This is a genomic window from Microbacterium saccharophilum (assembly GCF_007992455.1).
Classification (GTDB): domain Bacteria; phylum Actinomycetota; class Actinomycetes; order Actinomycetales; family Microbacteriaceae; genus Microbacterium; species Microbacterium saccharophilum.
The window spans coordinates 1-46,307 of record NZ_BKAH01000017.1 but is presented as its reverse complement, the minus strand read 5'-3'; the positions used below and the strand labels follow the sequence as shown (position 1 = coordinate 46,307).

General features: G+C 70.2%; 54 protein-coding genes and 2 tRNA genes. 17 read left to right on the top strand and 39 right to left on the bottom strand.

Going from position 1 to position 46,307, the window contains the following annotated elements:
* Positions 1 to 17: 17 nt before the first annotated feature.
* From MSA03_RS13190 to MSA03_RS13165, 6 genes are all read left to right on the top strand, one after another.
* A tRNA-Lys gene (locus MSA03_RS13190) sits at positions 18 to 90 on the top strand.
* Positions 91 to 110: 20 nt separating this feature from the next.
* Positions 111 to 506: a hypothetical protein gene (locus MSA03_RS13185; RefSeq protein ID WP_147051355.1), complete on the top strand. Its 396-nt coding sequence runs from the start codon at positions 111 to 113 to the stop codon at positions 504 to 506.
* A 23-nt stretch (positions 507 to 529) separates the two neighbouring features.
* Complete coding sequence (locus MSA03_RS13180; protein ID WP_028494969.1) at positions 530 to 817, top strand: hypothetical protein; 288 nt, start codon at positions 530 to 532, stop codon at positions 815 to 817.
* An 87-nt stretch (positions 818 to 904) separates the two neighbouring features.
* Positions 905 to 2,368 carry a protein adenylyltransferase SelO gene (locus MSA03_RS13175; RefSeq protein WP_147051354.1) on the top strand — a complete coding sequence of 488 codons (1,464 nt, stop codon included), beginning with the start codon at positions 905 to 907 and terminating at the stop codon, positions 2,366 to 2,368.
* 68 nt (positions 2,369 to 2,436) lie between these two features.
* Positions 2,437 to 2,904 (top strand): gluconate 2-dehydrogenase subunit 3 family protein, encoded by a 468-nt coding sequence (locus MSA03_RS13170; protein WP_147051353.1) that lies wholly within the window; start codon positions 2,437 to 2,439, stop codon positions 2,902 to 2,904.
* 95 nt (positions 2,905 to 2,999) lie between these two features.
* Complete coding sequence (locus MSA03_RS13165) at positions 3,000 to 3,206, top strand: dodecin family protein (RefSeq protein WP_036272127.1); 207 nt, start codon at positions 3,000 to 3,002, stop codon at positions 3,204 to 3,206.
* 74 nt (positions 3,207 to 3,280) lie between these two features.
* Here MSA03_RS13165 and MSA03_RS13160 read toward each other — a convergent pair whose 3' ends face one another.
* The 6 genes from MSA03_RS13160 to MSA03_RS13140 are packed head-to-tail and all read right to left on the bottom strand — an operon-like array spanning position 3,281 to position 8,109.
* Positions 3,281 to 3,652 (bottom strand): 2'-5' RNA ligase family protein, encoded by a 372-nt coding sequence (locus MSA03_RS13160; protein WP_244946430.1) that lies wholly within the window; start codon positions 3,650 to 3,652, stop codon positions 3,281 to 3,283.
* On the bottom strand, positions 3,649 to 3,786 hold the full coding sequence (locus tag MSA03_RS14585) for a hypothetical protein (RefSeq protein ID WP_244946429.1): 138 nt from the start codon (positions 3,784 to 3,786) through the stop codon (positions 3,649 to 3,651). Before MSA03_RS14585 ends, MSA03_RS13160 begins: the two co-directional genes overlap by 4 nt.
* A 19-nt stretch (positions 3,787 to 3,805) precedes the next feature.
* Positions 3,806 to 4,978, bottom strand: a complete 1,173-nt coding sequence (locus tag MSA03_RS13155) for a glycoside hydrolase family 1 protein (protein ID WP_147051352.1) — start codon at positions 4,976 to 4,978, stop codon at positions 3,806 to 3,808.
* Between the two features lie 20 nt (positions 4,979 to 4,998).
* Positions 4,999 to 5,889, bottom strand: a complete 891-nt coding sequence (locus tag MSA03_RS13150; protein ID WP_147051351.1) for a carbohydrate ABC transporter permease — start codon at positions 5,887 to 5,889, stop codon at positions 4,999 to 5,001.
* Position 5,890: 1 nt separating this feature from the next.
* Positions 5,891 to 6,817: a carbohydrate ABC transporter permease gene (locus MSA03_RS13145; RefSeq protein WP_147051350.1), complete on the bottom strand. Its 927-nt coding sequence runs from the start codon at positions 6,815 to 6,817 to the stop codon at positions 5,891 to 5,893.
* A 5-nt stretch (positions 6,818 to 6,822) separates the two neighbouring features.
* Positions 6,823 to 8,109: an extracellular solute-binding protein gene (locus tag MSA03_RS13140; RefSeq protein ID WP_147051349.1), complete on the bottom strand. Its 1,287-nt coding sequence runs from the start codon at positions 8,107 to 8,109 to the stop codon at positions 6,823 to 6,825.
* Positions 8,110 to 8,224: 115 nt separating this feature from the next.
* Here MSA03_RS13140 and MSA03_RS13135 point away from each other — a divergent pair, with 115 nt between their 5' ends.
* Positions 8,225 to 9,046: a TetR/AcrR family transcriptional regulator gene (locus MSA03_RS13135; protein ID WP_244946428.1), complete on the top strand. Its 822-nt coding sequence runs from the start codon at positions 8,225 to 8,227 to the stop codon at positions 9,044 to 9,046.
* An 8-nt stretch (positions 9,047 to 9,054) separates the two neighbouring features.
* On the opposite strand, the gene MSA03_RS13130 is transcribed toward MSA03_RS13135, so the two are convergent.
* The 6 genes from MSA03_RS13130 to MSA03_RS13105 all read right to left on the bottom strand — a co-directional run bounded on the left by MSA03_RS13130 (position 9,055) and on the right by MSA03_RS13105 (position 15,298).
* Positions 9,055 to 9,549, bottom strand: coding sequence for a CarD family transcriptional regulator (locus MSA03_RS13130; protein ID WP_147051348.1), 495 nt, complete (start codon positions 9,547 to 9,549; stop codon positions 9,055 to 9,057).
* Between the two features lie 235 nt (positions 9,550 to 9,784).
* Positions 9,785 to 10,822, bottom strand: a complete 1,038-nt coding sequence (locus MSA03_RS13125) for a TerC family protein (protein WP_147051347.1) — start codon at positions 10,820 to 10,822, stop codon at positions 9,785 to 9,787.
* A 227-nt stretch (positions 10,823 to 11,049) separates the two neighbouring features.
* A complete protein-coding gene (locus tag MSA03_RS13120) occupies positions 11,050 to 11,625 on the bottom strand; it encodes a cation efflux transmembrane domain-containing protein (protein WP_218028824.1) in 576 nt (191 codons plus the stop codon).
* Positions 11,626 to 11,724: 99 nt separating this feature from the next.
* Complete coding sequence (locus tag MSA03_RS13115; protein ID WP_147051345.1) at positions 11,725 to 12,480, bottom strand: DUF2510 domain-containing protein; 756 nt, start codon at positions 12,478 to 12,480, stop codon at positions 11,725 to 11,727.
* The gene (locus MSA03_RS13110; RefSeq protein WP_147051344.1) at positions 12,477 to 13,055 is read right to left on the bottom strand and encodes an isochorismatase family protein; all 579 of its coding nucleotides are present in this window, start codon (positions 13,053 to 13,055) and stop codon (positions 12,477 to 12,479) included. The genes MSA03_RS13115 and MSA03_RS13110 overlap by 4 nt, the downstream gene beginning before the upstream one ends.
* Positions 13,052 to 15,298 carry an MMPL family transporter gene (locus tag MSA03_RS13105; RefSeq protein ID WP_147051343.1) on the bottom strand — a complete coding sequence of 749 codons (2,247 nt, stop codon included), beginning with the start codon at positions 15,296 to 15,298 and terminating at the stop codon, positions 13,052 to 13,054. The genes MSA03_RS13110 and MSA03_RS13105 overlap by 4 nt, the downstream gene beginning before the upstream one ends.
* 58 nt (positions 15,299 to 15,356) lie before the next feature.
* On the opposite strand from MSA03_RS13105, the gene MSA03_RS13100 reads away from it, so the two are divergent.
* A complete protein-coding gene (locus tag MSA03_RS13100; RefSeq protein ID WP_147051342.1) occupies positions 15,357 to 16,262 on the top strand; it encodes an EamA family transporter in 906 nt (301 codons plus the stop codon).
* Between the two features lie 29 nt (positions 16,263 to 16,291).
* Here the strand turns inward: MSA03_RS13100 and MSA03_RS13095 are convergent, their stop codons facing one another.
* Positions 16,292 to 16,687, bottom strand: coding sequence for a hypothetical protein (locus tag MSA03_RS13095; protein ID WP_147051341.1), 396 nt, complete (start codon positions 16,685 to 16,687; stop codon positions 16,292 to 16,294).
* A gap of 4 nt (positions 16,688 to 16,691) precedes the next feature.
* A tRNA-Thr gene (locus MSA03_RS13090) sits at positions 16,692 to 16,764 on the bottom strand.
* Between the two features lie 224 nt (positions 16,765 to 16,988).
* On the opposite strand from MSA03_RS13090, the gene MSA03_RS13085 reads away from it, so the two are divergent.
* The 3 genes from MSA03_RS13085 to MSA03_RS13075 all read left to right on the top strand — a co-directional run bounded on the left by MSA03_RS13085 (position 16,989) and on the right by MSA03_RS13075 (position 19,671).
* Positions 16,989 to 17,891, top strand: coding sequence for a MetQ/NlpA family ABC transporter substrate-binding protein (locus MSA03_RS13085; RefSeq protein WP_028494953.1), 903 nt, complete (start codon positions 16,989 to 16,991; stop codon positions 17,889 to 17,891).
* Positions 17,892 to 17,978: 87 nt separating this feature from the next.
* Positions 17,979 to 19,019, top strand: a complete 1,041-nt coding sequence (locus tag MSA03_RS13080) for a methionine ABC transporter ATP-binding protein (protein ID WP_147051340.1) — start codon at positions 17,979 to 17,981, stop codon at positions 19,017 to 19,019.
* The gene (locus MSA03_RS13075) at positions 19,012 to 19,671 is read left to right on the top strand and encodes an ABC transporter permease subunit (RefSeq protein WP_147051339.1); all 660 of its coding nucleotides are present in this window, start codon (positions 19,012 to 19,014) and stop codon (positions 19,669 to 19,671) included. Before MSA03_RS13080 ends, MSA03_RS13075 begins: the two co-directional genes overlap by 8 nt.
* Positions 19,672 to 19,705: 34 nt before the next feature.
* Here the strand turns inward: MSA03_RS13075 and MSA03_RS13070 are convergent, their stop codons facing one another.
* The 7 genes from MSA03_RS13070 to MSA03_RS14695 all read right to left on the bottom strand — a co-directional run bounded on the left by MSA03_RS13070 (position 19,706) and on the right by MSA03_RS14695 (position 27,138).
* Positions 19,706 to 21,253: an alpha/beta hydrolase gene (locus MSA03_RS13070; RefSeq protein WP_147051338.1), complete on the bottom strand. Its 1,548-nt coding sequence runs from the start codon at positions 21,251 to 21,253 to the stop codon at positions 19,706 to 19,708.
* Positions 21,250 to 22,407 (bottom strand): DNA polymerase III subunit delta', encoded by a 1,158-nt coding sequence (locus MSA03_RS13065; RefSeq protein WP_147051337.1) that lies wholly within the window; start codon positions 22,405 to 22,407, stop codon positions 21,250 to 21,252. The genes MSA03_RS13070 and MSA03_RS13065 overlap by 4 nt, the downstream gene beginning before the upstream one ends.
* 451 nt (positions 22,408 to 22,858) lie before the next feature.
* The gene (gene tmk / locus MSA03_RS13060; RefSeq protein ID WP_147051336.1) at positions 22,859 to 23,479 is read right to left on the bottom strand and encodes a dTMP kinase; all 621 of its coding nucleotides are present in this window, start codon (positions 23,477 to 23,479) and stop codon (positions 22,859 to 22,861) included.
* On the bottom strand, positions 23,476 to 26,139 hold the full coding sequence (topA, locus tag MSA03_RS13055) for a type I DNA topoisomerase (protein ID WP_028494947.1): 2,664 nt from the start codon (positions 26,137 to 26,139) through the stop codon (positions 23,476 to 23,478). Before topA ends, tmk begins: the two co-directional genes overlap by 4 nt.
* Positions 26,140 to 26,260: 121 nt before the next feature.
* Entirely contained in the window at positions 26,261 to 26,578 is a 318-nt protein-coding gene (locus tag MSA03_RS13050) for a helicase (RefSeq protein WP_147051335.1), read from the bottom strand.
* 24 nt (positions 26,579 to 26,602) lie between these two features.
* Complete coding sequence (locus tag MSA03_RS13045) at positions 26,603 to 26,935, bottom strand: TadE family type IV pilus minor pilin (RefSeq protein ID WP_147051334.1); 333 nt, start codon at positions 26,933 to 26,935, stop codon at positions 26,603 to 26,605.
* The gene (locus MSA03_RS14695; protein WP_371863108.1) at positions 26,932 to 27,138 is read right to left on the bottom strand and encodes a DUF4244 domain-containing protein; all 207 of its coding nucleotides are present in this window, start codon (positions 27,136 to 27,138) and stop codon (positions 26,932 to 26,934) included. The genes MSA03_RS13045 and MSA03_RS14695 overlap by 4 nt, the downstream gene beginning before the upstream one ends.
* Positions 27,139 to 27,177: 39 nt before the next feature.
* Here MSA03_RS14695 and MSA03_RS14400 point away from each other — a divergent pair, with 39 nt between their 5' ends.
* Together MSA03_RS14400 and MSA03_RS13035 are read left to right on the top strand one after the other, a co-directional pair.
* Entirely contained in the window at positions 27,178 to 27,780 is a 603-nt protein-coding gene (locus tag MSA03_RS14400) for a hypothetical protein (RefSeq protein WP_170245507.1), read from the top strand.
* A gap of 49 nt (positions 27,781 to 27,829) precedes the next feature.
* Complete coding sequence (locus tag MSA03_RS13035; RefSeq protein WP_147051333.1) at positions 27,830 to 28,177, top strand: hypothetical protein; 348 nt, start codon at positions 27,830 to 27,832, stop codon at positions 28,175 to 28,177.
* Between the two features lie 14 nt (positions 28,178 to 28,191).
* Here the strand turns inward: MSA03_RS13035 and MSA03_RS13030 are convergent, their stop codons facing one another.
* From MSA03_RS13030 to MSA03_RS14390, 11 genes are all read right to left on the bottom strand, one after another.
* Positions 28,192 to 28,539: a hypothetical protein gene (locus MSA03_RS13030; RefSeq protein WP_147051332.1), complete on the bottom strand. Its 348-nt coding sequence runs from the start codon at positions 28,537 to 28,539 to the stop codon at positions 28,192 to 28,194.
* 246 nt (positions 28,540 to 28,785) lie between these two features.
* Positions 28,786 to 29,328 carry a hypothetical protein gene (locus MSA03_RS13025; protein WP_147051331.1) on the bottom strand — a complete coding sequence of 181 codons (543 nt, stop codon included), beginning with the start codon at positions 29,326 to 29,328 and terminating at the stop codon, positions 28,786 to 28,788.
* On the bottom strand, positions 29,325 to 29,447 hold the full coding sequence (locus tag MSA03_RS14640; protein WP_261798694.1) for a hypothetical protein: 123 nt from the start codon (positions 29,445 to 29,447) through the stop codon (positions 29,325 to 29,327). Before MSA03_RS14640 ends, MSA03_RS13025 begins: the two co-directional genes overlap by 4 nt.
* Positions 29,444 to 29,707, bottom strand: a complete 264-nt coding sequence (locus MSA03_RS13020) for a hypothetical protein (protein ID WP_147051330.1) — start codon at positions 29,705 to 29,707, stop codon at positions 29,444 to 29,446. The genes MSA03_RS14640 and MSA03_RS13020 overlap by 4 nt, the downstream gene beginning before the upstream one ends.
* Positions 29,704 to 29,946 carry a hypothetical protein gene (locus tag MSA03_RS13015; protein WP_147051329.1) on the bottom strand — a complete coding sequence of 81 codons (243 nt, stop codon included), beginning with the start codon at positions 29,944 to 29,946 and terminating at the stop codon, positions 29,704 to 29,706. The genes MSA03_RS13020 and MSA03_RS13015 overlap by 4 nt, the downstream gene beginning before the upstream one ends.
* Entirely contained in the window at positions 29,943 to 30,230 is a 288-nt protein-coding gene (locus MSA03_RS13010) for a hypothetical protein (RefSeq protein ID WP_147051328.1), read from the bottom strand. The genes MSA03_RS13015 and MSA03_RS13010 overlap by 4 nt, the downstream gene beginning before the upstream one ends.
* The gene (locus MSA03_RS14395) at positions 30,227 to 30,394 is read right to left on the bottom strand and encodes a hypothetical protein (RefSeq protein WP_170245511.1); all 168 of its coding nucleotides are present in this window, start codon (positions 30,392 to 30,394) and stop codon (positions 30,227 to 30,229) included. Before MSA03_RS14395 ends, MSA03_RS13010 begins: the two co-directional genes overlap by 4 nt.
* Positions 30,391 to 31,248, bottom strand: a complete 858-nt coding sequence (locus MSA03_RS13005) for a hypothetical protein (protein WP_147051327.1) — start codon at positions 31,246 to 31,248, stop codon at positions 30,391 to 30,393. Before MSA03_RS13005 ends, MSA03_RS14395 begins: the two co-directional genes overlap by 4 nt.
* Positions 31,249 to 31,267: 19 nt before the next feature.
* Positions 31,268 to 32,662: an AAA family ATPase gene (locus MSA03_RS13000; protein ID WP_147051326.1), complete on the bottom strand. Its 1,395-nt coding sequence runs from the start codon at positions 32,660 to 32,662 to the stop codon at positions 31,268 to 31,270.
* Entirely contained in the window at positions 32,659 to 33,126 is a 468-nt protein-coding gene (locus tag MSA03_RS12995; RefSeq protein WP_147051325.1) for a hypothetical protein, read from the bottom strand. Before MSA03_RS12995 ends, MSA03_RS13000 begins: the two co-directional genes overlap by 4 nt.
* Positions 33,123 to 33,263 (bottom strand): hypothetical protein, encoded by a 141-nt coding sequence (locus MSA03_RS14390; protein WP_170245509.1) that lies wholly within the window; start codon positions 33,261 to 33,263, stop codon positions 33,123 to 33,125. The genes MSA03_RS12995 and MSA03_RS14390 overlap by 4 nt, the downstream gene beginning before the upstream one ends.
* 633 nt (positions 33,264 to 33,896) lie before the next feature.
* On the opposite strand from MSA03_RS14390, the gene MSA03_RS14385 reads away from it, so the two are divergent.
* A complete protein-coding gene (locus MSA03_RS14385; RefSeq protein ID WP_170245508.1) occupies positions 33,897 to 34,064 on the top strand; it encodes a hypothetical protein in 168 nt (55 codons plus the stop codon).
* Here the strand turns inward: MSA03_RS14385 and MSA03_RS12990 are convergent.
* The 4 genes from MSA03_RS12990 to MSA03_RS12975 are packed head-to-tail and all read right to left on the bottom strand — an operon-like array spanning position 34,061 to position 37,766.
* The gene (locus tag MSA03_RS12990) at positions 34,061 to 35,533 is read right to left on the bottom strand and encodes a recombinase family protein (RefSeq protein WP_147051324.1); all 1,473 of its coding nucleotides are present in this window, start codon (positions 35,531 to 35,533) and stop codon (positions 34,061 to 34,063) included. The genes MSA03_RS14385 and MSA03_RS12990 overlap by 4 nt on opposite strands.
* A 3-nt stretch (positions 35,534 to 35,536) precedes the next feature.
* A complete protein-coding gene (locus MSA03_RS14580; RefSeq protein WP_147051323.1) occupies positions 35,537 to 35,758 on the bottom strand; it encodes a hypothetical protein in 222 nt (73 codons plus the stop codon).
* 56 nt (positions 35,759 to 35,814) lie between these two features.
* A complete protein-coding gene (locus tag MSA03_RS12980) occupies positions 35,815 to 36,717 on the bottom strand; it encodes a type II secretion system F family protein (protein WP_147051322.1) in 903 nt (300 codons plus the stop codon).
* Positions 36,714 to 37,766: a TadA family conjugal transfer-associated ATPase gene (locus MSA03_RS12975; RefSeq protein WP_147051321.1), complete on the bottom strand. Its 1,053-nt coding sequence runs from the start codon at positions 37,764 to 37,766 to the stop codon at positions 36,714 to 36,716. Before MSA03_RS12975 ends, MSA03_RS12980 begins: the two co-directional genes overlap by 4 nt.
* Positions 37,767 to 38,209: 443 nt before the next feature.
* Between MSA03_RS12975 and acs the strand changes: the two genes are divergently transcribed.
* Positions 38,210 to 40,180, top strand: a complete 1,971-nt coding sequence (gene acs, locus MSA03_RS12970) for an acetate--CoA ligase (RefSeq protein ID WP_147051320.1) — start codon at positions 38,210 to 38,212, stop codon at positions 40,178 to 40,180.
* A 15-nt stretch (positions 40,181 to 40,195) separates the two neighbouring features.
* Here acs and MSA03_RS12965 read toward each other — a convergent pair whose 3' ends face one another.
* Positions 40,196 to 40,813, bottom strand: a complete 618-nt coding sequence (locus MSA03_RS12965) for a TetR family transcriptional regulator (RefSeq protein ID WP_147051319.1) — start codon at positions 40,811 to 40,813, stop codon at positions 40,196 to 40,198.
* A gap of 113 nt (positions 40,814 to 40,926) precedes the next feature.
* Between MSA03_RS12965 and MSA03_RS14495 the strand changes: the two genes are divergently transcribed.
* Positions 40,927 to 42,852 (top strand): hypothetical protein, encoded by a 1,926-nt coding sequence (locus tag MSA03_RS14495; protein ID WP_218028823.1) that lies wholly within the window; start codon positions 40,927 to 40,929, stop codon positions 42,850 to 42,852.
* Between the two features lie 55 nt (positions 42,853 to 42,907).
* Here the strand turns inward: MSA03_RS14495 and MSA03_RS12955 are convergent, their stop codons facing one another.
* Together MSA03_RS12955 and sp36 are read right to left on the bottom strand one after the other, a co-directional pair.
* Positions 42,908 to 43,375: a RidA family protein gene (locus MSA03_RS12955; protein WP_147051318.1), complete on the bottom strand. Its 468-nt coding sequence runs from the start codon at positions 43,373 to 43,375 to the stop codon at positions 42,908 to 42,910.
* On the bottom strand, positions 43,375 to 43,593 hold the full coding sequence (gene sp36, locus MSA03_RS12950) for a Sp36 family protein (protein ID WP_028494940.1): 219 nt from the start codon (positions 43,591 to 43,593) through the stop codon (positions 43,375 to 43,377). Before sp36 ends, MSA03_RS12955 begins: the two co-directional genes overlap by 1 nt.
* A gap of 76 nt (positions 43,594 to 43,669) precedes the next feature.
* Between sp36 and MSA03_RS12945 the strand changes: the two genes are divergently transcribed.
* Positions 43,670 to 46,249, top strand: a complete 2,580-nt coding sequence (locus MSA03_RS12945; protein ID WP_147051317.1) for a transglycosylase domain-containing protein — start codon at positions 43,670 to 43,672, stop codon at positions 46,247 to 46,249.
* The last annotated feature ends 58 nt before the right edge of the window (positions 46,250 to 46,307 follow it).

Here is a 46,307-nt window from a genome sequence, read left to right as displayed (position 1 = left end):
GCTAGGCTGGGTTCCGAGGGCCTCTAGCTCAGTCGGTAGAGCATCGGACTTTTAATCCGCGGGTCGTGGGTTCGAGCCCCACGGGGCCCACCCTCGTTACGGTGAGAGCCATGCCTTTCGCGCTCGCGCTCACCGTGATCCTCGCCCTCCTCGCCCTGTTCCAGCTGGCACTGATCCTCGGCGCTCCCCTGGGCCGGTTCGCGTGGGGCGGCCGGCACCGCGTCCTGCCTGCGCGTCTCCGCGTCGGCAGCGCGGTCTCGATCCTCATCTACGGACTCATCGGCCTCATCGCGTGGGACCGGGCGGGGGCCGTCGATGTCTTTCCGAAGCTGTTCTCCGAGGTCGCGATGTGGGTGATCTTCGCCTACTTCGTGCTCGGCATCCTGATGAACGCCATCTCTCGAAGCAAGCCGGAGCGCTACACGATGACGCTGGTCTCCCTCGCGCTCGCGGTCGTGTCTTTCCTCATCGCGATGGGAATGGGCGAGCTGGCGGTAGCCATCTGAGTACGGGTGGCTATTGTTGCGCCATGCCAACGGTGACGGACTGGATCTCGAGTATCGGCTCATTGATAGGCGCACTGACAGGCGTCGGAGCGCTGATCGTCGCGGTGTTGAGCTACCGGAAGTCGACGAAGGCGTTGGCCGCCGACGCGCAGACCAGAGGAGCCGTCGGCTCGACGCTGGATGCCGTCGAGGCTCTCGCGCGCCCCGGAGAGAACTTCATCCTGGGCCGCGACCGACCCGATGACCAGGAGAAGAGGGACGTGTTCGAGGCGGCGCTGACCGAGGCGCGGCGCCGACTCGAGGTCCCGTGACGAGCGCCGGACAGGTCCCCGTGAGACCGGGGCGCGGGGTTGCACTCGGCGGCCCCTCCAGGTCCGGTGCGGAGTTATGTTGTGGGGATGAGCGGCGTAGCGGAGGCAAGCGTGACTCTGGAGAGCCGGTTCGCTCGGGAGCTTCCGGAGCTGGCGGTGGCGTGGCGCGCGGAGGATCCCGTCGCGGCGCGGCTGCTCGTCCTGAATGAGCCGCTGGCCGCCGAGCTGGGTTGGGATTCGGTCTTTCTGCGCAGCGCCGACGGTGTGCGGGTCCTGACCGGCACCCTGGTTCCGGAGGGGGCGGCACCGGTGGCGCAGGCGTATGCCGGGCATCAGTTCGGCGGCTACTCCCCGGTGCTCGGCGATGGGCGGGCGCTCCTCCTCGGCGAGGTCGTCGACGCGCACGGCCGACTCCGCGACATCCACCTCAAAGGCTCCGGGCGTACCCCCTTCGCCCGCGCGGGCGACGGTCGGGCGGTGCTCGGCCCGATGCTGCGCGAATATCTGGTCAGCGAGGCGATGCACGCGCTGGGTGTGCCGACGACGCGTTCTCTGGCCGTGACCGCAACGGGACGCGAGGTCGCGCGGGAGACGCTGCTGCCGGGAGCCGTGCTGACCCGGGTGGCATCCAGTCACCTCCGCGTGGGCAGCTTCCAGTACGCGGCCTCGACCGGCGATGTGGAGCTGCTGCGCCGGCTGACGGCGCACGCGATCGACCGTCACTACCCGCTCCTGTCCGACGCGGACAATCCGGCGCTGGCCCTTCTCGATGCGGTCATCGCCGCCCAGGCGTCCCTGATCGCGCAGTGGATGCTGATCGGCTTCGTCCACGGCGTCATGAACACCGACAACATGACGATCTCGGGCGAGACGATCGACTACGGGCCGTGTGCGTTCATGGACGCGTTCGATCCCGCCGCCGTCTACAGCTCCATCGACACCGGCGGACGCTACGCCTTCGGCAATCAGCCGCTCGCGGCCGAATGGAACCTGGCGCGATTCGCGGAAGCCCTGCTCCCCGCCGTGCACGAGGAACCCGAGGCGGCGATCGCGCTCGCGCAGGAGTCACTCGCCGCGTTCCGTCAGCACTACAACGCCGCCTGGCTGGCCGGGATGCGGGCGAAGCTCGGACTGCGCGACCGGGCAGCCGACCCGGAGACCACGCCGCTGATCGAAGAGCTGATCGCCCTGATGGGGACCAGCCGCGTCGACTACACGTCGTTCTTCCGAGCTCTCCGCACAGCCGCCACCGGCGATGACCGAGCCGTCCGGGGGATGTTCCTCGATCTGGCAGGTTTCGACGCGTGGGCAGAGCGCTGGCGCGCGCTGGGTCCGGACCCCGACGCCATGGACGCCGTGAACCCGGCCTACATCCCCCGCAACCACCTCGTGGAGGAGGCGCTCGACGCCGCCGCCGCGGGTGACATGGGGTCCTTCGAGCGACTCCTCGGAGCCGTCACCGCCCCGTACGTCGAACGTCCGGGGCTCGAGCGTTACGCGGCGCCGGCACCGGAGTCCTTCGGCGCCTACCGCACATTCTGCGGAACCTGATCGGGGATGGGCCGGTGGATCACGCGCCCGGGCCGGCGTACGCTGACCCACACCGGCCGGGAGGGGCAGTGAAGAAGCGCCAGGCGCAGCGTGAGATCAGCGACGACGAGCAGATCGCCCGGTACGCCTATGTTCTGGGGAACGTCCCGACCGGTGTCGCCGACCGGGCGTACGCCGCCGCGTTCACGCGGCTCTCCCCCGCGCAGCAGGACGAGATCGTCGGCCAGCTGCGCGCCCGGCTCCCCGTGCCGCCGCAGGAACCGGCATCCGACGACCCGAACGCCTTCGCGCGACTCATGCGCAACCTGCACGCACGCGCCGCGCTGGTGGGCATTCCCCTTGCCCCTCGCCTCGCGGCGGAATTCGTCGCGAGCCCTCCGGTCGTCGCGTATTTCACCACCGGTGCGGGGTCGGTGACGCTGGACCAGCAGCCACCGTGGATCCACGCGCTTGCCGGGCACGAGACTGCGCCCCTCGATGGTGGAAGGATGCATCACCGTCGCGGACCGGACTCCGGCGGCGTCTGGATGGGCTGAGACCTCGCATACCCAGCACCGCAGGTGCGCCCCTTCCATCCGTGCGTGACCGCGGTCAGTATGGGCGTGTCGGCATCGAGCAAGGAGGGGTCGAGATGAGCGTTTATCGAGTGATCGAGGTCATCGGCACGAGTGCCTCGTCGTGGGAGGAGGCGGCCCGCGAAGCCATCACGACGGCCGCCGGATCGCTGCACGACCTGCGCGTGGCCGAGGTCACGAAGCAGGACGTCGTGGTGGGCGAGGACGGGGCGCTGCTGTTCCGGGCGCGGATCCAGCTCTCGTTCAAGTACGTTCCGGACTGAACGGTCTCACCGGTGCAAGAACCCTGCCGGCTGGGTGTGCCGCTGGCACGATGACGGGGTCACCATCCACCGGTTCACCCGATCGGCGTGACCTCACGCGTCGCCGAGTCCCACCGGCGCAGGGCGATGCCGGTACCCGCATGCGGCGGACCGACGAGCCGGAGCGCCTGATCGAGCGCATCGAGCCGCAGGCGTCTGGCCAGGGTGACATGCGGCGTCCACTCGCCGGGCTTCGTGTGTGCGGCATCGTCTCCTGGCAAGGCGGCAGCGTGCACGGCGCGGTGGAAGCTCAGCAGTTCCTCCGTCGGCACGATCCGCCGAGCCAGCACGCCGCGGTCGCCGTGCCGGAAGACGATGGGCTCGGCGAGCATCAGCGCGATCGGCAAGGCGGCGAGCGCAGCCTCGAACCGCGTCGGCGGCAGCGCAGGGCGCACCAGCAGCGTCACGTGCGGCCTGTTGCTCGGGGAGGTATGCCGCCCCGCACGGAGAGGCCGGCAGCCGCCAGGCGCTCCCACTCCACGCGCACGAGCTCCTCGGATTCGGGGTCCAGCAGCAGCTCGATGCTGACGATGCCGCTCATCACCCAAGACCGCGGCCGCTCAGTCGACTTCGACCGCATTCGCCTTCGCGACGCCCCCGAGCCACGCCAGGCTCGGCTTGGGACGCCGCGCGAACGTCTCGCGGTCCCACGCGATGAGGCCGAACGTGGGAGCGTACGACCCCCACTCGTAGTTGTCGAGCAGTGACCAGTGCAGGTAGCCGATCATGGGGAGCCCGGCGGCGATCTCGGCATGCAGGGCCTGCAGGGCGCCACGGGTGTAGTCGATGCGCCGGGCGTCATCGGCGGTCGCGATGCCGTTCTCGGAGACGAACACCGGCAGGCCGGTGATGTCATGCGCGAGCCGCGCAGCCTCGGCGATGGCCGGCGGGTAGTACTCCCAGCCGGTGAGGGTCTGCTCCACGTCATCCGGCGCAGGAAGCGGCCCGTCGAGCGTGATGCGCGTGCGCGTGTACGCCTGCACGCCGATGAAGTCGTCGCCGCGTGACGCCTCGAGGAAGATCGTCTCGCGCGGATACGCGTACGCCCGCAAGACTTCTTCGGCGCCGGGATCGGCGAAGAACTGCTGCGGCGCGACGGGCCAGCCGACGGGGCGGCCCGTCGTGCGCACGAGTTCCACGGCCCGGTGGTGGGCGGCGATGATGTGCTCCGTGACGACGGCATCCGGTTCGGGAAGGGCGCCGGCCTGGATCTGCTGGTTGCCCTCCTTGCCTGCGAAGATCATCGCGAGGATGTTGGGCTCGTTGATCGTGAACACGTGTGAGGCACTGTGCAGCAGCGGCAGCACGATCTCGACGAAGCGCGCGAAGCGATCGACGGATGCAGGGTTGCGCCAGCCGCCGTCATCGGCGAACCAGCGCGGGGTCGTGAAGTGGTAGATCGTGACGGCCGCGTTCACGCCGAGTTCGTGGCAGCAGTCGATGACGCGGCGATAGTGGTCGAGCGCCGCACGGGAGACCATCCCCTCCTCCGGCTCGATGCGCGACCACTCCAGCGAGAAGCGGTAGGTGTCCAGGCCCGCCTCGGCGAGGAGGGTGATGTCTTCCCGGTAGCGGTGGTAGCTGTCGGCGGCATCGCCGGAGGGCTCCGGGATGTCGGTGCCCGGGGCGACCTCGCGCGGCCACCAGTCGCTGTTCACGTTGCCCCCCTCGATCTGGTGGCCCGCGGTCGCGGCGCCCCACAGGAATCCGTCCGGGAAGGTGAGCGTGGTCATGGATGGGTCCTTGTCTGAGCTCACTTGAGCCCGGTCATGGCGATTCCCTGCACGAAGTAGCGCTGGAGGAAGAGGAACAGGATGAGGATCGGCGTGACGACGAGCACCGACCCGGCCATCAGCAGGCCGTAGAAGGTGCCGTTCGATCCGACCGAGTACAGCGACAGCGCGACCGGCAGGGTGTACATCTTCTCGGTCTGGGCCACCACGAGGGGCCACAGGAAGTTATTCCACGAGCCCAGGAAGGTGAGGATCGCGAGCGTCGCGATCGCCGGGCCGCACTGCGGCATGACGATGCGGAGGAAGATGCGGAACTCCCCCGCCCCGTCGATCCGCGCCGCCTCGAGCAGTGCGTCCGGGACGCCCATGATGAACTGCCGCATGAGGAAGACGCCCAGTGGACCGGCCAGGAACGGCAGGATCAGGGCCGGATAGGTGTCGACGCGCCCCATGTTGGCCACGAGGACGAACATCGGCACGAGAGTCACGACGCCCGGCACCATGAGCGTCAGCAGCACGAGGAGGAACAGCGCCTTCTTGCCGGGAAACTGCATCTTCGCGAGGGCGTACGCGACCATCGAGCAGAACGCGATGTTGCCGAGCACGACCACGAGAGCGACGAACACCGAGTTGAAGAAGAACTGCCCGTAGTCCAGCTGCGTCAGCCAACGCGAGTAGTTGTCGAGCGTCGCCTGCTCGGGCCACCACGTGATGGGGCGCTGCAGGAGCTCGCCCTGCGTCTTGAAGCTGCCGAGCAGCATCCAGATGAAGGGCATCAGGGTCACGATGAGCCCGATGGTCAGCGCGATGTACGTCGCGGCGCGCGACCAGGCGGGGCGGCGGCTGCGACCCGGCGGGCGGGTCTCCGCCGCCGCGGGCAGCGTGACGGGTGCGTTCGTGATGGTGGCCATGTCAGTTGTCCTTCGAGCGCAGCAGGCGGAACTGCACGGCCGAGAGCGCCGCGATGAAGGCGAACAGCACGTAGGCGGCAGCGGATGCCAGCGAGTAGTCGCCGTAGCCGAACTGGTTGTAGACGTAGTAGCTGATGGAGAGGGTCGAGTTCAGCGGCCCGCCCTGGGTCATGACGAACGGCTCCTCGAACACCTGCAGGAACCCGACCGACAGCAGGACGGCCCCGAGGAGGAGCGTCGGGCGCATGAGCGGCAGGGTGATGCCGGTGAACCTCCGCCACGATCCCGCGCCATCGACCTCGGCGGCTTCGTAGAGCTCCCGCGGCACGGCCTGGAGGCCGGCCAGGAAGATGATCATGAGCGTGCCCATGTTCCGCCAGACACCCATCGCGATGATCGAGGGCATGGCCCAGAACGGATCGTTGAGCCAGTCCGGGCCGTCGATGCCCACCCAGGAGAGGACGGTGTTCGCGAGGCCGGAGTCCTGCAGGATGAAGCGCCACACGACGGCGACCGCGACGATCGAGGTCACGACCGGCGTGTAATAGCCGACCCGGTAGACGCTCCGGAACTTCTCGATGCCCGAGTTGAGGGCGACGGCGAGGAGCAGCCCCGCCGCCATCGTCAGCGGGATGCCGACGATGACGAAGTAGAACGTGTTGAAGATCGACTTGACGAACAGCTCGTCCTGGAAAAGGGCGACGAAGTTGTCGAACCCGACGGGGTTGACGGAGAACGGTGTCCGCAGATCCTTCACACCGAGATCGGTGAACGACATCGCGAACGAGCCGATCAGCGGCCCCAGCATGAACACCGCGAAGATCGCGACGAACGGGAGGGCGAACAGCCAGGCCGCCACCGCGGTGCGGCGCCGCTGGGCGGCGAATCCTCCTCGCCGCCCAGCCGCGCTCGTCGACGCGAGCGCCATCGTGTTTACCAGCCCGTGCCGAGGGACTCGGCCTTGGCGATGATCGCCCCAGCCGCGTCCGCGGCACTGCTGCCGTTGGCGACCTTCTCGGCCTCGGTCTCGATGAAGGCCGACATCTCGTTCCAGCTCGGCACCGACGGCGGCGCGACGGTGTTCTCGAGCTGGTCGTTGAGCACCGTGAGGCGCGGGTCCGACGTGAACGGCTCCGCGTCCAGTGCAGAACTGACGGCGGGAAGGGCGTTCACCTGCTCGAACCAGGCCTGCTGCGTGTCGGCGTCGGACAGCCAGCGGATGAGCTTCCACGCGCCGTCCGCGTTCTCGGCATCCTCGAACACGCCGAGGTGTCCACCACCGAGGTAGGAGTCGTTGTTGTCGGCGCCGGCGGGCACAGGGGCCGTGCCGACGTTCGCGTCGACCCACTCGGGGGACTCCTGGTCACCGAGCACACCGATCATCCACGGACCGGAGATGAACGACGGATTCGACCCGTCGGCGAACGCCGCGGTCTGCGCATCGCCGTAGCCGGACATGGGTGCGAGGCCCTCGGTGAAGAACGAGGCGTAGTACTCCAGCGCGTCGGTCAGCGCTGCCTCATCCCAGGCGTAGGCGTCACCGTCGTCGTTCAGCACCTCGCCACCGGCCTGCGCGTAGAACGGCAGGATGACCTGGGTGGAGTCCTCCGCGTCGCCCATCGGCAGCTGGATGCCGTAGTCCGCGCCGTTGGCCTTCATCGCCTCACCGAACGCCGTGAGATCGTCCCATGTGGCGGGCGGCTCGACACCGGCTTTCTCGGCGAGATCCGTGCGATAGTACATGACACGGGTCTCCACGTACCACGGCACGGCGTACGCGGTGCCTTCGACGATGACAGACTCCGCGGCCGTCTCGTTGAGCGTGTCCTCGTCGACCACGCCGTCGGGGACCGGTGCGAGGCCCCCGGCGGCGACCATCGAGGGCAGCAGGGATGAGCCGATCATGATGGCATCCGGCACCGTGCCCGCGGCGACCGCGGTCTGGTACTTCGTCATGACGTCGGCCCACGGGATGTTGGTGACCGTGACGCTCGCATCCGGATTGTCTTCGATGAAGGCGTCCGCGAAGTCGCCGAGGTTCTCGCCCTCTTCGCCCATCGCCCAGATCGTGATCTCACCGGTGGCAGGTGCGTCGTCGATCGTGCCGGCCTCGGCGTCGCCGCCGGTGCCTGCGTCGTCTGCGCGGCCGCATCCGGACAGGGCCAGCATGCTCGCGATGCCGATCGCTCCGATCGCGACCGCTTTGCGTCCCATCTTCATGGGGTCCTCCTCATTGAGTGTGGCGGCTGCGCCACCCGGTCAAAGTAACCTAGCGACTGCTCGCTTAGTTTGTTCACCATAGACTCAGATCGAAACGCTCGCAAGGGAGTGGCGTATGACCGACGAACATCCACCGGCCGCGATGGCCGCGCGCACCGACCTCCGGAAGGTGCGAGGCGACAAACGGCGGACGAGGATCCTGTCGACGGCGGTCGAGGTCTTCGGCGAACAGGGGTACCGCGGTACCTCGCTGCGCGAGATCGCGCGCCGCGTCGGCATCTCCGACGCGGGGCTCCTGCACCACTTCGGCTCGAAGGTGGGGCTGCTGGCCGCCACCATCGCCGAGCGAGACGAGATGGATCGCGTGCGCCGCGAGGCATCAGAGGCCGCGGGGGTCGGATTCGTCGACACGATGCGCGACCAGGTCGCCCGCAACGCCCAGTCCCCCGGCCTCGTCGCCCTGCACGTCGTGCTGTCGGCGGAGGCGACGGATCCGCAGCATCCGGCTCATGAGTCGTTCCGCGAGCGATACCGGCAGATCCGCCACCAGGATGACGCGTCCTTCTCCCGTCTGCAGGACAGCGGCGAGATGCGTCGCGACCTCGACCCGCGCCGCGTCGGTCAGCTCGTCACGGCCATGATGGACGGCCTGCAGCTGCAGTGGCTCCTGGACCCCGACGCCGTCGACATGGTGGGGTTGTTCGAGGACTTCCTGCACCTGCTCGAGATCCCCGCGCCGGGGCACGGAGTCCACGAACGAAGGGATCGCGCCATGACGTCCGAATCGCACCACGAGCACCACGTCCCTGCGCCCGGCGAGCCGACGGTTCCGGAGCTCGAGGAGGACGAGAGCGTCGCTCCTCGGCCCGAAGAGGAGATCGCGGACATCCTCCGGGCCGAGCCCGATGTCGCGGACCACAGCGGGTCCGCGCCCTGACCGCGCCCTCAGGCCGCTGCTGCGCCCTCCACCTGGACCGCGTGCAGCATGCCTTCCGCCTCGTCGATCGGGATGCCGAGCGACAGCGACACCTCGACGGCGATGGGCCTGCGAGCTTCGCGCAGCATGTCGCGCTCGGCTTGCGAGAGCCCCTTGGATTCGAGTCGTCGCGTGAGGTCGCGGGCGATCGCGGCGTGCGTGAAGATGTCGCCGGTGCGCAGCCGCTCACGGTTCTCCTTGAAGCGCCGGGACCACTGAGCGACCTCGGGGCCGGACGGCGCCCGCACGACGGCGAGCAGCGCCTCGATCTCCTCGGGCGACATCACCGCCCGCAACCCGACGGCATCGGCCCGGTCGACGGGCACGCTCACGATGAGCTTCGAGTCGAGGACAGCGAGTTCGAGGTAGGCGACCGATGTGTTGCGCACCGTCCGGTGGACGATGGCGCGAACGACGGCGGGGCCGTGATGGGGGTGTACGATCGTCTGGCCTTGGGTGAACATGCGTGAGGTCCCTCGTAGTGCGCGTGAGCGCCTTACTCGACATCTGCGGCTGGACAGGGACAGTCTCCTGACCTTGCCTCGACGGTCGACCCGCCATCCACCACCTGCGTGGCGGGAACTGTCGGAATCCGATCACGACGAGCACGCCGGTGATGGTCCGGGCGGGCACGCGGATGCGTCGTTCCCGCAAGGGCGGGGGGGGTCGACATCCGCGAGCGCGGCAGCATCCATTGTCTCATTTCCGGTGCCGGCTTCGTAAGTCGGACGCATCACGGGACTGGTCCGTCAGCGCATCCTCCGGCTCGCGAAGGCGGTCCCCGCGGGTCTTGACGAGGCTGGAAGCGGTGGCCACGGCGACGGTCGCGGCGATGAAGAGCAGCGACAGCCAGATCGGGATCTCGGGGATCACCGTGATCGGCTCGCCGCCGTTGATGAACGGCAGCTCGTTCTTGTGCAGGGCGTGGATGAGGAGCTTCACGCCGATGAACGCCAGGATGACGGCGAGTCCCTGCGCGAGGTACACGAGCCGCTCTAGCAGACCGCCGATCAGGAAGTAGAGCTGCCGGAGACCCATGAGCGCGAAGGCGTTGGCGGTGAAGACGATGTACGCCTCGTTCGTGAGGCCGTAGATCGCCGGGATCGAGTCGACGGCGAAGATGAGGTCGACGAACCCGATCGCGACGATCACGAGCAGCATCGGAGTGACGAACCGCCGCCCGTCCCGGGCGATGGTCAGCCGGTCGCCGTCGTACTCGTCGCTCACCGGCAGCACCCGCCGAACGGCGCGCATGAACCGGCCCTCCGCCGGGTTGGCGTCGCCATGCGCGAACGCCTGGCGGTAGGCGAGGAAGAGCAGCAGCGCCCCGAACGCGTAGAAGACCCAGGAGAAGTTCTCGATGAGGGCGGCACCGACCGCGATGAAGAGGCCGCGCATGATGAGCGCGATGACGATCCCGATCATCAGCACCTTCTGCTGGTAGATCTTCGGCACCGCGAAGCTCGCCATGACGATGAGGAAGACGAAGAGGTTGTCGATCGACAGGGCCTTCTCGGTCAGGTAGCCGGCGAAGTACTCACCGCCGTACGTCCACCCCGACGCCATGCCGACGCCGACACCGAACAGCAGCGCGAGACCGATGTAGAAGGCCGACCAGCGCGCCGCCTCGCCGATGCTCGGCTCGTGCGGCTTGCGCACATGCGCGAAGAACTCATAGACGAAGAACGCGATGGTGACCGCGATCGTGATGACCCAGATGAGCGGAGTGATGTTCATGGGGAGTGTCCTGACGTCGGCGTGAGCGGATCAGCGCCAAGGTCTTCTCCATCCTCGTGACCGAGGACCGGTGACCCGGAATGCGATGTGCATCCGTAGTGACGGGCCGACCGTGCCGGAGTACTCCCCCTGGAATGCCGGCAACGATACGGGATCCTCCGATGCGCTCGCTGAGAGGTCCCCGAGCGTCACCCGGGCGGCGCGGATCGCGGCCGAGACGCGCGGGGTCAGGGTGCGGGATCGACCTCGCGTCGTGCGGCGTTCCAGACCGCGCGGGCCGCATCGGCATTGAGGATGCCGATCGCGACCCCGGCGATGATGTCGAGCCATCCGGTGGCGAACCAGATCGTGAGGAGGCCCACGGCGATGATCGCGACGTTCGCGAACGCGTCGTTGCGGGCGGACAGCCACGCGGCTTTCGTGAGACTTCCGCTGTGGTGGCGGTGGCGCACCAGCAGCAGGGCGGCGGTGAGGTTCACGATGAGCGCTCCCGCAGCCGTGAGAGTGAGCGGGAGCGGCGCGGGCGGATACGGGTCGAAGGCCTTCGCGACCGCCGCCCAGACGGTGGCGACGGCGGGGATGAGGATCACGAACGCGAGCACGGATCCGACGGTGCGGCGGCGTGCGGCGCTCCACGGCAGCGCCGCGTAGATCAGCAGGTTGATCAGGGCGTCCTCGAGGAAGTCGACGCTGTCGGCGAAGAGCGACACGGAGCCGATCGCGATGGCGACAGCGAACTCCACGGAGAAGTACGCGAGGTTGAGGAGGGCCACGGTCAGCACGACGCGGCGAAGTGTGTGCACCTGCCCATCCTCGCACCGGCCACCGGACGGGCTCGGAGGCGAGGCGTGCGGCGAATCCGCCGGAGCGCCGACCATCCCCCGGTGACCGGCGGGTGCCGGTCAGCTGACCGGGATGCGCTCGATCAGCTGCTGCGTGAAGGTGATGCTCCACACGGTGATGACGACGAAGCCGAGCACGGTCACGCCGATCCACACCCACAGTGCCGTGAGGCCCTTACCGGTCTCCCGCTTCAGGACGACCGTGCGGCCGATGACGTAGACGCCGATGGACACCATGAGGGCGAAGAAGGCGAACGCCCAGTGGAAGGGCTTCTCGACGCCGCGCTTGCGGAGTTCGCGCCAGTCGAGCCACGCGAACAGGATGGACAACCCCAGGAAGACGTACGACAGCAGCGTGATCAGCAGGATGCCGCCGACCCAGCTCACCATGGCGCTGCCGGCATCGGCCGACGGGCGCCCGGACATCTCCACCATGACGTCGAGGTAGCCATCCCAGTCCATGAGGAAGATCGTGAACATCGGCAGCGTGCCGGCGATGATCGCGAGGTAGATCCAGATGGTGTCGGTCGCGGCACCCGGCGCGGACGGGCCGGTGCGCGCCACCGCGGGTGCGGCGCTGGGCCACGGCGTCACGGACGGCGCCGGCGCCTGCTGAGCGTACGACGGTGCGGGCGTCTGCACGGGGTAGGCAGGTGCGACGTCCACCGCCGGCACCGCGTCCGCCACCGGCGCGGCGCTTGCCGCGGGAGTCCCCGCCGGCGCGGTCTGCTGACCCCAATACGACCCATCCCACCAGCGCACGCGCGACGGGTCGGTCGGGTCGGGGTACCACCCGGGGGCCACCTGAGGACTCATCGGGCACTCTCCTGCAGTTCGGCACCCGCGTGGGCGAGTTCGGCGAGGGCGGCATCGCTGGTCTCCGGGGCGACGCCGGCGACCAGGTCGGTGAGGATGCGGACGTGCCGGCCGTGCTCGATGGCATCCATCGCGGTGGCCTTCACGCAGTAGTCCGTCGCGATCCCCACGACGTCCACGTCGACGACGCCGTGCGCGGCGAGCAGGTCGCCGACGGCCTCACCGGCATCCGTCACCCCTTCGAAGAGGGAGTAGGCGGGCTTGCCCTGCCCCTTCCTCACGTGGTGGGTGACGGCGGAGGTGTCCAGGCCCGGGTCGTACGCGGCGCCGTCGGTGTCGGCGACGCAGTGCACGGGCCAGGTCCCGGCGAAGTCGGGCTCTGCGGAGAAGTGCCCGCCGTTGTCCGAGTCCGCGTCGTGCCAGTCCCGCGAGGCCACGATGAGGGCGTACTCCCCCGCATGATCCTTCAGGTAGGACGTGATGCCCTCGGCCACGGCGTCACCGCCGTCGACGCCGAGGGCACCGCCCTCCGTGAAGTCGTTCTGCACATCGACGATGAACAGCGCTCTGGTCATTCTTCGAGCGTACGCCGGTACTCCGCGCGGGTCATCTCCTCCGGCTCGTCGCTCGCTGCGACGGTGTCTTCGTCGCCGGCGAAGCGCGACAGCTTCGAGGGCCACCAGATCTTCCGGCCGATGTCGTACGACAGGGCCGGCACGAGCAGCGAGCGCACGACGAACGTGTCGAGCAGCACGCCGAACGCGACGATGAACGCCAGCTGCGCGAGGAACAGGATCGGGATGACCCCGAGGGCCGCGAACGTCGCCGCCAGGACGAGCCCGGCGGAGGTGATGACGCCGCCGGTCGCGACGAGTCCGCGCAGGATGCCGGACCGTGTTCCGTGCTTGAGCGACTCCTCGCGCACCCGTGACATGAGGAAGATGTTGTAGTCGATGCCGAGGGCGACGAGGAACACGAATCCGTACAGCGGGACGGCGGGGTCACCGCCCGGGAACTGGAACACGTTGTTGAAGACCAGGGCGCTCACCCCCAGCGCCGCGCCGAACGACACGATGACGCTGAGGATCAGGATCACCGGTGCCACGATCGCGCGGAGCAGCAGCATGAGGATGATCAGCACCACGACGAGGATCACCGGGATGATCACCGTCCGGTCGCGGATCGACGTGTCGTTGGTGTCGAGATCGACCGCGGTCGTGCCGCCGGTCAGCGCGACGCCGTCGCCGAGTTCGCCCGCGAACGCCTCGCGGAGGTCGCGGATGGTCTGCTCGGCCTCGAGGGAGTCCGCCTCGTCGGCGAGGGTGACGGCCAGGAGCACGTCCCCGTCGGAGACGGTGGGCTCGGGCGCGGGGGTTCCGGGAGGGCCGAAGGCCGTGAGCACGGCCACGCCGTCCTGCAGCTCGATGGGCGCCTGACCGGTCGGGGAGTCCTCGGAGACGGCGGCGACGGAGTCGACGCCGTCCGCGTCGTCCAGCACGGTGACGGCATCCGTGAGGCGATCTTCCTCGACGATGACGTAGGCCGGGCTGCCGGAGCCGGCCGGGAAGTGCTCGGCGAGCACCTTCTGGCCGTCGCGGGCCTCGGAGGTGCCGAGGACGAGTTCGCTCGCCGGCACGCCGTCGGCCTTGAGCTGGAAGGCGCCGGCCGCCATCACGAGCAGCACGAGCGTGGAGACGATCCACACCGGGCGGGAGTGCCGCGCGACCAGGCGTGCCTGGCGGGCCCAGAACCCCTTGACCGGCTGGGTGAAGTCCTTCGGCAGCACCACGCCCGCCGTCTTCGGGATGAAGGGCCAGAACGCGGCGCGCCCCGTCAGCGCCATCAGCGCCGGGAGGAAGGTGAGCGCAGACAGCATCGAGAAGGCGATGCCGATGGAGGCGATGGGCCCCAGCGCGCGGTTGCTGGCGAGGTCGCTCAGCAGCAGGCAGAGGAGGCCGGCGATGACGGTGCCGCCGGAGGCGAGGATGGGCTCGAACGCGCCCTTCCAGGCCGCGACCGTGGCATCCCATCGACGGAGCCCTCCCCCGATCGCCTCCCGGAAGCGGGCGACGTACAGGAGCGCGTAGTCGGTGGCGGCGCCGATCACGAGGATGAACAGGATGCCCTGGACCTGACCGTTGAGCACGACGATGTCGGCCTTCGCGAGCCACCACACCGTCAGCAGCGCGACGCAGAGCGCGAACAGCGAGGTCATGAGGACGAGGACGGGCAGCAGCGGCGACCGGTAGACGATGACGAGGATGACGAAGACGGCACCGAGCGCCACGATCAGGAGCAGCCCGTCGATACCCGTGAAGCCCTCGACGAGGTCGGCGGTGAAGCCGGCGGGCCCGGTGACCCAGCCTTCGAGACCAGCGGGGACGTTCTCCTGCACGAGTTCGCGCACCTCGGTGACGAGGTCGCCGATCTCGCCGGAGGAGTCCAGCGGCACGAAGATCTGCACCGCTTCGCCGTCCTCCGACGGGATGGGGGGCGAGATCTCGCCGACGCCGTCGATGCCGCCGATCTCCTCCGCGAGGGTGGCGAGCTCGGCGAGCTGGTCGGCGTCGAGCTCCTCGTCCCCGGAGATCACGACGAGGGCGGGGATCGTGTCGCCGCCGGTGAAGTCGGACAGTCGCTCCTGCACCTGTGTCGCCTCGGCGCTGGAGGGGAGGAAGGTGGACTGGTCGTTCGTGGCGACTTCGCTGACCTTCCCGAAGTACGGTCCGCCGATCGCACCGCCCGCGGTCCAGATGAGGACCAGGAGCAGGGGGATGCCGATCCGCAGCCAACGGGACGGTTTCAGGTGCTTCGCCATATTGCTAGCTTATCTAGCAATCTCGGCTCTTGCCAATCGGCTCTAGGCTGGCGCCATCATGATCGCCGCCCTCCTCGCCCTCGTAGGGGCTCTCGTCTACGGGGCGGCGGACTTCCTCGGCGGCCTCGCGGCGCGACGTGTCCGACCTGTCGCGGTGACGGCGGTCTCCGCCCTCTCCGGCCTCCTCCTGCTCGCGCTGGCATATCCGGTGCTCGGCGGGGCGTGGTCGTCGGAGGACGCCCTGTGGGGTGCGCTGTCCGGCGTGACCGGGGCCGCCGCCATCGGCCTCCTCTACGCCTGCCTCGCGATCGGGCCGATGAGCATCCTCTCCCCCGTCACCGCCGTGGTCTCCGCGATCGCGCCGATGCTGTGGGGAATCCTCATCGGCGGGGAGCGACTGACGCGCATCGGCTACGCCGGGCTCGCTCTGGCCCTCATCGCCGTCGTGCTCGTCGCGTTCCTGCCCGGTGAGGCCATCGCCCGCCCGAGCGCACGGGGACTCGTCATGGCGGTCGGCTCCGGCCTGTCGATCGGCGCGTTCCTCATCCTCATCGACCAGACGAGTCAGGCGAGCGGCGTCGTGCCGCTGCTGCTGAACCGTGGCGTCAACGTCCTCATCACCGGCACCATCGTCGTGATCGCGGTGGTCGCCGCACGGCGGGGCGGCGTGCGGGCCGGCGCCGCACTCGGGTCGGCACGCGGCGGTGCCGGGCGAGGGATGATGGCGGGCCGGGCGTGGACGATCGCCCTGGCGTGCGGACTCGTCGACGCCACCGCGAACGTGCTGCTGCTCCTCGCCCTCCGCTCCGACGGCGATCTCGCCGTCGTCGCCGCCCTCACTGCGCTGTACCCGGCGGGGACGGTGCTGCTCGCCGCGATCGTGCTCGGGGAGCGCATCGCGCGCATCCAGTGGGTCGGGCTCACCCTGGCGCTCGCGGCCGGCGCGCTGCTCGCGATCGGCTGACCCGCGGCGCACCGATCCGCCGTCTCGGGTCAGCCGCGCGCGAAGAGCAGGATCCAGGATGTCGCGAGCGACACCACCCCGAGTGCCAGCATGCTCGCCGCTGCCCACGCGACGGCGCGGAACCCCGGTGCGCGCCGCGTGAGCCGCATCCGTCCCCGCCAGCCGTGGCGATACCAGATCGGCGCGCGATCGGCGCCGACGAGGTGCTGCGCCTCCGCGGGTGAGGGGTGCGCGGCGTTGGCATCCCCGTCGGCGTCGAACCATCGGACGACGGTGCCGTCGTCCTCGTGATCGACGAGGGCGTCGGCGGGCAGCCAGGTCCCGTCCGCCGCCCACAGGATGACGGCGACGACGCCCAGGAGAAGGCCTGCGCCGAAGCCGAGCCACGAGAAGACCTCGAGCACGATGTCGAGGGCGGTGTCCATTCGGAGCCACCTAAGGGAATCGAACCCTTGACCTATTCATTACGAGTGAATCGCTCTGCCGTCTGAGCTAAGGTGGCGCGCTTCGCTTGCACGATGCACGATCAACGATCTTACAGTGTTCCCCGGGGCGCCGCGAACCACCCGGCGGACCATCCCGGTGTCGGACTGTTACGCCCGAATAGCCGTCGCATCGCGGTCGACGTACGGTCGTTGAGGCACCGCGACGAGGCGAGTCGCGGTCGGCCGATCCCCCCGGCATCTCCGCGCCGACGTGGTGCCCTGAACCTCCAAGGAGCACCACATGTCCAAGAAGTCGCTGTCCGCAGCAGCCCTCCTCCTCCCCCTCGCACTCGCGCTCGGCGCCTGCGCCGGCACGTCCTCCGCCGCCGACGGCGCGGATGACGCCGAGACCACGGGCCCCGTCCGCATCGGCGTCGTCGGCGCGGGCGACCCGTACTGGGAGCTGTATACCGAGGCTGCCGCGGAAGAGGGCATCGAGGTCGAGATCGTCGACTTCACCTCCTACGACCAGCCGAACCCGGCCGTCTCGGCGGGCGAACTGGACCTCAATCAGTTCCAGCACATCATCTACCTCGCCACCTACAACGTCGCCGCCGACGACGACCTGCAGCCGATCGGCGCCACGGCGATCTACCCGCTGGGCCTGTACTCGACGAAGTACGACGACGTCGCCGACATCCCCGAGGGCGAGACCATCGCGGTCCCGAACGACGAGTCCAACCAGGCGCGCGCGCTGCTGGTGCTGCAGTCCGCCGGGCTCATCGAGCTCGAGGACGGCGGGTCGATCTTCTCGACCGTCGCCGACATCGACGCCGACGCGTCGACCGTCAAGGTCGAGGCCGTGGACGCGGACTTCACCGCGTCGTCGCTGCCGGACTTCGCCGGCGCCATCGTCAACAACGACTTCGTGACGAAGTCGGGCCTCACCGAGGACGAGCTGCTGGCGCAGGACGACCCGTCCGACCCGGCCGCGTTCCCGTACATCAACATCTTCGCCGCGAAGGCGGAGGACGCCGAGAACCCGACGTACCTCAAGCTCGTCGAGATCTTCCAGGAGACCCAGTCCGTCCAGGACGGCGTGCTCGAGGTCTCCGGCGGCACCGCGGTCCTCGTGAAGACCCCGGTCGCCGACCTCGTCGCCTCGCTGAACGACGTGCAGGACGACATCCGCGCGAAGCAGTAAGACCCCTTCGTGTGCGGCCCGGTCCTGTGACCGGGCCGCACACGCGTTCCCGCCGTACCCCGCTCGCAGCACTGTCGAGGAGCAGCCATGACGCTCATCCGCCTGACCGGCGTGACGAAGACCTTCCCGCCCGCCGGCAAGGATGCCGCGCCCGTCACCGCCGTCGACGACGTGTCGCTCGCCGTCGAGGCGGGCGAGATCTGCGGCATCATCGGCTATTCCGGTGCGGGCAAGAGCACCGTGCTGCGGCTCGTCAACGCACTGGAGACGCCGACCGCGGGCGCCGTCGAGATCGACGGGACCGACATCACCCGGTTGCGCGAACGCGACCTGCGCCGGCTCCGCGGCGACATCGGCATGATCTTCCAGCAGTTCAACCTCTTCGACTCGCGCACCGTCGCCGGCAACGTCGCCTATCCGCTCGAAGTGGCGGGGCGCCCGCGCGCCGAGATCCGCGCCCGCGTCGAGGAGCTCCTGCGCTTCGTGGGCCTCGCCGACAAGGCCCGGAGCCACCCCGAGCAGCTCTCCGGCGGCCAGAAGCAGCGCGTCGGCATCGCCCGCGCCCTCGCGACGAGCCCGCGCATCCTCCTCGCCGACGAGGCCACGAGCGCCCTCGACCCCGACACGACACAGGAGGTACTCGCTCTCCTGAAGCGGGTCAACGTCGAGTTCGGCATCACGATCCTCGTCATCACGCACGAGATGGAGGTGATCCGCAGCATCGCGGACCGCGTCGTCGTGATGGAGCGCGGGCGCGTGATCGAAGAAGGGGCCGTGTTCGACATCCTCGCGTCGCCGCAGCATCCCGCGACCCGCCGCTTCGTCGCCAGCATCATCGAGGAGGTGCCGGTCGGGGCGCAGCTGCAGACGCTGCGGGAGCGCCACCCCGGCCGCATCGTCACCTTCCGGGTGCGCGACGGCGAGGGCGCGCAGGGCGATGTGTTCGCGGCGCTCGCCGCGGAGGGCGTGCGCTTCGAGGTCGTGCACGGCGGCATCAACGACATCCGCGGACGCGTGTTCGGGCATCTGACGCTCGGCCTCTCCGGCCCACCGGAGGCCGTACAGCGCGCCATCGACGCGGCATCCGCCTTCGCCCCCCTGCACGAAGAGGAGGCCGTCCATGGATAGGCTCATCGACTTGCTGCCCGAGCTCTGGGCGGCCACCGCCGAGACGCTCTACGTCGCCTCGCTCGCCCTCGTGCTGGGCGGCCTCGGCGGCCTCGTGCTCGGGATGGCGCTGTACGCCACGCGGGCCGGGAGCCTGTTCCCGAACAAGGTCGTCTTCGGCATCCTGAACGTCCTCGTCAACACGATCCGCCCGATCCCGTTCATCATCCTGCTCGCCGCGGTGCAGCCGCTGGCGCGGGGGGTCGGCATCCCCGGCATCGGCGTGACCTTCGGGATCTTCGCCATCACGATCGCGTCCCTCTTCGCGATCAGCCGCATCGTCGAGCAGAACCTCCTCACCGTGCGTCCCGGCGTCATCGAGGCGGCACGCGCCGCCGGGGCGAGCCGCTCGCGGATCCTCTTCCGCCTCGTCCCGCGGGAGGCCCTCGGCCCGCTCGTGCTCGGGTACACCTTCGTCGTCGTGGCGCTCGTGGACATGACCGCGATGGCCGGTGCCGTCGCGGCCGGCGGCCTCGGCGAGTTCGCCATCGTCTACGGGTTCAAGCAGTTCAACCCGTGGGTCACGTGGGCGGCCGTGCTCATCATCATCGTGATCGTGCAGGGCGTGCAGTTCTTCGGCAACGCGCTGGCCCGGCGGGTCCTGCGGCGGTAACGCCCGCCCTCGCGGCGCGGTCGCGCACGGGCCGTCAGCGGCAGACGAGGCCGTCCGTCGGCACCGTGCCCTCGAGCAGGTAGGTCTCGACGGCGTCGTCGACGCAGTCGTTGCCCTTGTTGAAGCCGGTGTGCCCCTCCCCTTCACGGGTGACGAGGACGCCGGAGGCGAGCTGCTCGGCCAGGGACATCGACCATGCGTACGGCGTCGCGGGGTCGTTCGTCGTGCCGAGGACGACGATGGGCGCGGCGCCCTCGGCGGCGATGGGCCCGCGGGTCCCGGTCGGCGGGTAGGGCCACACCTCGCACGCGTCGACACCGGTCCAGTAGGGCGCGATCGTCGGCGCCTTCTCGGCGATGAGCGCCTCGGCCGCCGCCTCGGCGCCCGCGTCGGTCTCGAGCGGGTAGTCCATGCAGTTGTAGGCGCGGAACGCCTCGGTGGAATTGTCCTCGTACCCGGACTCGCTGCGGTTGTAGTAGAAGTCGGCGAGGAAGAAGGCGAGCTCGGGGTCGCCGCTCAGCGCCTGGCCGAGGGCCTGGCTGAGATAGCTCCAGCTGTCCTGGGAGTACAGCGCCGCGATGATGCCGGTCATGAGCGAGTCCGCTCCCAGCATCCGCCCGTCCCCGTTGCGCAGCGGTGTCTTGTCGACGCCGGCGAGCAGCGTGCCGAGGTCGGCCATCGCGTCATCGACGGTGCCGCGGAACGGGCACTCGCGCTGGCTGAGGCAGTCGGCCATGTACGCGCGCAGCGCGGACTCGAAGCCGATGGCTTGGGTCGTGCCGACGTCGAGGCCGGATACCGACGGGTCGATCGCCCCGTCGAGCACGAGACGGCCGACGCGGTCGGGGTACAGCTGCGCGTACGTGGCGCCGAGGAATGTGCCGTACGAGTAGCCGAGGTATGTCAGCTTGTCGTCGCCGAGGACCGCGCGCAGCAGGTCCATGTCGCGGGCGGCGTTGACGGTGGTGATGAACGGCAGGATGCCGTCGCTGCCGGCCTCGCAGGCCGCGGCGAACTCCTCGTTGCGCTGCGTGAGCTCCGCCTCCCAGGCGGCGCTGCCCCGCGGGTCGGCGGGGATGTCGAAGAGGTAGGCGTCCATGGCGTCGGCGTCGAAGCAGGTGACCGCGGTGGAGCGCCCGACACCGCGCGGGTCGAAGCCGACGACGTCGAAGGCGTCTGCGAGCGTGTCGCCCACCGCGAAGACGGCGGAGTCGGCGACGAGGTCGTACCCGCTCGCGCCGGGCCCGCCCGGGTTGGTCAGCAGGGATGCCGCCGCTTCGCCGCTGCCGGCGCTCCGGACGATGACGGCGAGCTCGAGCTCACCGGCATCCGGAGCCGACCAGTCCAGCGGCGCCGTGACGGTCGTGCAGTGGTAGCTTCCCTCGTCGGCGCCCTCGCACGGGGTCCAGTCGAGTTCCTGCCCGTAGAACGGGAGCAGGTCTGCCGCGATGCCCTCCGTGCTCGGGGTGCGGGCCGGGGCGGGGGTGTCGTCGGTGTCGCCGCGGATCACGCACGCGGTGAGGGTCGTGCCCGCCACGACGAGGGCGACGAAGGCGGCGAGGGCGCGGGCTCGGCGGTTCACGGGGTCCTTCCGCTCGCGACGGTCACGAGCATGCTCTCGAGGGCCAGCGCGGGTGCGGCGTTGCCCTCGAGATTCGTCCGGGTGGTGGAGATCTGGTCCAGCACGGTGAGCGTGCGCCGCGACGTCCACGCCTTCGCGAGGGCGGCGAGGTCGTCGGCGATCTCCCGGTTGATGAGGTCGGCGTCGGGGCGCAGCTGCAGCATGAGCGTGTCGCGGTACATCGATTCCAGGTCGGTGAGCACGCGGTCGATGCCGTCGCGGAGACTCCGCGTGGCGCGACGCTTCTGGTCGTCCTCGAGGGCGTTCAGCTGGCCGCGGACGGCCGGCGGCACGGCCGCACCGGGCGCGATGCCGAGGGTGCGGAGCAGCGACTCGCGCTCGGCCTCGTCGCGTTCGGCGGTGAGCGCCTTGGCGTCGTCGGTGGCGAGGGCGACGATGCGCGCGGCGACCTCGACGGCGTCGCCGACCCCCCGGACGCGGAGGACGGCGCGCAGCGTCTCGTCGCGGCGGGCACGGGCATCGGCGTCGGTCGCGAGGCGCTGCGCCATCCCGATGTGGCGCTGCGCGAGCCGGGCGGACTGCTCGGCCGTGACCTCGTCGACGCCCGTGCGGGCCACGATGAGCCGGGCGACGTCGTCGACATCGGGCTCGCGGAGGCGGAGGATGCGGACGCGGGAGCGGATCGTCGGGAGGAGGTCGGCGTCGCTCGGCGCGCAGAGGATCCAGACGGTGCCCTCCGGCGGCTCTTCGAGGGCTTTCAGCAGGACGTTGCTGGTGCGCTCGACCATGCGGTCGGCATCCTCCATGACGATCACCCGGTGGCGACCCAGCGACGGCGAGAAGTAGGAGCGCTCGACGAGGGCGCGGGCGTCCTTGATGGAGATGATGACGCCCTCGGTGCGCAGCGCCGTGAGGTCGGGGTGCGTGCCCGCGAGGACCTGCCGCATGGCGTTGTCGTCGCCGGGCTCGGCGATGAGCGCGGCCGCGAACGCGTAGGCGAGGGTCGACCGGCCGGAGCCCGGCGGGCCGGTGATGAGCCACGCGTGCGCGAGCTGGGTGGGGTCGTCGGCGGCGGCTTGGAGTTGGGCGACCGCGGCGTCCTGACCCCACACGTCGGTCCACGGCAGGTCGTGGACGAGGGGGGCGGACTCCATGCCGACCAGCCTAGGCGCTGGTACCGACCCCGCCGCGCCTGCGCTCGCCTGTGCAGGAGGCTTCGGGGGCGGTTCCGGGCCCGGGCTCAGGATGGCTCGGTGGTCTCTTCATCCGCGCCGAAGTGCGGGTGTGTCCGACGCGGACCCGCCATTCGGCGCGGATGAACATCGGCCGGGCAGCGGCCTCCCGCATCCCCACCCTTCGCCCGCGCCGAAGTGCGGGTGCGGGACCCGCGGACCCGCCATTCGGCGCGGATGAAGATCGGCCCTGCGCTTCGCCCGCGCCGAAGTGCGGGTGCGGGGCCCGCGGACCCGCGATTCGGCGCGGATGAAGATCGGCCGGGCAGCGGCCTCCCGCATCCCCACCCTTCGCCCGTGCCGAAGTGCGGGTGCGGGCCCCACGGACCCGCGATTCGCCGCGGATGAACGTGGCGCCCCGCCCGGCGCCGGCTCAGCGCAGGGCGCCGGCGACGCGGTCGCGGACGGCGGCGGCGATCTCCTCGACGGGAAGCGACGCGTCGAGCACGAGGAACCGCTCCGGTTCGGATGCCGCCAGCTCGAGGAACGCCGCACGCACGCGCTCGTGGAACTCGGCCTTCTCGGCCTCGAGCCGGTCGAAGGGCTTGTCGGCAGCATCCAATCGCGCCCGCGCGGCGGCGGGATCCAGGTCGAGCAGCACGGTGACGTCCGGCAGCGCGCCGCCGGTCGCCCACAGCGACAGGTCCCGGACCTCGCCGGCATCCAGCACCCGCCCCGCGCCCTGATAGGCGACCGAGGAGTCGAGGTAGCGGTCCTGGATCACGACGTCGCCCCGCTCCAGCGCCGGCCGCACGAGCGTCGCGACGTGGTGTGCGCGGTCGGCGGCATACAGCAGCGCCTCGGCGCGGGGCGCGATGTCGCCGCGGTGGTGCAGGACGATGTCGCGGATCAGCACGCCGACGTCGGTGCCGCCGGGCTCGCGGGTGCGCACGACGGTGCGTCCCTGCTCGCTGAGCCACTGCTCGAGGAGCGCGGCCTGGGTCGTCTTGCCCGACCCGTCACCGCCCTCGAACGTGATCCAGAGGCCGGTCACTTCTTCGCGGCGGGCTTGCGGGCCGGCGCCTTGCGGGTCGTCGTGCGCTTGGGGGCGGGACCCTTGGCGCGCTTGTCGGCGAGCATCTGCACGGCGATCTCGAACGTGATGTCGTCGGGCATCTGACCCCGCGGGATCGTGACGTTCGTCGTCCCGTCGGTGACGTACGCGCCGAACCGGCCGTCCTTGATCTTGATCGGCTTGCCGCTGACCGGGTCGGCCTCGAACTCCTTGAGGGCGCTGGACGCGGCGCGGTTGCCGTACTTCGGCTGCTTGTAGATCTCGAGCGCCTGCTCCAGCGAGATCTCGAAGATGAGGTCCTCGCTGCCGATGTTCCGGGAGTCCGTCCCCTTCTTCAGGTACGGGCCGTAGGGGCCGTTCTGCGCCGTGATGACGTCGCCGGTCTCCGGGTCGGTGCCGACGGTGCGGGGCAGCGCGAACAGCTTCAGCGCGGTCTCGAGGTCGATGGTGTCGGGCGACATGCTCTTGAACAGCGAGGCGCGGCGGGGCTTGGGAGCGGCATCCTTCTTCGCACCGCGCTTCTTCGGCGCATCCTCGGCAGGCGCCTCCGTCTCCGGGAGCACCTCCTCGAGGTACGGGCCGTAGCGGCCGTCCTTCACGACGATGTCGCGTCCGGTGTCCGGGTTCTGTCCCAGCACGCGGTCGCCGGCGACCGGCGCATCGATGAGCTCGCGCGCCTTCTCCGGCGTGAGCTCGTCCGGAGCGAGGTCCTCCGGCACGTTGACGCGGCGCGGGGTCTCCTCGTCGCCGGGCACCTCGAGGTAGGGGCCGTACTTGCCGAACCGCAGCGTCGCGACGTCGCCGATGGGCGTCGAGTTGATCTCGCGGGCGTCGATGTCGCCGAGGTTGTCGACGATGTTGCGGAGCCCCCGGTGGTCGTCCGAGCCGAAGTAGAACTCGCGCAGCCACGCCGCACGATCCTGCTCGCCGCGGGCGATGGCATCCAGGTCGTCTTCGAGCGCGGCGGTAAAGTCGTAGTCGACGAGTTCGCTGAAGTGCTCCTCGAGGAGGCGGATGACGCTGAACGCCAGCCAGCTCGGCACGAGCGCCTGGCCGCGCTTGCTGACGTAGCCGCGGTCGAGGATCACGTCGATGATGCTCGCGAAGGTCGAGGGACGGCCGATGCCCTTCTCCTCGAGCGCCTTGACGAGCGACGCCTCCGTGTAGCGGGGCTTCGGGCTCGTCGCGTGGCCCTTGGGCTCGATGTCGCGCAGACGCAGCTCATCGCCGACCGCGACGATGGGGAGGGACTGGTCCTCCGCCTTGTCGGCGTCGCCGCGCTTCTCGTCGCGGCCCTCCTCGTACGCCTCGAGGAAGCCCTTGAAGGTGTAGACGGTGCCGGATGCCGTGAAGGTCGCGACCTGCGTGCCGGCCTGTGCGTCGAGCGTGACGGTCGTGGTCTCGTACTTGGCGTCGGACATCTGGCTCGCGACGGTGCGCTTCCAGATGAGGTCGTACAGTCGCAGCTCGTCGCGGTCGAGACCGGATGCCACGGACGCGGGCGTCCGGAAGCTCTCGCCCGAGGGGCGGATCGCCTCGTGCGCCTCCTGCGCGTTCTTGCTGTTGTTGCGGTAGCTGCGCGGGTTCGCGGGGACGGCCTTGTCGCCGTACAGCGCGACGGCCTGCTCGCGCGCCGCCGTGACGGCCTGCGCCGACAGCGCCGTCGAGTCGGTGCGCATATACGTGATGTAGCCCTTCTCGTAGAGCCGCTGCGCGACGCCCATGGCGTGCTTGGCGCTCATCGAGAGCTTGCGACCGGCCTCCTGCTGGAGGGTCGACGTGGTGAACGGGGGCTTGGGGCTGCGGGATCCGGGCTTCGCCTCGACCGAGACGACCGTCGCGGTGCCGGCGGCTTCGAGGGCCGCGGCGAGGGCGCGGGCCTGCTCCTCGGTGACGACGACGACGGCCTTCTTCAGCTGACCGGCGTCGTCGAAGTCGGTGCCGCGTGCGAGCGGCGCGCCGTCGAGGCGGGCGAGGCGGGTCGAGAAGGCCTCGGCGTCCTTCGCGGCGACGGCCTCGACGTCCCAGTACGAGGCGGACACGAACGCCATGCGCTCGCGCTCGCGGTCGACGACGAGGCGCGTCGCGGCGGACTGCACGCGCCCGGCGGATGTGCCCTGGCCGACCTTGCGCCGGGTGACGTCGGAGACGTCCCAGCCGTAGAGACGGTCGAGGATGCGGCGGGTCTCCTGCGCGTCGACGAGGGCGAGGTCGAGCTCGCGGGTGTTGTCGACGGCGGCACGGATCGCATCCTTGGTGATCTCGTGGAACACCATGCGCTTGACGGGGACCTTGGGCTTGAGCGCCTCGAGCAGGTGCCACGCGATGGCTTCGCCCTCGCGGTCCTCATCGGTGGCGAGCAGGAGTTCGTCGGCGGTCTTGAGCGCGCGCTTGAGCTCGGCGACCGTCTTCTTGCCGCGATCGCTCTCCACATAGAGAGGGGTGAAGTCGTTCTCGATGTCGATGGAGTACTTGCCCACCGACGTCTTCTTCAACTCGGCCGGGATGTCCTTCTTATTGGCCAGGTCACGGATGTGACCGACCGAGCTGAGCACCTCGTACCCGTCGCCCAGGTATCCCTGGATCGACTTCATCTTCGTCGGGGACTCGACGATGACGAGCTTCTTGCCGTCTGCCACGGGCCGTCCTTTCTCCGAAGCACACCATACACACCGCACGAGCAGGAGAATCCTGGGAGCATCGCGGCTGTGCACTTACGGCGGGTGCCGCGCGGCAGGCGCGGCGGGGGCCGCGCGGGCGTCACGGCGGCGGCCCCGCGCGGGCCCGGCCGCGCGCCGTGAACACCCCGACGGGCACCGTCACCTCCACCGTCGCGATGAGCCCGTCCACCGCGCAGACCGCGACCGAGGCCCCGTGCCGCGCGGCGATCTCGGCCGCCCGGTCGCACGGCACCCCGACGGCGGCGCCGGATGCCGCGTCGGCGGCGGCGAGCGCGGAGGCGTCCGCTGCAGCGGCCGCACGGATGCTGCGGCTCGCGGCCACACCGACGCCCGTGTAGCCGACGGCGAGGGTCGCGGTGACGGCGAGAGCGCCGACGGCGAGGCTCAGTCCGCTCATGGTCCGCCGCTCATCGTCCGCCGCTCATCGTCCGCCGCTCAGGGCGCAGGAGGAGGCGCGCAGCGGAGGCAGCGGGAGTGCGACCGCGGGCGGCGCGGTGGCTGTCGCGCAGACGAGGTCACCGTCGTCCCGGACGCTGACCGTCCCGCCGAGCGCGGCCGCCGCGGCCCGGACGCGGGCGCCGTCCTCGCCGCGCGCCGCCAGCCGGGCCGCCTGCGCGACGGCCTGCTCGAGACGCACCTGCCGGGCCGCCCCCGTGAGAGTCGCGGCGCAGAGCAGCATCACCAGCACGACGGCGGGGACGACGACGGCGAACTCCGCCGTCACCGACCCGCGCTCGTCGCTGCGCGTGATCATGCGACCGTGAGCGCGCGGCGGACGAGGTCGGTCAGGATGCCGCGCACCTCATCGCTGCGCATGATGATCACAAGGAGGCCGGCGAACGCGACGGCGGCCACTGTTGAGGAAATAAAGCGGATTAGGAGCCGAGGCCGAAGAGCTCGCGCTCGCCCCCCATCGCGGCGCCCAGGTGACGAGCTGGGCGGCCGCGGCGCTACGATGAGAGAGCCCCCCGAAAGGCCGCAACTTAGGGGTGCCCAGTGCCGAGGAATACCGACCGCGAAGTCGTCGCCGCGAAAGTGGCGATCGAAGAAGAGTGGGCCTACGACCGTCGCGTCGAACGGCTGTCCTGGCGACAGATGCGCGATCGCTCCGCGCTCCCGATCGAAGAGGGCGGCCTCGGCTATCTGCTCGGCATCGCGACGCTCCAGGCGCGCGCCGGCGCCTACTTCGAACAGATCCGGGGAACGCTGCGCGTCGGGGTCGACGAGCGACGGGCGCGGCAGGAGGGCGAGATCGACGAACTCATCCGGCTCGCGATCGGCGACATCAGGGCCGCCCGCGCTGCCGGCGATGTGAAGGCCTCCGCCGACGCCGAGCTCCGGCTGCTGCGCTACCAGGAACGCGAAGCGAAGATCTTCGGCACGGACGCTCCGACGAAGATCGAGGCGACGGTCGACGTCGTCGACGACCGCTCCGTCACGGCGGAGCTCAACTCGTCCCTGCTGAGTCTCGGCGGCGGTGTCCTGCCCGTCGTGTCCGACGATGGCTTCTTCTGGGTTGACACTCGCACGTCGCAGGCGCTCATCGACGAGTTGCCGACGGAGATCCGGGAGCGCGTGAAGCGTCTCGGCTCGCATTAGGCGGCCTCGCCTCTGCGCCATTGTCCGGAAGCGCCCCTAGCCTGAGCGCATGTACGAGATCATCACTGAGATTTGGTCCGAAGACGGCGGCACGGACGTGCTCTTCGCGAGCCATTACACCCACAACGCGACAGTCGTGCCGAGCCCGAAGGACCCCATCGTCTTCCGCACGCCGTCGGCCGGCGGGCCGCACGCATCGCGGCTGAACGTCACCGGCGTGTCGACGCTCTCGAGCCTGGACGGCTTTCTCGTCGTCATCTGTCACCCGTCCCTTCTGGGAGACGCCGAGGCGACGCGCGCGCTGCGCAAAGAGTTGCTCGCGCTGCAGTGGGACTTCGTGATGCCGGAGCCGCCCCTGCCGCCCCTAGCAGACGCTGACGACTTCGACGAGGACTGACCAGCGACGCCGCGCTACGCGATCAGGCGGAACGTCGGCGAGATCGTGCGACCGCCGCACGTCGCGCACTCGAGCGCAGCCCAGCGCTTCTTCGTGCGCCGCCTAAGGCGATCCCAGAGCGTGGGCGGAAGCGGTTCGCCGAGTCGCGTCCAGTAGGCGGCGTGTGCGACGCACAAGAAGCTCACGCACCCGCACGGACTGCTAGTCGCCGTCCAGGACGCCCTCTCGCGGTCGCACGGGCCGGCGTCATCGTCTCGGAGGATGCCCGCGCCGTAGTCGCACGGCGGGATCTCGTCGGAGTGCTCTTCGAGGTATTCCCACGCATCGCCGAAGGCGTCGCTCGTCGTCTCGTCATCGCTCACTGTCTGGATGCCCCTTCGCTCTCGCGCGCGCCCTCCGCGCTGCCGCTGACTTCGTGTTCTGTTGCCTGCGAACGTCGCGACGCCGATCCTCGCTCGCGATGACCTCGGCGCCCGTCCAGCGACGATGCTCCGCCGCGGCCTTCCGCGCCTCCCCGTACTCGTGGAAGGGGCCGAGGACGAGCCCGCATGTGCACGCCACGAGCGAGCCCGTATCGGGCGAGTAGTCGATAGTCGCGGCGTGAACGGTCATCGGAGGAAGAGGATCGAGCCGTCGACGCTCGCGCGGCCGAGCGTGAACGCCTGAGGGAACGAGACGCGGGCGCGGACCGAGATCGTCGCTCCGGCCACGAGCCCCGTGAGGATAGCCGTGTTCGGGGCGGCGGCGAAGCCGTACTGCTGCCCGGCGACGTCGTTCCATGTGGTGTATGCGCTGGACGACGTGATCGTGCACGCGACGATCAGCCCCCCGGTCACGCCGGCGGCGGCGTTGGAGCGGAGCGAAGCGACTGCCGTCGCCTGTACGATCGCGCGACTGTACCCGTCAGGTACGACAGTGTTCGCGATCGCGAAGTCGCTCGCCGTCGGCAGGATTGCCGCCGGCTGTTCGTAGTTGCGCACCATCACCGGCAAGACGGCCGCGTCGATGGCCGTCTCGAGCTTCGCGACCGTTCGGAAGGCCTGAGTGCCGGACGGGGACTCGAGAAGGTCGAGGCGACGGCCTATCTCCCGGATCTCTTCGTACATGCGCCGGAGATCGTCGACCGGCGAGCGCGGGTCGAGGACGCTCACGCCGCACACTCCGTCGCCAGGACGAGCGACCCGTGGAGGCTCACGAGTGCCGCCTCCAGTCGCTCGAGCGCGGCTAGAAGGTCCGCGGCGGTCGGTTCCGCCTCGACGACGGCGTTCACGAGTCACCCCGACGGGATGCGCCGCGCGTGATTCGTGCGGCTTGTCTCCGGGATGCCGACGAGCCGCGCTCGTTCCGTTCTCCGTCGTCGCCCCACGCCGGCTCGCGATCGTCGTCGCGGTTGTCGTCGGGCTCGTCCGTGCGACCGCGGCCGGTCACGTAGGCGGCCTGTCGCTCGCTCGTGCTGCGCGACGCCTCACGGCGTGCGAGCTCTGCCTCCAGGGCTTCCTTGCGGGCTTCGAGTGCTTCTCGCGTGGTCATTTCGATCGTGCTCCTTCGATAGGTGTTGCGGGGGTCATTTGGCCGCGAGCCGTCAGCGCGGCGACGGCTGCGGCGCGGTTCGGGGCGAGGATCTGCACGTCGCCCCCGTATGCGGCGAAGCATTCCTGGCAGAGGATGCCGCCGCTCGGGAGGATGCCGTGATCGTGGCCGGCCGGGATCTCGACGTCGCGGCACCCGGAACAGTAGAACGGCGGCCAGGCCTTCGGGTTCGTGTTCACGAGCGCGCCTCCCGTTCGGCGAGGCGACGCATCCGCCGCGCGCAGACGGCGACGTGCACGACGTCGCTCGGCCAGTCCTCGCGTCGGGGGACCGCCTGTTCGGCGAGGCGCATCCGAAGCCGCCCAACCTCGATCAGGATCGCGAGCAGGGGCGCCGTCGTCTCCTGGCCCCGCTCGAGGGCTTCCAGGGCCTGCTCCGTGATCTCGTCGAGCAGCGCGGCGGGCTCGCGCATCGTCTTGGTATCGACGTCGCCGAAGTCCCGGTCGATTCGATCGCCGTTCACGAGGTGGCCTTTGGGGGGTTCAGGTAGTCAAACGCGAGGCCGAGGTTGTCGTACTCTTCGCGAAGCGCGGCGAGGCGCAACTCCGTCACGATGATCTCGTCTGCCACCGTCGCCGAACGCGCCCCGATGACACGACGGGCGTATTCGAGCCCTTCGCCGCTCACGACTCGTCCTCGTCGTCTTCGTCCTCGTCGTCGAAGATCAGGTGATCGAGGTCGTCGTCTTCGTCGTCCGAGTCGTCGAGGTCGGCGAGATCGCGGCGCGACACCTTGACGCGCACGGCCGGCGACGCCTCCGCCTCGGGCGCTGTCCACTCGCCGCCCTCGGCCGTGCGGACCTTCGGGCCGAACTCGTCGTGCGGCTGATCGTGCTCGGGCTGCGGTTCGACGGAAGCGGGGACGCCGGTCGTCTTCGCGCGTGCGGCGAGCTCGGCGGATGCCTCGGCGATGGTCGCTCGCACGCCCTCGAGGGCGGCGTCGATCGAGAAGATATGCGAGCCGCGCTCCCAGGCGAGCGAGTAGCGACCGCGCCCGTCTTCGAGGCCCTGGAGCATGTTCAGTACTCCGGTGTCTTCCTGCAACCCCTTCGCGACCGCTTCGAGCGACCGGAGGGCGGTCGTGAGCTTGAGGATGAGCTTCTTCCCGGATGCTCGCGACGCCTGCGCCCACGCCTCGGACTCCACGTTCACAGCGTCGAAGAGAATCCGAGCGCGCATATCGCGGGCGGCGCGGAGCGCGTTGTAGTCGGCGCGCGCCTGCTTGGCTTCGGCCTTGAGACGGTCGACCGGAGAATCGCCGTCGGCGTAGTCGCCCGTCGCGGCGTAGGACGCCGCCCGCCGGTGATCCTCGGAGGCGACCGCGTTGTTGTGGGCGGCCTCCGCCTCGTCGAGGCGAATCGCGCCGGCGGCGAGGTCGGCGTCGATCTGGACGAGTCCGGCGATCGCCGCCTCGACCTTCGGCGGGGTGCGTCCTGCGTCGGGGAGGTTGATCGTCTGTCCTGCTGCGAAGAAGCTGCGCATTTCGGTCGTTATCCTTTCGTTACTTTTTGGTGTCGGGGTCGATCGCGAACGTTGCGCGCTCGGGCGCGAGTTCGAGGTAGGTACTCCGGCCGCGGACGCTGCCCACGAGCCGGCCAGACGAAATGAGATCGCCGATGTACGTCTGCGCCGTGCTCGGGCCGCCCGCGACGCCCCACTCGACGAGGTTCCGCACGTACTCGGAGCGGGTGACGCCTGTCGTCGCGTAGGCACGGGAGAAGTGCGCGAGGGCCTCTTCGATCCGGGCGGCCTGCATCCCGCTCGGCTGCCCTTCGCCGGGGCCGATCGGCTCGAGGACGAGCGTTTCATGCTCGGGGACGCGCTTCGCGCGGAGACGGATGATCTCGCCGCCCTCGCCGTCCTTCTGCTTCACGGCCGAGAGGGTGAGCATCCCCGCCTCGCCTTCGAGCTTGAGCATCGTGTCGACGTTGCCTTCGAGCGCGCTCGCGCCGCGATAGTCGCCGGATTTTCCGGCGTGATGTACGAGGGCGACCGTCGTCTCGCCGTCGCCGGCGCGCTTGATCCGTTCGGCGGCATTCGTGACTCGCGTCATGGCCGTGTTGTCGTTCTCTTCGGCGCCGCCCGCGACCTTGACGAGCGTGTCGAAGATCACGAAGCGGAAGCCGCGATCGGCGACGAGGGCGACGATCTCGTCGACCTCCCCGTCACTCGTGAGGTTCACGGGCGCGGGGTAGATGAAGAGATCCGCGATCGGCTTCCCGCGGTTCAGAAGCCACGCGAGGGCCGCGACGCGCTTCTGGATGCCTGCGACGCCCTCGGCGGCGACGTAGAGCACGGACCCCTGTTCGACGGCCCTGCCGGCCCACGGACGGCCGAGCGCGATGCACGCGGCCCACCAGAGCGCCAGGAACGTCTTGAACGTCGCCGGCGGCGCGTAGAGCATGGCGACGGTATCGACGTTGAGCACGCCCTCGATCAGCGGGCGAAGCGGCGGACGGGCGGCGAGCGCGGCGTAGTCCAGAAGGCCGTCGGCGATCATGGGGCGTTGGCTGCCCTCTTCCTCGTCGAGCTCGCGCTTCGCGATCCGGCGCTTCCGCTGCGTCGCCTTCTCCGCCTCGACCTCGGCGCGCTCGTGCGCGGCATCCCAGTCGACGAGATAGCGGCGGCGAGGGACCTTCCTGCCCTTGCCGTAGGCCTTCGCGGCCTTCTTCTCGAGGGACTTCCGCTCGTCCGGCGTGAGGCGCGGGGCGGAGTCGAAGAGGAACTCGAGCGCCTGCGCCTTCGTGTAGAGGTTGAGAGGCACGCTCGCGCCCATCTCGCGCGCGGCCGTCGGGATCTCCGCGGCGTCGTGCTTGACGAGTTCGCCGAGCCGAGCGACGTCGGCGTAGATGCTCTCGCGGCTCCCCGCGACGAGTTCGACTCCGTCGAGGTTCACGCGCGGGCCTCGCGGCGCATGACCTCGACCAGGGCCGTCTCGTGCTCCGTGATGAGGCGGGCGTGCTCGGCGGCTCGGTTGAGTTCGGCGGAGCGCTGCGCGGTGAGGCGGGCGATCTCCTGCTCGTGATAGGCGATCAGGGTGTCATCGTCCGTCGGAAGGTCGCTCGTCTTCGTGCTGCCTGCGGCCTCGATGATCGCCTTCGTCTCGGCCTCGGCGAGACGGTGAGCGATGCGGCGCTTCTGCGTGCGGCCGGCGGTCGCGGGGTAGAGCCCCATCTCGCCGGCTCGATCCATCCAATAGGCCTCGACTTCGGGATCGTCGAACCGATCGGGCTTCGCGCCACGCTCGGCCTGCTTCGTCGGCGCGAGGCCCTGCGCAATGCGCTGCGCGCGATACGGGGCCCAGCGACGTTCGATCGCGGCCCGTCCCGACGCTGCGCGGTCGAAGGGTTCGCCGGTCATCGTGACGCCGCCGGCTTGAGCAGGAGGGTGAGACGGGCGCGGGCCGCATCCGTGAGCGGCGGCGCCGAACGGGCGATGCTCGCAGCGACGTCTTCGCGTCGAGTGGCGACGATTCCGCCGGCCGTGTTGTCAGTCATTCCCACTGTCCCTTCGAGATCGGTTCTCGGGGGTAGGGGCTGACAACTCCTAGGTACAACCTATACACGTCGGGCGGCAAACTCCAGTCATAGGTTGCGCATTCTGCGAGTGTTATCTACTTGTGATTAGGCATTAGGTGAGACGTTCTCGGCCAATGGGTGAGAAGTGCTCACGTTTGGCGCCTCGCGCTGCGGAGCTCGTATCCCCTTATCCCGTCTCTCGAGTCGGTTTAGTGGTGCGCGTCTGAGCGTCCCGTCTCGATCCCGGGCCCCTATAAGGGGGGCCCGTCCGGGAGAGACGATCGGGACAATCGAGACGATCGGGACGAAGTGTTCAAGAACCGCGGAAAGACGGGGAATTATCGACGTGTCGCCGGATCGAGACAATCGGGACAGACGTATCGGCGAAGAGTTCGTCCAGATCGTCGATCAAGACGACTCGCTCACCTAGCCGCCTATCTTTCGTGCGCACAACCCATAAGGCGGGGCCGTGACGTGACTAACCCGCGCTCGTCGCCAGTCCTACTAAACGCCCTGCGGGGACCGGATTACTAAACGCCGGGGTGCGCCGAGATAGCAACGGTGCCCGCTGTCGCTATTAGGGCGTACCCGAGAGAGTTATAGGCTCGGCGCGTGAGCTTCGACAACGAGCTAGGCGCGCAACCGCGCTGCCCGACGTGCGGCGTCGTGATGCGCGACGAGCCGGGCGCTACCATGTGCCCGTCGTGCGGCCGGCGCGAAGCGCACGACGACGTCGTCATGCCGCCGAGCTTCGACGGGCCGGCGATCCGCGGCGGCTAGTGCCAGTCGAAGCGGACGGTCCGCGCTAGCGCCTCGTCGCTCATGCGTCGCCGGTTGCCCTGCCCGACGGAGAAGACGACGACAGTCGCTAGCGCCTCGAGGATCGCGCGCCGCTTGCCGAGCGTGAGCCCGTGCCACGCTGCCGCGACGTCGTCGCTCGTGACAACCTCGGCGAGGGCCGTCGTGTCGACGCCGGCGCGCAGCTTCTCGTCGAGCTCGGCGATCCGGGCGTTCGCGCGACGAGTGAGGCGCACTCGCTCGGCCCGGTCGATCAGGCCGTCCATCTCGTCGTCGCCTGCCTGCCGCACGGCCGTCTCGAGGCGCCGCCGCTCCGCGCGTAGCTCGTCAACGTCGTGCCGCTCGCGGTCGTCCAGGAGGTCGACGGCATCCGGTCGCGAGAGACGGGCGATCACGACGCGCTCGACGAAGTCGTCGAGGGGGACGCCGCGCCGCATGAAGTGCGCCATGCTCGCGCATCGGTAGGAGTGGATGCCGGCCTCGCCGCCGCCCGCTCGGATCGGCTTGCCGCATCCCTCCGTGCCGCAGACGGCGAGCCCGCTCAGAAGCCACTTCCGCGAGGGCCCCGGCGACGTCTTGCGCTCAGGATGCTCCAGACGGGCCTTCGCCTCTTCCCACGTCTCGACGCTCACGATCGGCTCCCAGCGGCCCGGCACGCACGTCTCACGCGAGATCTCGCGCTGATCGTACGGCCGCTGCTCGCCGTCCTGCGAGGGGAGCGGTAGAAGGCCCGCGTAGTACGGGGACATGAGGATGCGCCGAAGCGTCGTCGGCGTGAACGGCACGCCCTCTGGATGCCGCTTCGTGCCGATCGTCCGCTTGCCGGCGGCGTTGAGGTCACGCGCGATCGAGCCGAGCGGCACGCCGGCCAGGAAGGCGTCGTAGATCGCGAGCACGTCGCCCGCCCGCCCGCCGTCGTAGACGTACGCGTGTCCGTCTCCGTCGCGCTCTGCCGTCGGAACCCAGCGATAGCCATAGGGGACGCGGCCCGACGTCGGGATGCCGCTGAGTCGCCGGTCGGCGTTCGCGAAGACGCGGCGCTCGGCCTTGATCTCGGACTCGGCGCGCGAGACGGACGTGAGCACGTTCGCGACGAGGCGGCCCGACGGCGACGCGAGATCCAGGGCGCCGTCCGTCGTGACCGTGTTCACGCGCGCCGCCGTGAGCGCCTCGAGGGCTGACAGGGACCGGCCGAGGCGGTCGAGCTTCCGAACGATCAGGACGTCGAAGCGGCCGGCGCGCGCGTCGTCGAGAAGGCGGGCGAAGCCGGTCCCCTCGCCGCGGGCCTTGTAGCCGCTGACATTGTCGTCGACGTACTCCGCGACGACGTCGTACTCTCGCGACTCGGCGAGCGCCCTGCAGGCCGCGATCTGTCGCTTGATTCCCTCGGGCTCGGCGACGGACTGCCGCGCGTAGATCGCTGCGCGGGGTGCGGGCTTCTTCGGAGTCATGCGCTAAGTCTGCCCTAATACGTCAACAGTCGCCATCGTCGCGATGGCGTACTCCGCCGTCGCGGCGCCGGTCTCGTCGCCGTACAGCGCCGCGGCGCGGCGCGACGTGAGGTGCGGCAGGGGCGGCGCGGAGGGTGCGGAGCGCTCCGCGGCTCCCCGGCGGAGCGCACGGCGGCCGAAGGCGTGGCGGAGCGGGGTCTCGTGGGTGCGGGTCTTGCGGGTCATGGTGGGGCTCCTTCTCTGTGCGTTCTCGCGGTGCGTTGGGATGGGGTGGGCACGGTCTAGAGGGTCAGCGGCGTCGCGGTCAGGACGGAGAGGAGCATCGGCGCGACACCGAGCAGGAGGAATGCCGGAAGGGTGCAGACGCCGAGGGGCAGCAGGAGCCTGCTCCCCAGCCGGGCGGCGCGCAGGCGGCCGTCCGTGCGGATGCGATGACGCTCGGACGCCGCGGCCGCGCGGAGAAGCTCGACCGCGGGCGCGCCGGCGCTCTGCGAGAGCACCAGGACGTCGGCCGTGCCGGGGGTCGGCGCGCCGCCGCCCGCCTCCTCGACGACCTGGAGTGCGCGTTCGATGGAGACCCCGCCGGACAGCGCGATGGCGACGACTTCCGCGTCCAGGCCCGCGATCGACGGGTCCGGCTGCGCACGGGCGACCAGACGCGCCGACCAGCGGTGCGCGCCTACCATGAGCGCCACCCCGGCGACGAGGCACGCGATGCCGATCGGGTTGGTCACCGTGGCGACGACATCGAATCCCAGCAGCAGCGCGAGCGCGACGGCGACCAGCGGAAGCCACGCGATCAGCCGCGCGGTCGCGGCCGGCTCGGCGAGCGCGACGGCGACGTCGTCGCGGGATTCCTGCGCCTCGCGGAGCGCGTCGGCCAGGCCGCGGAGGCTCTGCGCGAGGGGCGCCCCGACGGTCAGCGCCACGCGCCATGCGATGGCGGCCTGCCGCCACGCACCGCCCAATCCGGCGACGGCATCCGCGAGAGCCGCCCCACGATCGGCGGCGTCGCAGACGCGTCGCGCGTCGACGTCGCCCGAGTCGGCGAGGTGCCGCCAGGCCCGCCCCGGCGCCACGCCGGCCTGCAGCAGCACGGCCAGGCGGTGCAGCGTCTCGGCGACGGCCGCGGCGCCCTCACCCCCGGCATCGGCCCGCCCGCGACGTCCCGGCGCCGCCCTCATGGATCGGCCACCACGATCTCCAGGCGCCCGCCGGGGGCGACGGGGCGGGCGATTCCGGTCACACGGCGGATGCCGTCCGCTCCGCGTTCGACGTGGACGATGGCGCCGATCGCGCTGACCACCTGGCGGGCGACGGCGTGGTCGTCCATCCCGGCGAGGGAGCCCAGCGCCTCCAGGCGCGCCGGCACGTCGTGGAGCGCGCCGGCATGGACCGTCCCCGCACCGCCGTCATGCCCCGTATTGAGGGCGGTCAGCAGTTCACGCACCTCTTCCCCGCGGCATTCGCCCACGACGAGGCGATCGGGCCGCATCCGCAGCGCCTCGCGCACGAGGCGGCTGAGCGGCACGCCACCCGCCCCTTCCAGGTTCGCCTGCCGCGCCTCCAGGCGCACGTGATGCGGATGCGCGATCCGGAGTTCCGCGACGTCCTCGATCGTCACGATCCGTTCGCGGTGCGGCACGAGCCCGAGGAGGCAGGCGAGCAGGGTCGTCTTCCCCGCTCCCGTGGCGCCGGTGACGAGGATGTTGGCACGGCCGGCGACGAGTCCTTCGAGGCGCGCGCCGACCGTGGCGTCGAACATCCCGGCCCGTCCGAGATCGTCCAAGCGCGGGGTGCCGGTCGCGGGGAGCCGGATCGAGATCGCCGTGCCGACGCACGACACGGGCGGCAGGACGGCGTGCACGCGGGCGCCGTGCTCCCAGCGCACGTCGACGCAGGGTGACGCGTCGTCGAGATGCCGGCCGCCGATCCCGATGAGCGAGACGGCGAGCGCACGGACCTCGGCGTCCGCGGCACGCCATCCCGCGACCCGCTCGGCGCCCGCACCGCGGTCGACGAAGAGACCGTCGGAGCCGTTGATGAAGACGTCCGTCACGGCCGGATCGGTCAGGTACGGCAGCAGCGGCTCCAGCACGGGATGATCCGGCACGCGCCGCCGCTCGTCGACCGTCACCACCCCCGCGCTCCGGCCCGCGCGCGCGGCCGCGCCCTCCTCGTGCGCGGGCGTGGGCGCACTCACGCGCGGGCGGACGACGAACGGCACGGGCATGCCCCGACGCTAGGTCGACGGCATCCGCCGCGTGTGCTCCGCAGGCTCATCGGGGGCAGGTCCCCCGTCGAGGGCGCCTGGGGAGGAAGCGCGGTGCACCGCCGGGAGCGCGGAGCATCGCCGCAGAAAGAGAGAGGGCGGCATCCCATTGGGGGGAATGGGATGCCGCCACATGCACGCGCCCGTTATGGGGGTATCGGGACGCTGCATCGCCAGAATCAATGTTCGGCCGACCCGATCTTACGGAACGAACCTGGGAGGACAAATCCGCACCGCCGCCGGGAACCGATATATCTCTCCCGCCCGGGAATTCCGCGGCCGTCGCGCCACCCACTATCGGCGGTAGTGAGCGATCTGCACCGCCGTTTAGATTGTCCGGAATCGTCGCGGCACCCGTGCCGCCTCCCGCACCGCCGCGGGCCCGTCGCAAAGGAGCGCGCCAGATGAGCAGCCAGATCGATCACCTGCTGAATGAGACCCGCCGGTTCTCCCCGCCCGAGGAGTTCGCCGCGCAGGCGAACGCGACCGCGGAGCTGTACGACCAGGCCCGCGCCGACCGGGAGGGCTTCTGGGCGGAGCAGGCCCGCGCACTGCACTGGCACACGCCGTTCACGCAGGTTCTCGACTGGTCCAACCCGCCGTTCGCGCAGTGGTTCGCCGACGGCGAGCTGAACGTCGCGTACAACTGCCTCGACCGGCACGTCGAGGCCGGCAACGGCGACCGCGTCGCACTCCTCTGGGAGGGCGAGCCGGACGGCGACTCCCGCGCCGTCACGTACGCCGAGCTCACCGAGGAGGTCAAGCGCCTCGCGAACGTCCTCCTCGGCCTGGGCGTCGAGCCCGGCGACCGGATCGCCATCTACATGCCGATGATCCCCGAAGCCATCGCCGCGATGCTCGCCTCCGCGCGGATCGGCGCGATCCACTCGGTCATCTTCGGCGGGTTCTCCGCCGACAGCCTGCGCTCCCGCATCGACGACGCCGGCGCGAAGATCGTCATCACCGCCGACGGCGGCTACCGCAAGGGGCGGGTGTCGCCGTTGAAGCCCGCCGTGGACATGGCGCTCGCGGACCGCAACGGCTCGGGCCCGCAGGAGAGCGTGGAGCACGTGCTCGTCGTCAAGCGCACCGGGAACGAGGTGCCGTGGCGCGAGGACCGCGACCTGTGGTGGCACGACGTCGTGCCGCAGGCCTCCGCCGACCACGAGGCGCAGCCGTTCCCGGCGGAGAACCCGCTGTTCATCCTCTACACGTCCGGGACCACCGGGAAGCCGAAGGGCATCCTGCACACCTCGGGCGGCTACCTCACGCAGGCGGCCTTCACGAACCGCGTCGCGCACGACATCCACCCGGAGACGGACGTCTTCTGGTGCACGGCGGACATCGGGTGGGTCACCGGCCACACCTACGTGACGTACGGTCCGCTCGCCAACGGCGCGACGCAGGTGCTCTACGAGGGGACGCCGGACACCCCGCATCCGGGCCGCTGGTGGGAGATCATCGAGAAGTACGGCGTCACGATCCTCTATACGGCGCCCACCGCCATCCGCTCCTTCATGAAGCTCGGCCGCGCCATCCCGAAGCAGTTCGACCTGTCGTCGCTGCGGCTCCTCGGGTCGGTGGGCGAGCCCATCAACCCGGAAGCGTGGATGTGGTACCGCAAGATCATCGGCGGAAAGACCGCGCCCATCATCGACACCTGGTGGCAGACCGAGACCGGGGCCATGATGGTCTCCGCCCTTCCGGGCGTGACCGAGACGAAGCCCGGCAGCGCGCAGGTTCCGCTCCCCGGCATCTCCGTCGACGTGGTGGATGACGACGGCGTCCACGTGGGCAACGGCAACGGCGGCCTGCTCGTGATCAAGGAGCCGTGGCCCAGCATGCTGCGCGGCATCTGGGGCGACCCGGAGCGCTTCAAGGAGACGTACTGGGAGAAGTTCGAGAAGCAGGGCTTCTACTTCGCCGGCGACGGAGCCCGCCTCGACGACGACGGCGACGTCTGGTTCCTCGGCCGCGTCGACGACGTCATGAACGTCTCCGGCCACCGCCTCTCCACGACGGAGATCGAGTCGGCCCTCGTCGGCAACGACGCCGTGGCCGAGGCCGCCGTCGTCGGCGCATCGGACGAGACCACCGGGCAGGCCGTCGTCGCCTTCGTCATCATCAAGGAGAGCTACCTCCACGAGCACTCCCCCGAGGGCCTCGCGGGAACCCTCCGCGCGTGGGTCGGCGAGATGATCGGCCCGATCGCCCGCCCGCGGGATGTCTACATCGTCGGCGAGCTGCCGAAGACCCGCTCCGGGAAGATCATGCGCCGGCTGCTGCGCGACGTCGCGGAGGGCCGTGAGGTCGGCGACACGACGACCCTCGCCGATACGGCGGTCATGAGCGTCATCAGCGCGCAGGTGAAGTGACCCGGATGGCGGCGATCACTCCGCCGCGGCGCTGATCGCCGCCATCCGGCGCCGCGCGGTGCGGAACGTCTCGAGGTCGATGCGCACTTCCCCGTCGACCTCACGGGCGTCCCGCTGCACCTCGTCGCCGAGCGCGATCGCGAACGCGACGGTCAGACGCGCCTCCGCCGTGTGATCGGGGTCGGCCAGGCGGGCGTGCTCGGGATGCGCGTCGAGCCAGGCGGCGATGACCGCGATGAGGCGCTCGCGGCTCTCGTGACTCGCCCACGACACGGCGCTCGTGGTGCCCGGCTCCCGCGCGAACAGCGCGAACCGGCGCCGCGTGAGGTCGTCGTCGACCGCGCCCCGGACGGACTCCATCACGATGCGGGAGGCCGCCACGACGAGGTCATCGCAATGCCGGCCGAGGATGTCGTCGGTCAGCTGCGGGTCGTACTCCAGTGCCGCGCCGAAGATGGCCTGCTCGAGCGAGGAGAAGTAGTTGAAGAACGTGCTGCGCGAGACGAGCGCCGCCGCGCACACCCGATCGACCGTGACGGCGCCGACGCCCTCGTCGTAGGCGATGTCGACCGCCGCCTGCTCCATGGCACGGCGCGCGGCGCGTCTCTTGCGTTCTCGAAGGCCCTCGACCATGCCTACCCCCTGCGACGGATCCGTGTTTCACCCTACCCAGTCAATCCCTGGCTTGTGTACAAGTTTGCACTCCGTCCATACTTTGAGGGACCCGTTTCCCCCGAAAGGCACCGATGCCCCGCCTCCCCCGAAGCCCGCGTGCGCGCAGCGCGCACGTCCGTCTGCCCGCTCTCGCCGCCCGGATCCGCCTCCTGGGCGCGATGGCGACCGTCACCGGACTGACCGTCCTGGCCGTCCCGCTGCCCGCCCAGGCGATCGTCCCGACCAGTCACCCCGTCACCGTGTCCGTTCGCATCGACGACGGGACGGATGCCGCCGCGCTCGCCGGTGTGCAGATCAGCGTCCGCGCCCCCTACAGCGACGCCCCGGTCCTCGCAAGCGGCGTCACCGCCGCCGACGGCACCGTCTCGGTGGTCGTGGAAGGGGAGGAGACGTCTCACGTCGTCGACGCCACCTGGCCCGGAGCCGCCGGCGACCTCGGCGTCCCGGACGTGCGGACGGAGTTCCTCCTCGGAAGCGGCCGAACAGTCGACGTCACTTTCCAGGGGACGCACGGCTCGCTCTCGGGCCGGATCACCGCGACCGCCGACGGACAGTCGCTCGCCGATCTCCGCGGTGCCGCGCTCGTCATCACCAGCGGCGGAACCCCGGTGCAGAACATCCCGCTGAGCGCCGACGGCTCGTTCACCAGTGGTGCGCTGCCCACGAGCGCGTCCGCCGACTACGCCGTGTCGCTCACGCCGCCGTCCGGCCTCGTGCTGGCCGGCAGCCAGACCGAGCCCAACCCGCCTTTCGCGCTGCCGAGCGGCGCGAACGGTCCCGTCCTCGTCCAGCGCACGTTCTCGCTGCAGTCGACGGGCGGCGCACCGGCGCCGACACCGACTGCCGCGCCGACACCGACGCCGACGCCGACCGTGACGCCCACGCCCGCGCCGACGCCGACACCGACGCCGACGCCGACCGTGACGCCCACACCCGCGCCGACGCCGACACCGACCGCGACGCCGACCCCGACCGCGACCCCGACCCAGGACCCGGCCGGAACCGGGACGCGGGCGCAGGTTGCCGCCATCTACGCTCGCCTCTTCGGCGGCGCCTCGAACATCGGGGACACGCTCGGCGGCATCTCCGAGCAGCACCTCGGCTCACTCCTCGGCGCGGCAGCCGCGGGAGGGACACAGCCTTCCTTCGTCGCGAACCAGGCCAGCCAGGTCCTCGGTCTCGTCGTGCAGCCCACGCCGGCGCAGGCACAGCAGGCCAGGAGCCTCTTCGCGCCCGTCGTCTCGCTCCTTCCGGGCGTGTCGCTGAACTCCATCAACGTCGCCGCCCTCGACCTCGAGCAGGCACTCCTCGCGGTGCAGACCTCCCGCTCCTCGCTGCTGGAGGACCAGCTGGCCGCTCAGCTCCAGTCGGTGCAGCAGCGCAACGGGCAGATCGCGCCGCTCAACACGGCGCTGACCGCGGTCCGTGCGTATCTCGCATCGCCCTCGGCCACCACGCTCGCCACGGCGATCTCCGCGACGAAGACGGCCGGCGTCTCGCACGCCTTCCTGACCGCTGCGGCCGAGACACAGGCGCGCGAGGCGACGGCCCTCGCCGAGCTGCTGAAGCAGCAGATCGACACGCTCTCCAATGCCCAGCAGATGGACATGCTGCGTCTGCAGTCGCTCTCCAACAAGCGCAACGAAGCCTTCGACGTCATGACGAACTTCGTCAAGAAGATGCAGGACTCCCGGACCAGCATCATCGGCAACATGCGCTCGACCCCGGTCGCGATCGGCACGGTGGCGTGGAACAAGGGCACGATGTCCGGCGCCTTCAACCTGACCGGAGTGACGAACGGCCGCCACCACCTCATCCTGAACTTCGCCGATGCCGGTGTCACCCTCATCGCCGACGTGACGGTGCAGCGAGACGGGCTGGCGGCGACCGGCGGCCGCCCTGCCCCCGTACTCGGCGCCGGGATCGGTCTGCTGGTGCTCGGCGCCGTCTCGCTCGCCGGCGCGTCCGCGCTCCGACACCGCCGGGCGACGCCGTAACGACGACAGGGCGCCCCGGAGCCGATGCTCCGGGGCGCCCTGTCATGTTCGCCGGTCAGGCGTACGAGAAGACGACCTCGACCTCGACGGGGCTGTCCAAGGGCAGCACGGGGACGCCGACGGCCGACCGGGCGTGACGGCCGGCCTCGCCGAAGATCTCGCCGAGCACCTCGCTGGCGCCGTTGATGACGCCCGGCTGGCCGGTGAACTCGGGAACGGATGCCACGAACCCGGTCACCTTCACGACACCGGTCAGGCGGTCGACGCCGCCGACCACGGCAGCTGCGGCCGCGACGGCGTTCAGTGCGCTCTGGCGCGCATAGGACTGCGCGTCGGAGGCGGGGACGAGACCATGGCCGTCACCGACCTTGCCGGTGGCGGGGAGGGCCCCGGCGACCATGGGCAGCTGCCCCGACGTGTACACGAGATCGCCGTGCACCCGTGCCGGGACGTAGGCCGCGACCGGGGGGACGACCGGCGGAAGGTCGATGCCGAGGTCGGCGAGGCGCGTGGAGATGCTCATCACGCGTCCCCGAACTGCTGAGCGGCCTGCGCGGCGGCGCCGAGACCGGCGTTCGCGACGCCCTGGCCGCCGGACGGCCGCTTGAAGTACCCGACGAGCCCGCCCTCGGGACCCGGGACCACCTGCACCAGCTCCCAGCCCTGTTTGCCCCAGTTGTTGAGGATGGCGGCGGTGTTGTGGATGAGCAGCGGCGTGGTCATGTATTCCCACGTGGTCATTCGGACTCCCGGAAATCGGCGCGACGCGGGAGAGCCCCCGAGGCTTCCCCCAGGTATCTCCCTTACGATCAACCCTATGCCCCAGAAGAAACGGACGGCCAGCGGTGTGCTCGGCGGACTGCTCGGTCTCGTCGGCCTGAGCGCCGTGGCCGGCGTCCTCGTCACCGCAACGGTCACCCCCGCGATCGCCGTCTCCGGCTATGCGGCATCCAGCGCGATCACGGTGTTCGACAACATGCCGAGCTACCTCGAGATCGACAAGCTCATGCTGCCGACCCAGATCTACGCCGAGGGCCAGGACGGCAGCGACGTCCGCATCGCGGAGTTCTACGACCAGAACCGCATCCCCGCGACCTTCGACAAGGTCGCGCCGGTCATGTACGACGCGATGCTCTCCAGTGAGGACAAGAACTTCTACGCCCACGGCGGCGTCGACCTGGTCGGCACGCTGAGCGCGGTCGTCAACAACGCCGTCGGCGGCAACCAGCGCGGCGGATCCTCGATCACGCAGCAGTACGTCAAGAACGTCCTGCAGCAGAACTGCGAGCTGAGCGCGAAGAACCAGGAGGAAGTGCAGAACTGCTACCTCCAGACCACGGTCGCCGAAGGCGCCGAGGGGTACCAGCGCAAGCTGCAGGAGATGCGCTACGCCATCCAGCTCGAGAAGGAGTACTCGAAGGACGAGATCCTCATCGGGTATCTCAACATCGCGCACTTCGGCGGCGTCGTGTACGGCATCGGCGCCGCGGCACAGCACTATTTCGGCACGACCCCCGACCAGCTCACCATCGCACAGGCGGCGACGATCGCCGGCATGGTGCAGGAGCCGAACACCTATCGCATCGACCGGCCCGCCGGGTCGACCAACGACAGCGCCGGCAACCCGATCAACAGCGCGGAGGACGGCTACAAGCTGACCCTCGACCGCCGCAACTACGTGCTCTCCCGCATGCTCGAAGACGGCAAGATCACGCAGGAGGAGCACGACGCGGCCAAGGCGCTGCCCATCGAACCGAACATCACCCAGCGCACGCAAGGCTGCACGACCGCCACCGGCGCCGAGTTCTTCTGCGACTACGTGACCTCTGTCATCAAGAACGATGAGGCCTTCGGCCCCACCCCGGAGGACCGCGCGGCCGCCCTCCGCCGCGGCGGGCTCAGGATCTACACCACCCTCGACTACGAACTGCAGGCGACGGCCCGCGAGGCCATCGGCGTGGTCCCCGGCAGCGTCGGGTACATGGACCTCGGGGCCTCCGGCATCCAGCTCGAAGTCGGCACGGGCCGCGTCCTGTCGATGGTGCAGAACCGCCCCTACGACGCCTCCGGCGGCGACGGCGTCACCACGACCGCCGTCAACTACAACGTGCGGGAGAAGAACGGCGGCGGCGGCCACTCCGCCGGTTCGACGTACAAGGTGTTCAGCCTCATCAACTGGCTCGAGCAGGGCCACTCGGTCAACGAGATGGTGAACGGTCGCGTCGGCGCCAAGAAGGTGCAGACCTGCGACGGGCAGACGCAGACCGTCCAGGCGGACAACTCCGAGCAGGCGGGTCACGTCGGGAACTTCGAGAAGAGCAACGGCTACAACGGCACGGTCTACAACTTCACGAAGGACTCCCTCAACTCCGGCTTCCTGGCCATGGCGGAGAAGATCACGGTGTGCAGCACGAACCGGACCGCCATGAAGATGGGTGTCATGCTCGGTGACGGCGGGCCGCTGGACCAGACGAACTTCGCCTACAACGTCCTGGGCGACCAGGCCGTCGCGCCGATCGACATGGCTGCCGCGTACGCCGCCATCGCGGGCAAGGGCATCCTCTGCGCCCCGAAGGCGATCGACCGGGTGCTCGACGCGGACGGCGTCGACCAGCCCATCCCCGACACCAAGTGCGAGCGGGTCATGAGCGAGGCCGTCGCGGCCACCGCGGCCTACACGCTCCAGGGCGTCATGGACGGCACCGGTGTGGGCGCGAAGACCTACGACCGCACCCCCATCTTCGGCAAGACCGGTATCCACGAGTACGAGCACACCTGGATGGACGGCGCGTCCACGAAGGTCGCCACGGTCGTGTGGGTCGGAAACGTCATGGGCAAGAAGAAGCTCAACAACTACTACGAGAGCGGCTGGGTCCTCTCCCGCATCCGCAACGCCATCTGGCCGGTGATGCAGCGCGCCGCGAACGCCAGGTACGGCGGCGACGCCTTCCCCGAGCCGGATACCACGCTGACCAAGCGCAGCTTCGTCACCCTCCCGAGCGTCATCGGGATGTCGGTCGACGACGCCCGGCGGACGCTCGAGGGCGCGGGCTTCTCGGTCACGGTCGGCGACCCCGTCGACGGCGCCGAGTCGGCCGGGACCATCGTGCAGCAGGATCCGGGCGCCGGGCGCTCCGCGGCGGGCGCGAACGTCACGATCCGTCCGAGCAACGGGCAGGGCGTCGCGGTGCCAGCCGTGAACGGGACCCCGCAGGACGCCGCCCAGCAGCTGCGCGCCGTCGGGATCACCGACGTCGAGGCCGTGTGCACCGAGAAGGCGGGCGCGCCGAAGGACGGCCAGGTCACCGGCACCTCCCCGGCCGCCGGCACGATGATCAGCCGGGGCACGAAGGTCACCGTCGCGTACGAGGCCGACAAGTGCACCGGGCGCCCGTGACGGCCGCGCCCAGCCGTCGCGGCGCCGGCCCCGCGAGCCCCTGGCTCGTCGGGGCCGG

What these genes read in the sequence shown, in the direction of transcription:
- MSA03_RS13185 (WP_147051355.1), top strand. Translation starts at nt 111, where the DNA reads ATGCCTTTCGCGCTCGCGCTCACCGTGATCCTCGCCCTCCTCGCCCTG.
- MSA03_RS13180 (WP_028494969.1), top strand. Translation starts at nt 530, where the DNA reads ATGCCAACGGTGACGGACTGGATCTCGAGTATCGGCTCATTGATAGGC.
- MSA03_RS13175 (WP_147051354.1), top strand. Translation starts at nt 905, where the DNA reads ATGAGCGGCGTAGCGGAGGCAAGCGTGACTCTGGAGAGCCGGTTCGCT.
- MSA03_RS13165 (WP_036272127.1), top strand. Translation starts at nt 3,000, where the DNA reads ATGAGCGTTTATCGAGTGATCGAGGTCATCGGCACGAGTGCCTCGTCG.
- MSA03_RS14585 (WP_244946429.1), bottom strand. Translation starts at nt 3,786, where the DNA reads ATGAGCGGCATCGTCAGCATCGAGCTGCTGCTGGACCCCGAATCCGAG.
- MSA03_RS13155 (WP_147051352.1), bottom strand. Translation starts at nt 4,978, where the DNA reads ATGACCACGCTCACCTTCCCGGACGGATTCCTGTGGGGCGCCGCGACC.
- MSA03_RS13150 (WP_147051351.1), bottom strand. Translation starts at nt 5,889, where the DNA reads ATGGCCACCATCACGAACGCACCCGTCACGCTGCCCGCGGCGGCGGAG.
- MSA03_RS13145 (WP_147051350.1), bottom strand. Translation starts at nt 6,817, where the DNA reads ATGGCGCTCGCGTCGACGAGCGCGGCTGGGCGGCGAGGAGGATTCGCC.
- MSA03_RS13140 (WP_147051349.1), bottom strand. Translation starts at nt 8,109, where the DNA reads ATGAAGATGGGACGCAAAGCGGTCGCGATCGGAGCGATCGGCATCGCG.
- MSA03_RS13135 (WP_244946428.1), top strand. Translation starts at nt 8,225, where the DNA reads ATGACCGACGAACATCCACCGGCCGCGATGGCCGCGCGCACCGACCTC.
- MSA03_RS13130 (WP_147051348.1), bottom strand. Translation starts at nt 9,549, where the DNA reads ATGTTCACCCAAGGCCAGACGATCGTACACCCCCATCACGGCCCCGCC.
- MSA03_RS13125 (WP_147051347.1), bottom strand. Translation starts at nt 10,822, where the DNA reads ATGAACATCACTCCGCTCATCTGGGTCATCACGATCGCGGTCACCATC.
- MSA03_RS13115 (WP_147051345.1), bottom strand. Translation starts at nt 12,480, where the DNA reads ATGAGTCCTCAGGTGGCCCCCGGGTGGTACCCCGACCCGACCGACCCG.
- MSA03_RS13110 (WP_147051344.1), bottom strand. Translation starts at nt 13,055, where the DNA reads ATGACCAGAGCGCTGTTCATCGTCGATGTGCAGAACGACTTCACGGAG.
- MSA03_RS13105 (WP_147051343.1), bottom strand. Translation starts at nt 15,298, where the DNA reads ATGGCGAAGCACCTGAAACCGTCCCGTTGGCTGCGGATCGGCATCCCC.
- MSA03_RS13100 (WP_147051342.1), top strand. Translation starts at nt 15,357, where the DNA reads ATGATCGCCGCCCTCCTCGCCCTCGTAGGGGCTCTCGTCTACGGGGCG.
- MSA03_RS13095 (WP_147051341.1), bottom strand. Translation starts at nt 16,687, where the DNA reads ATGGACACCGCCCTCGACATCGTGCTCGAGGTCTTCTCGTGGCTCGGC.
- MSA03_RS13085 (WP_028494953.1), top strand. Translation starts at nt 16,989, where the DNA reads ATGTCCAAGAAGTCGCTGTCCGCAGCAGCCCTCCTCCTCCCCCTCGCA.
- MSA03_RS13080 (WP_147051340.1), top strand. Translation starts at nt 17,979, where the DNA reads ATGACGCTCATCCGCCTGACCGGCGTGACGAAGACCTTCCCGCCCGCC.
- MSA03_RS13075 (WP_147051339.1), top strand. Translation starts at nt 19,012, where the DNA reads ATGGATAGGCTCATCGACTTGCTGCCCGAGCTCTGGGCGGCCACCGCC.
- MSA03_RS13065 (WP_147051337.1), bottom strand. Translation starts at nt 22,407, where the DNA reads ATGGAGTCCGCCCCCCTCGTCCACGACCTGCCGTGGACCGACGTGTGG.
- MSA03_RS13050 (WP_147051335.1), bottom strand. Translation starts at nt 26,578, where the DNA reads ATGAGCGGACTGAGCCTCGCCGTCGGCGCTCTCGCCGTCACCGCGACC.
- MSA03_RS13045 (WP_147051334.1), bottom strand. Translation starts at nt 26,935, where the DNA reads ATGATCACGCGCAGCGACGAGCGCGGGTCGGTGACGGCGGAGTTCGCC.
- MSA03_RS13035 (WP_147051333.1), top strand. Translation starts at nt 27,830, where the DNA reads ATGTACGAGATCATCACTGAGATTTGGTCCGAAGACGGCGGCACGGAC.
- MSA03_RS13020 (WP_147051330.1), bottom strand. Translation starts at nt 29,707, where the DNA reads ATGACCACGCGAGAAGCACTCGAAGCCCGCAAGGAAGCCCTGGAGGCA.
- MSA03_RS13005 (WP_147051327.1), bottom strand. Translation starts at nt 31,248, where the DNA reads ATGCGCAGCTTCTTCGCAGCAGGACAGACGATCAACCTCCCCGACGCA.
- MSA03_RS12995 (WP_147051325.1), bottom strand. Translation starts at nt 33,126, where the DNA reads ATGACCGGCGAACCCTTCGACCGCGCAGCGTCGGGACGGGCCGCGATC.
- MSA03_RS14390 (WP_170245509.1), bottom strand. Translation starts at nt 33,263, where the DNA reads ATGACTGACAACACGGCCGGCGGAATCGTCGCCACTCGACGCGAAGAC.
- MSA03_RS12990 (WP_147051324.1), bottom strand. Translation starts at nt 35,533, where the DNA reads ATGACTCCGAAGAAGCCCGCACCCCGCGCAGCGATCTACGCGCGGCAG.
- MSA03_RS14580 (WP_147051323.1), bottom strand. Translation starts at nt 35,758, where the DNA reads ATGACCCGCAAGACCCGCACCCACGAGACCCCGCTCCGCCACGCCTTC.
- MSA03_RS12980 (WP_147051322.1), bottom strand. Translation starts at nt 36,717, where the DNA reads ATGAGGGCGGCGCCGGGACGTCGCGGGCGGGCCGATGCCGGGGGTGAG.
- MSA03_RS12975 (WP_147051321.1), bottom strand. Translation starts at nt 37,766, where the DNA reads ATGCCCGTGCCGTTCGTCGTCCGCCCGCGCGTGAGTGCGCCCACGCCC.
- acs (WP_147051320.1), top strand. Translation starts at nt 38,210, where the DNA reads ATGAGCAGCCAGATCGATCACCTGCTGAATGAGACCCGCCGGTTCTCC.
- MSA03_RS12965 (WP_147051319.1), bottom strand. Translation starts at nt 40,813, where the DNA reads ATGGTCGAGGGCCTTCGAGAACGCAAGAGACGCGCCGCGCGCCGTGCC.
- MSA03_RS14495 (WP_218028823.1), top strand. Translation starts at nt 40,927, where the DNA reads ATGCCCCGCCTCCCCCGAAGCCCGCGTGCGCGCAGCGCGCACGTCCGT.
- MSA03_RS12955 (WP_147051318.1), bottom strand. Translation starts at nt 43,375, where the DNA reads ATGAGCATCTCCACGCGCCTCGCCGACCTCGGCATCGACCTTCCGCCG.
- sp36 (WP_028494940.1), bottom strand. Translation starts at nt 43,593, where the DNA reads ATGACCACGTGGGAATACATGACCACGCCGCTGCTCATCCACAACACC.
- MSA03_RS12945 (WP_147051317.1), top strand. Translation starts at nt 43,670, where the DNA reads ATGCCCCAGAAGAAACGGACGGCCAGCGGTGTGCTCGGCGGACTGCTC.